The sequence below is a fragment of the Thalassolituus alkanivorans genome (genome assembly GCF_020447205.1).
In the GTDB taxonomy this organism is placed as follows: Bacteria; Pseudomonadota; Gammaproteobacteria; order Pseudomonadales; family Oceanobacteraceae; genus Venatoribacter; species Venatoribacter alkanivorans.
The window spans coordinates 53745-111415 of sequence record NZ_JAJAEL010000049.1 but is presented as its reverse complement, the minus strand read 5'-3'; the positions used below and the strand labels follow the sequence as shown (position 1 = coordinate 111415).

The window sequence follows — 57671 nt, the reverse complement described above, 5'->3', positions numbered from 1 at the left end:
TTGGCGCCGTCTTTGGCCAGCGCAATGGCCAGGTTAACCGCAGTGGTGGATTTACCCACCCCGCCTTTGCCGGACGCCACCGCAACAATATTTTTGACCTGGGCAATGGCTTCAACGCTGTTCTGGCTTTTGTTTTCCGCCACCGACCAGCTGATATTAACCGCCGCAGCGCTGCAGCCATCTATATTTTCCAGCGCCGTTTGCAGCATCTGCGCGATGCCGCCTTTGAGAAATTCAGATGGGTAATCAAGATGAATACCCACCTCAACCCGGCCGCCATCAATACGTATATCACGCACGCAACCGGCGCTGAGCAGATCGGATTCCAGATAAGGATCGGTATAACCGGCCAGAGCGGCCTCAACCTGAGAACGGGAAATCTGTGACACAAGACACTCCTGCACAAAAGGGCGACAACAAAGAATGGCAGGATTTTACGCCCCGGCGGCAGAATTACCACCGCCAGAGTGTCGGGTTATTCAATACTGCGTTGGCACCACTAAACCGGGCTGACTGGTACCGAGGCCAGCAGGCTGCGGGTGTAATCGTGCTGTGGTGCGGTCATTATCTGCTCGGTATCGCCCTGCTCAACGATCACGCCGTCTTTCATCACCGCTACCCGGTGCGCCAGATGCGGAATAATCGACAGGTCGTGGGTAATAAACAGATACGACAAGCCCATTTCCTGCTGCAATTCCTGCAACAGCTGCAACACCTGACCACGAATAGAAACATCCAGCGCGCTGGTTGGCTCATCACAAATAATCAGTTCGGGCTCCACCGCAATGGCACGGGCAATCGCCAGACGCTGGCGTTGGCCGCCGGAAAACTCATGAGGAAAGCGATCAAGGTGCGCGACTTCCAGCCCGACCCGCTGCAGCAATACCTGCAGGCGTTGTTCGCGTTTTTCCGCATCCGGCTCAACCTTTAAAGCGATCATGCCTTCGGCCAGAATATCGCGCACATTCATACGCGGATTCATCGATGAAAACGGGTCCTGAAAAATCACCTGAATGCGTTTACGCAACGGTAAAAACTGACGCTGGCTGAGCTGATCAATGCGTTCACCAGCAAAATACAGCTCACCACCGGCCAGCGGTTCCAGACTCAAAATAGCGCGCCCGGCGGTCGATTTACCCGAACCACTCTCCCCCACCAAAGCCAGCGTTTCACCCCGGCCAATACTCAGGCTGATGCCATCCACGGCTTTGGTATGGCCAACCACCCGCTGCAAAATACCTTTACGCTGGGCAAACCAGACACGCACATCCTTTAACTGCAGCAAAGGCTCACTTTGCGCCGGAGCAGATAAAAAATGGCGGCGATCGGGTAATGAGTGAATCAGCGCACGGCTGTATTCATGTTTTGGCGCGGCAAAAAATTCGCGGGCAGCGGCCTGTTCAACAATTTCGCCATAGCGCATCACCGCCACACGATCGGCCATCTGTGCCACCACGCCCATATCGTGGGTAATCAACAGCACCGCCAGCTGGCGTTTGCGGCGTAATTCGTTGAGCAACTCCAGAATCTGTTTCTGGATGGTGACATCCAGTGCGGTGGTCGGTTCATCGGCAATCAGTAATTGAGGCTCGCAGGCCAGTGCAATGGCGATCACCACACGCTGCTTCTGCCCGCCGGACAACTGATGCGGATACCAGCCCAGGCGTTGTTCGGCATCGTTAATACCGACCTCGTGCAACAGACTGATGATTTTTTCGCGCAGCGCGGCACCGCTTAACCCTTTATGCAGACGCAGCACTTCGCCAATCTGCTGTTCAATAGTCTGCACCGGATTTAACGAGCTTTGCGGCTCCTGAAATACCATAGCGGCCATACGCCCGCGCACCGAGTTCATCTGCGCTTCAGTCAGATCAAACACATCGGTTCCGGCCAGTTGCACCCGACCACTGCGAATGGCCAGCGCTTCCGGCAGCAGGCGCATTAACGCCAGCGAGGTCAGCGATTTACCCGAACCACTCTCGCCTACCAAGGCCAGTATTTCTCCGGCGCGAATACTGAAACTCACCGGTTTTACCAGCAAGCGTCCCGCCTGCTGATATTTACCCGGTAATAATTCGATACTGAGGTTCTCGACCTGTAATAATTCCATCATTTTCTCCTCAGGCCGACCGTGGATCGAAAGCATCACGGACGCGGTCGGAGAATAAATTCGCCGCCAGCACCAGTACAAACATCAGCACAAAGGCCGCCGCTACCGACCACCACACCACCGGATCACGGGATAACTCAGAACGCGCTTCGTTAATCATATTGCCCCAACTGGCCATCGACGGATCAACGCCAACGCCGATATAAGACAACACCGCTTCGGCCAGCACAAAGACACTGAAATCCAGCACCAGAGCAATCAGAATAATATGGGTAATGTTGGGCAGAATATGGCGGAAAATAATGCGGTTATGACCAACCCCAAAGGCATGAGCGGCCTGCACATAATCGAGCTGGCTGACTTTTAACGTTTCCGCGCGCAATAAACGGCACAAGCCGGTCCAGCTGGTCATACCTAAAATAAAACACAGCGCCAGGAATTTAAAATCGGCCCGCACAGCCACCAGATTAAACTGCTCCGGATGAGTTTCGATATACACATCAATCAGCAGCACCGATGCCGCAATTAACAGAATGCCCGGAATAGAACTCAGCGTGGTGTAAATATACTGCACCACGTCATCAACCCAGCCTTTGAAGTAACCAGCACTGATACCCAGCACAATCGCCAGCGGCAGAGTCAGCAGCGTTGCCAGAGTGCCAATTAACACCCCGGTGCGGATGGCTTTAATACTCCAGTACAGAACATCCTGACCGACCTTATCGGTCCCCAGAATGTGATATACCTTACTCAGTTCCAGCACCCAGCAACAAGAAAGTACCAACACAGATAATGTCAGATAAATGGTTCCCCAGGGTAAGGTCCGGACACCGGCCAACCCAGATTGCAGTGAGTGCTGGCGCTTACGCCAGGCGATATGCAAACCAATAATCACCGCACTGATAAACGCCGCTACCAGCAATGCTTTCATTGAACGAACAAAGATATCCATGCCATGCTCAGCCGCACTTTCAAGATGCTGCCCGGCATTCGCTAAGCGCGGAAAATCGCGATACACAACACCATCGTCGGTTTGCATGTTTTCTTTGGCGAAAGAATAAATTGCGAAAGGTGCCGAATAAGTTTTTTCGTCTTTATTACGCAGTTCGGTCAGCACAACATCCAGCAGGCTGTGTACTTCCTGACTGTAATGCACTTCATCGCTGCCTTCGGTTTTTTCCAGAGGTGCGCGGTAATGCAGGGAATCCAGCAGAGCAATCAGCAAATAAAACAGAATAACAATAAACGAGGCGACACCGGCACGGGAGTGAAACACCGTACGCCAGCGCTGACGCGCCAGAGGGTTTTTACTTAACTGGTAAAAAAACAGTCCGAGACTGACCACCAGAATATAAATAAGCACATCGCTCCATAACACGACGGGCTTAATGCTCATTAATTCATTCATAACAGACACTAATTCATTCATATCAGGACAGCCTTACCCGTGGATCAACCAGGGTGTAAGAAATATCCGTCAGAATCAGACCGAGGATATAGAGTACGGAACCAAGAAACACCATGCTGCGCACGATGGCAAAATCCTGCGCCTGAATGGCGTCCAGGGTGTAACTGCCAAGACCAGGGATGCCAAAGAACGATTCAATCAGCAGGCTGCCCATAAATAATGACGGTATCACCACCACCACACTGGTCAGAATCGGGATCAGGCCGTTAGGCAGAATATGGCGGAACAATACCGCGGTTTCCGACACGCCTTTGGCGCGCGCAGTGCGCACATAATCTTTATTGGCTTCTTCCAGAAATAAGGTGCGGTACAACCGCGTACCACCACCAATACCGGCGACCACGCCGATAATCACCGGCAATATCAGAAAACGGATGGCATCGGTGCCGCCCAGATAACCAGAGATCGGTACCAGGTGCCAGAGTTTGGCAAAGAAATACTGCCCGGCAAGAATATAAAACACCCCGGATATCGACAGCAGTACCACGCACAGCACCATGGCTGCGGTATCAAACACACTGGCACGGAACATCACCACAAACAGCGCGAATACAATATTGACGCTGATGCCGATAATAAAGGTCGGCAAGGCCACGGCCAGACTGGGCCACATACGTTCACTGATATCTGCCCCGATCACCCGCCCTTCATCGGATTTACCGAAATCAAACACAAACAGACGCGCTGACTTTTCAAAGAAGATGGTATCGGTCAGCAGCCCTTCGCTGTTTTCAGCGGTGTTGATAAATAAGGGTTTGTCATAACCGCGCTGCGCTTTCCATTGCTCTATGGCTTCCGCCGATACGTGTTTATCACCCAGTTGCACCCGTGCCATCTGATCCGGTGTATTCACCATAAAGAACAGGGCAAAGGTCAGCAGGTTAACCCCCAACAGAATAGGCAGCGCGTACAGCAAACGACGGATAATATAAGCCAGCATGTCAGCCCTCCTGTTCTGCAGATGTAGTATTTGTCAGCGCCGTTTGAATACGACGCTGCTGGCGACGGCGGAAGGCACGGTAACCCGGCAGCAACGTAACCAGCAGAATTCCGGCGACGACAAAAATAGGCCATAACACCGGTGCATTCCAGGCCGCCTGTGCCTGACTGCGCTGTTCAACATCCACGGCAAAATATTTAAGTACACTCTTGCTGATGCCATGAGCCTTAACATTGCGAACCCAATGGTTATTCAGCACATAGGAATGCGGATGCCAGCCGGATGCCCACACCGCATCACGCTGCAGAATGGCAATCATGCGGCGGATAATCTCCATGCGCTGCGGCGAATCTTCCATCAGCTGCATCTGGTCAAACAGGCGGTTGTATTCGGCATTATTGTAATTAGTGGAATTTACCCCACTGCCGCCGCTGATCACCTGACCGTTATTGCCGTACTGTAAAAACAGGAAGTTTTCGGCATCCGGATAATCAGCCAGCCAGCCCCACTGGAATAACTGGGCATTACCGGTCTGCATTTTTTCTTTAAAGCGGTTGTAATCGGTACCACGGATATTGAGCTGGATATTCAGCTTTTTGAATTGTTTGATCATCCAGTTCTGCATGGCGCTACCACCGCCACCACCGGTGGTGGTATCCAGATTCAGCACCAGAGGCTCACCGGTTTTTTCATGACGGCCATCCGGGTAACCGGCCTCCGCCAGCAGGCGTTTGGCTTCGTCCAGCGATTTACGCTGTGGCTTGCCATCTACCCAGTCGAATACATAGGGGTTAATACCCTCTTCGCCACTCTGATAGCCGAAAATACCCGGCGGTATCGGGCTCATCGCCACTTCGCCACGGCCGTTGGCAAAAATCGAAATCATTTCCTGCTGATCGTAAGCAATGGCGATTGCCTGACGCAGCTTGCGTGCACGTTCGCGGCTTTTGGCATCCCCTTTATCGCCGACCACCGGGTCGAGCATATTAAAGGCAAGATAATAACTGCCCAGCACCACTTCCTTTTCCAGGGTTACGCCTTTCTCCGTCATCTCCGGACTCAGACCAATACCATCACTGCTGACCCGGATCGCCTGGTCAAAACTGTCACTGGCGATACCGGAGCGGTCGTAATAACCCTGCATAAATTTGGTCCACAGCGGGATGGCTTCTTTTTCCAGCCGGTAAACCACTTTATCCAGTAATGGCAATTGCTTTCCGGCATCATCCAATAAGCCAGCCGCAACATCCTCAGGCGAACCTTCAACAGGATAATAATCGGCGCGGTAATTCGGATTCTTTTCCAGAATAATGACTTCGTTGGGGTTATTGCGCGTCATCATAAAAGGACCACTGCCAACCGGATGCCAGTTCAGCACAATATTACGTTCGGCCAGTCCCGGCTGATGGTAAAAACGATCGACTTCCCAGGGAATGGGCGCAAAAAAGTGAAAGGCCAGCCAGTATTTAAACTGCGGATATTTGCCTTTTAAGCGGATAGTAAAATCATAACGCCCCTGAGCCTCAACACCGGCCATGCTGAGTTGGCGTAAATCCAGCCAGGCCTGCTTGCCTGCTTTTTCTTCCAGTGCTTTACGCGTATCACTCGCAATCTGGCTGAACTCCGTCATGCCGACAATATAATCGCTGAGCAGTGCGCGTACCGGCGACAGCAGTTTAGGGTCGGCCAGGCGTTTAACCTGATACACATAATCCTCGGCCACCAGTTCACGGCTGCCCTGCTCGATAAAATCGTCCAGACTGCGGTATTGCTCTGATTCGGCGGCCGAAGCAAACAGATAAAGCGATTCACCCTTATCGTTCAGGGCAAAGGCCGGATGCGGCTGATAGCGGATACCCGGCTGTAACCGGAAGTGATAGGTAGAAAAAGCAACGGCGGCGCTGTCGGCATCCACCTCATTGCCATCGGCATCGCTGTAATGGATATCCGGCATCGCCGTCAGGGTATTGGGGATCAGCTCGTAAGGGCGTTTAAGGTAGTCGTAAGCCAGAGGTGGCTCATAAATCTGATCAATAAAGCGCGATTCATCGGTGCTGTAAGAGCGGGCCGGATCAAGGTATTTGGGACGTTCGGAAAAACTGGAATAGAGAATATTGGCACTGGCTTCGGATTCCGGATGAGGATTATTCCAGGCCTGATCGCTGCACCCCGCCAGTAACAGCGCGCCTGCCAGCCATAGCCCTGCGCCGCCAAAGCGCCCGGTAACTGCGCTTACAGCCTTCAGCCAGCCAGACTTTTGCAAACCAGTCTGCAGACGACCAGTAAACCCGCCGCAGCGGCGCATCTTCCCCAAAACAACAGTGTTCATCAGCAGCTATCCATTACAACTCCGGCAGTCAGCCCCTCACTGCGGCTCCCTCTTACAGCGAAGGCGACCTGAGAGCAGCTGGCACAACGCCAGTCCGATGCAGAGATTTATTATTGTGTTTGCCTGCCCCACCACCTCAGAGGCAGACTGATATGACAGCAGAGTGTGCCAACATTTCCCGCCGGTGCAAGCTTTCCTCATTCAGGATATGTCAGTGTCCGCTGTGTCGGACGCTCTGGTGGTTATATTTTATACAGAAGGGCCAATCAGGCTGCCGTTGAGACTCTGCTACAGACCGCATAACGGAGATCGAGAGCGTTATCAGTAGAGGCGACCTTGTCCACTCTAAGAACTAGAACGCTTTTGCTGTGGAGCAGTAAAACATAGCGAGGAACGAGCGAAGCTCAACTGTCCTAGCCGCGCAGGAGCGTTCATAAACTGATTATTGTGAATCTATTTATCACAATAATCTTGCAACCTATCTATTGAGGCCATTGCATACTTTTTTTCATATTCCGATAGCTCTTCAGCCCGAAATAGCATCTCCGGCAAATGTTCACATGCTTTCAGATTAATCAGTGCTTTGATACTGCTTATGACAAGTAGCTCCCTTTTTGAGTTAAGATTATTTAAGAATTTAGCTTTAAATAGTCTTATTTTTTCATCTTCGAGAAGTGACACAAAAACTATAGAGGGCTTTGGATACTGACTCATGCGTCTGGCCGCAACAAGTTCCGTTGTATAATATCTAACCTGAAGATTCTCATCCGAAAGGGTGTTTAGCAAATGATCTGCGTTACGCTGAAGTAGGTCTAAGTATTCCTGAGATGGTTCAGCGCCATTATCTGTATAGTATCCCTTCAGACCATAAGCAGACTTCTCTCTTACAGAGCTATCAGAACTATTCAGACCTAAAAAATTGTTTAACATCCAACTCGAGGGTTCTGCAAGCGAAGCAATAGAAATAGTTAAAATTGCGAATAAAAATAATTTTTTCACACTAACCTCAAGTCATAACACTGCCAACAGCGGCCGAGCGCAGCGAGGTCCGGTCCCGTAGGGTCTATGCTGCGTGGCTTTGTTTGCACATTTTAATTAGCAAATATTAATTGTGTAAAGATTGTGTGCTCTACGAGCCGTTCGGATTGCAACCCCAGGGTAATGTTTATTAAGTACAGCGAGTAATTTTTCTCGAAAGTCGTCGCTCATTCGCTCGCCAAAAATAACTTCTCTTATGGCGCCAGTGGAAAATGACCGCATTATCGGTTCTTTATCACAACATCGTGTGGGAACCAGTAATCGTCGCTCACGCTCATAGCTCCATTCAGAAGGCTTAACAGCAAAAACGTACTGCCAAATCTCGCGCATTTTTTCAACCGCTGATGCGCCAGTCTTTTCGTAAATAGGAATCCACTCTTTTTCATCCGCCTCCCCTAAATGCTCAATACGCGTTTCGGTTTCCTCAATAGCTACTTGGCGATACCACTCTTGATCGTGCGCAATGGCATACACAAAGCTATCAACGGTAGGCGGCGCGTCAGTGTATTCTACATCGAGTAGATACGCTTCTGGCTCTGACTTTACTACAGCATCTTCGTCGAATACGATGCAAAATCCACGAAGCCCATCGGCGTAATGTGGCCACATTAGGAGATTTTCTCGCTGGGAGCCAAAACACGCGATACGCATCTCTTCTCTCATTTCTTTAAACGGTGGCTGATAATTCTGACATTCATCAAAATATGCAATCACGTCCTCATCATCGGGGCGAGCTCCTGACATTCCCCACGCCGCTAATGCGGCAGCAAATCGCTCAGGTTCCTTTTCAGCGTCAGGAATTCCCTCATAGATATTGCTCCAGAATTCAAAAGGATCATTGTAAGCCGCGTAGTGCTGACAAAAAATCGCTCCATTTTCAAGGTTTGAGATGGAATAATCAGAGGGCCAACAGAATTTTAATAACTCTTTTTTTGAAAGATCCATTCTAATTCCGAGCTCAGTAAGAGGTTCTATAAGTCATCAAGCTGCATAACTGCTCATTAGTGTGCATGCGCATTTATTCCGGGCGATTCTTTCGAGAAACCCCGCATAACTTATTGACCAAACTGAGAAATCGTCCATAACTCAAAAATCCCTTCCAGAAAAGCGCGCATGCCTGTTAATTCCGGTTTTCTGTGCGGCTAACTTTACACTTCAGCTTGTAAACCGAAGCGCAATCTATTGATTCATTTGGCATTTACGTTACTACCCTCTGGCAAAACGGGCAAGCACGAATGCAAAGCGTGCAAATATCGCGGCTGAAAGCCGCTCCCACACTGTGCTTGCCAGGTAAATTGAATTTTCTGATTTTGTCGCGGATAAGATCCGCTCCTACAAACGTCACCTGATTTAATATGCGGGGCTGCAGACAGTCGAATACAACCTCCATTGCAGATATCGCGGCTGCAAGCCGCTCCCACACTGTGCTTGCCGGGTGAGCTGAGCCTTCTGATTTTGTCGCGGATAAGATCCGCTCCTGCAAACGACACCTGATTTAATATGCCGGGTCGCGGATAGTCGAATGCAACCTCCATTGCAGATATCGCGGCTGAAAGCCGCTCCCACACTGTGCTTGCCGGGTGAGTTGAGTCTTCTGATTATGTCGTGGGTAAGATCCGCTCCTGCCCTCTGCCTTCTGCCTTTCGCCTCAAAATAACCATCTGGTTATATCCTTGACCCGCATCAGTACCTTCCCCCAACAGGCCGCTATCATCCCCGGCTGGCATGCCAATAAGGCGGCCGTTACAAGCCATAGACGTAACAACCACTAAGCTTATTCCAAACGGTGCTTAGAACCGAAAAAAACCTTCTTGTCCGAAATAACACAGTTTTGGGATAATGCGCGCCCATTTTTTAATATCGACGGTACACATGTGCTGCGGAGCCATTGATGACTGACTATCTGCTGATTCTGGTAAGCACCATTCTGGTCAACAACTTCGTGCTGGTGCAGTTCCTCGGTCTCTGCCCTTTTATGGGTGTATCCAACAAGCTGGAAACCGCCATCGGCATGGGCGCGGCTACCACCTTCGTGCTGACGCTGGCATCGGTGTGCAGCTATCTGGTGTACACCTACCTGCTGATTCCGCTGGATCTGGCCTATCTGAAAACCATCAGTTTTATCATGGTAATTGCCGTGGTGGTGGGCTTTACCGAGATGGCCATCCGCAAAACCAGCCCGCTGCTGTACCGTGTGCTGGGTATCTTTTTACCGCTGATTACCACCAACTGCGCGGTACTGGGTGTTGCCCTGCTGAATATCAAACGCGACAACAGCCTGGTCGAATCCATTCTTTATGGCTTTGGCGCTGCCGTGGGTTTCTCGCTGGTGATGGTGCTGTTCGCCGCCCTGCGTGAACGTGTGGCGGTCGCCGACGTACCTAAGCCTTTTCAGGGCTCTGCCATCGCTATGCTCACTGCCGGATTAATGTCGCTGGCGTTCTTAGGCTTTACCGGTCTGGTCAGTATTTAGGAGTTTTCATGTCAGCTGCACTCTGGACCATTGTTATTGCGGTCGGCCTGCTGGCCGTTCTGGCGGTTATTTTTGGTGCCGTTCTGGGTTTTGCCGCCATCCGTTTTAAAGTGGAAGGCAACCCGATTGTCGATCAGATCAACAACCTGCTGCCGCAGACCCAGTGTGGTCAGTGCGGCTATCCGGGTTGTAAGCCTTACGCCGAAGCCATTGCCGGCGGTGAAAAAATCAACAAATGCCCGCCCGGCGGCGAAGGTACGATTCAGTCTTTGGCCGATCTGCTCGGCGTAGAGCCTGAGCCGCTGGACGCCGAACACGGCGCCGAAAAAGCCGTACCCACCGTTGCCTTTATCCGCGAAGACGAGTGCATTGGCTGCACCAAGTGCATTCAGGCCTGTCCGGTCGATGCCATTCTCGGTGCCGCCAAACAGATGCATACCGTCATCGCCGATGAATGCACCGGCTGCGATCTGTGTGTTGAGCCCTGCCCGGTCGACTGTATCGATATGATTCCGGTCAGCGTCGATAAATCCAACTGGTACTGGCAGGCCCCGACCTCAGGCGTTGAACTGATTGCCACCGACCGTCATCACCACCTGGCCGGAGACGCCGCATGACCAACCTGATTCGCCTGCACAATTTTGATGGCGGTATTCATCCGGCAGAAAACAAAGCCCAGTCCACCGCCACGCCGGTACAACAGGCCTGCCTGCCAGCCGAACTGGTACTGCCGCTGCACCAGCATATTGGTGCCGCCGCCAAGCCACTTGTGAAAGCCGGTGACCAGGTATTAAAAGGCCAGCTGATTGCCGCCGCCGATGGTTTTGTCTCGGTGCCGCTGCACGCGCCAACCTCAGGAACCATCGCCGCCGTTGAGCCGCGCGCCGTGCCGCACGCTTCCGGCCTGCAGGAAGACTGCATCGTGATTATTCCCGATGGTGCCGAGCGCTGGATTGAACACCAGAGCCTGTATCAGCAACTGGGCCTTGAGCATCTGAACGATATCAGCCCGCGCCAGCTGACCGAGCATATCCGCCAGTGCGGTATTGCCGGTATGGGCGGCGCCGGTTTCCCCACCGCCGTTAAACTGAGCACCGGCCAGCGCGAGATTCACACCCTGATTCTGAACGGCGCCGAGTGTGAACCGTACATCACCGCCGATGACATGCTGATGCGCGAACGCGCGTCTGAAGTCATTCAGGGCGCACAGATTCTGCTGCATATTGTTGGCGCCAAAGGCTGCATGATCGGCGTTGAAGACAACAAACCGCAAGCCATTGCCGCCCTGAATACCGCACTGGTTGAGCTGGGTGAAGAGCACCATATCGACGTGGTGACCATTCCCACCAAATACCCGTCCGGTGGTGAAAAACAGCTGATCAAAATTTTAACCGGCGAAGAAGTCCCGGCCGGTGGCATTCCTGCCGACCTCGGTCTGGTCTGTCAGAACGTCGGCACCGCTGCGGCCATTTACCGCGCCGTCGCCTTTGGCGAGCCACTGATTTCGCGCATCACCACCTTAACCGGCGATGCGATGCAGCAGCCCGGCAACTGGGAAGTCTTAATCGGCACCCCGGTCAGCCACCTGCTGCAACTGGCCGGCTATCAGCCACAAAAGCGCGAACGCGTGATTATGGGCGGGCCGATGATGGGCTTTGCCCTGCCCGGTCTGGATCTGCCGATCACCAAAACCAGCAACTGTCTGCTGGCACCGACCGAAAAAGAATTACCGCCCAACGATATCGCTATGGCCTGTATCCGCTGTGGCATGTGCGCCGATGCCTGTCCGGCCGACCTGCTGCCTCAGCAGCTGTACTGGTTCAGCAAGAGTCAGGAGTTCGACAAGGCTGAACAGCACAATATTTTTGACTGCATCGAGTGCGGCGCCTGCTCTTACGTGTGCCCGAGCCATATTCCGCTGGTGCAGTATTACCGTTACGCCAAAGGCGCCATCCGCGAAGAACGCGCAGCCCAGGCCAAGGCCGAACGCGCGCGCCAGCGCTTTGAAGAGCGTCTGGCCCGTCAGGAACGCGAAGTCGCCGAAAAAGAAGCCAAGCGTAAAGCCCGTGCCGAAGCGGCGGCCAAAGCTCAGGCGGCCAAGCCTGCCGTCGCCGCAGACAGTGCAGCCGCGACAAGCAATGCGCCTGCAGCTGACGGCAACGCCGAACTGGAAAAACTGCAGAAGCAGTTCGATGCCGCGCAAAGCGCACTGGCGAAAACCAAAGAAAAACTCGAAGCCGCCCGTGCCGATGAAAGCATGGCCGACAAAGTGCCGTTATTTGAAAGCGCGCTGAACAAGACTCAGGACAAAATCAAAGACCTGGCCAAACAGCTTGCGGCCGCGAAAAAAGCCGCCAAAGCCGCACCGGTAGCAGCCTCTGCTGCAACGACCGACACCGACAAAGGTGACCCGAATTCGCCGGAGCGCTTAAAGCGTAAATGGGAAACCGCTCAGGCACGACTGGATACCGCACTCAAGCGTCTGGCCGAAGCCAAAGAACAGGGGCTGGATACCGTTGACGCGCTGCAGACCGGCGTCGACAAACAGCAGGAACGGGTGAATGAAGCCAAAGCGGCTTACGATGCGTCTGTCGCTGATGGCGCTGCGGCCGGTGCGACTGTCGGTGGCAGCACTGCGCCTCAGGCAACAGGCGCTCAGACTGCTGACAATAGCGCCGCCGATCAGGCCGCCAATATCGAAGCGCTGAACAAGAAGATCCTTGCCCAGCAAGACCGGGTGGCAAAAATGCAGGAGCGTCTGGATATGGCCAAAGCCGAAGGGCTGGACACCGTAGATGCCCTGACCCTCGGCGTACAGAAACAGCAGGATAAACTATTGCAACTGCAACAGGAGCTGGCCGCCCTTGCGCCGGCCGGCACAACATCGAACGAGGCGTCCTGACCATGGGTTTGCTGACCTTATCTTCACCCCACACCCACGGCCCGAACAGCACCAGTAAGGTGATGGCGACGGTGATTCTTGCCACCCTGCCGGGTCTGGCGGTGATTACCGCCCTGTTTGGCTGGGGCACCTTTATTAATGTGCTGCTCGCCAGTGCCACCGCGGTTGCGAGCGAAGCGGCCATTCTCAGTATCCGTAAGCGTCCGCTGGCGTTTTTCCTGAAAGACAACACCGCACTGTTAACCGGTGTGCTGATTGGTCTGGCCCTGCCGCCTTTTGCCCCCTTCTGGATTACGCTGGTTGCCACGGCCTTTGCCATCGTCTTTGCCAAGCAGCTGTATGGCGGCATGGGCAACAATCCGTTTAACCCGGCGATGGTCGGTTATGCGCTGGTGCTGGTGTCGTTCCCGGTACAGATGACCACCAGCTGGGCGCTGTCAACGCAGATGTCCGGTCAGGCGACACTGGGCTTTGCCGATACCCTGCAGGTGATTTTTGCCGGTTCCGCCAGTCTGGCCGATGGTTTCAGTGGCGCTACGCCGCTGGATGCTTACAAACACCTGATTGCCAAAGGTACCGCCGACAGCGTGCTGGCCGAAGCCACCTTTAACGGCTGGCTGAACGGCGGCTGGGAATGGGTTAACCTGGCGTTTCTCGCCGGTGGTCTGGTGCTGATCTGGCGCCGCATTATCAGCTGGCATATTCCGCTGGCGATGCTGGTATCACTCAGTCTGTGCTCGCTGATGCTGGGCTGGGATGAAGATATGTACACCCCGCTGTCGCTGCATCTGCTCAGTGGTGCCACCATGCTGGGGGCCTTCTTTATTGCCACCGACCCGGTGTCAGCTTCCACCACGCCACGCGGCAAACTGATTTACGGTGCCGGTATCGGTATTCTGCTGTACGTAATCCGCACCTGGGGGGCTTACCCGGATGCCGTGGCCTTTGCCGTGCTGCTGATGAACTTTGCCGCACCCTTTATTGATGCCTACACCCAGCCGCGGACCTATGGTCACGCCAAAGCCAAACGCGGCCTGCCGCCAAAACAACGCTGAGGAGCGGCCATGAACGATTTACTGCAATCTATCCGTCGCAATGCCATTGGTCTCGGCCTGTTTGCCATGGTCACCGCCGGAGCCATCGCGGTGGCTCAGGTCGGCACCAAAGAGCGCATTGAGCACAATATCCGTATGGCTCAGGCCAAAGCGCTGAATGAAATTGTGCCGGCCGGCAGCTACGACAACGACCTGCTGACCGATGTCATCACCGTCGATAAACGCTTTAACCAGCAGTTGCTTGGCCCCTTGCCGGACGATGCCCAGATTCATCTGGCGCGCACCAATGGCCGGGTTAACACCGTGATTCTGCCGGTGGTTGCTCCGGATGGTTACACCACCCAGATTGCCGTACTGGTCGGCGTGCATGCCGACGGCAGCATTGCCGGCGTACGGATTATTGAGCACAAAGAAACACCAGGACTGGGCGATAAAATCGACCGTAAAAAATCCGACTGGGTACTGGGCTTTAACGATAAAAGCCTGAATAACCCGCAAGCAGAACGCTGGGCCGTAAAAAAAGACGGTGGCGATTTTGACCAGTTTACCGGCGCGACCATTACCCCGAGAGCGGTTGTTAAAGCGGTAAAACTGGCGCTGAAATTTTTTGAATTACATAAAAACGAACTGCTGGGACAACGCCTGACCGAACCCCAGAATTCAGGCAGCGGAGAATAATGATGGCAACGAAATCCCTGCGCGATATCAGCCTCGACGGCTTATGGCATAACAACCCCGCTCTGGTGCAGCTTTTAGGCCTGTGCCCGCTGCTGGCGGTGACCGGCTCGGTGGTGAACGCCCTTGGTCTGGGTCTGGCGACCATGATGGTGCTGGTAGGCTCGAATTTTTCTGTGTCCTTAATCCGCAACCACGTCCCCGATGCCGTGCGTCTGCCCGCCTTTGTGATGATTATTGCCTCCTTTACCACAGTCGCAGAGCTGGTGATGCAGGCATTCACTTACGAGCTGTACGAAGTGCTGGGTATCTTTATTCCGCTGATCGTTACCAACTGCGCCATTCTTGGCCGTGCCGATGCCTTTGCCTGTAAAAACCCGATCATTCCGTCGGTGGTTGACGGTTTTACCATGGCGCTGGGCTTTACCATCGTGCTGATTATTCTCGGCGCGATGCGCGAAATTCTCGGTCAGGGCGTGATTTTCTCCGATATGCAGCTGCTGTTCGGCCCGGCTGCCGCCAGCTGGAAAATTGAACTGGTAAAAGACTACCCCGACTTTTTATTCGCCATTCTGCCACCCGGCGCCTTTATGGCGATGGGTCTGTTAATTGCGCTGAAAAACATCATCGACGATAAGCTGAAAGAAAAAGCCGAAGCGCAGAAAGCACCGGTTGAAGCCGGCAGTAAGCGGGTGCGGGTGACCGGTAAAATCAGCTGAGAACGACTGAATATAAAACAATAAAAAACACCGCTACGCCGGTGTTTTTTATTGCCCATTATTATTCCGCCAATACTCTGCACAGCAGTTTCTCGTTCCTACGCTCTGCGTGGGAATGCAACTGTGCCAGCAAGGGGCTACCACGCAGAGCGTGAGAGCCAGGTGACGCCGGTGTTTTTTCTTCTCGTTCCTACGCTCTGCGTGGGAATGCAACTGCGCCAGCAAGGGGCTACCACGCAGAGCGTGGGAGCCAGGTGAAAAACAGTAGTCGATGAATGCTGCAGTATTGTTTAAAACGACATCCCCTCACACTCACCTTCCGGCCAGGAAGCCTGCTGCATGGGTAAAAATTCATCCTCACTCACTGCTCCATACAACAGATCACTGAAAAACGCGGTATGCAGCCACAACTGCTCCTGCTGCCAGCGCAAACCTCCCGGCAAGGTAACGGCATCCTGCAACGCCAGCCACTGGCATTCGCCGTCTTCATAAACCTGAAGCTCCATGCTCTGGCCCTGAAGCCTTATATAAACCCAGGTCTGTTCAGCACTCTGTAGCTGCCAGACGCCCTGAAACTGCTCGCGCAGGAGTGCCAGCGGCAGGTTACTGTTCCAGTGCCCGGCCGCATTCAGACGCCAGATAACCTCTGGTGAGCTCTGCCTCTCAGAATTGTTGCGCAACCGCCCGTTCAGCTGGCGTATAACCCGGCCGTACTGGCGCATCGTCAGCTGAAAACGGACACCGGCAGCATCAACATCCTCCTCTGCTGTTTCGGCAACAAGCTGCAGCGCAATACGGTAATCACCCGGCGCCAGCTGATGGTCGATATGCAACCGCTGACGTACCGCGGAGTGCTCACTGGCATCAGTCTGTTCCAGCCAGACAGGAAGGGTTTCGCCAAAGGGATGGGTCGGGCGGATGATTTCACCGGAAGGCGCCATCAGCCACAACTCAGAAGCGGTACTGCCCTGCCAGGACAATTCAATGGTTACGGCGTCCTCATGCCCGGCAACAGAAGTACTGACAGCACTTGCAAGAACACTGACACTCAGCAGTACAAACAGACAGCCAAGACAGGCCGAACGGTAATATCGCAGGCTAATCAATCGCACAGGTCACTCCTTTGCCGGTACGAAAACTCCTGCCGAACTTAGCGTGCCAACGCGATGGCCGCTATTGGCTGCGATTAATTTCAACCAATATTCCTAAGCCTGCCTTAATAGCAGGCTTAATGGCCACCCAATGACGGTCTGACAGCAACGCACCATCAGACAGCCAGGGCAAAGCCCGCCGTACTGGGCAGGCCGTACGATTCCGGTATAATGCCGCCCGCTTATTGCCACTCACGGCAACAGGCTTTGATATTTGACCGTATTTTTCACCCCTGCACCGGATTTACGTTCCGGCCAGCCGAGGACATTATGAACACTCCTGCTACAAGCCCTTACGTCGTTTGTGCGATGTATAAATTCGTTACCCTGGATAACTTCGAAGACCTGCGCCAGCCACTGCTGGATGAAATGCTGCGTCTGGATGTAAAAGGCACCCTGTTACTGGCCGCCGAAGGCATTAACGGTACCGTGGCCGGTTCGCGTGAAGGCATCGACGCCCTGCTCGATTACCTGCGTCGTGATGAACGCCTGAAAGACATCGATCATAAAGAATCCTACGACGATGACATGCCGTTTTACCGCACCAAGGTAAAACTGAAAAAAGAAATCGTAACCCTGGGTGTTGAAGGCATCGACCCGAAACGCGTGGTGGGCACTTACGTAAAACCAGCCGACTGGAACGCCCTGATTTCTGATCCCGACGTGGTGCTGGTCGATACCCGTAACGACTACGAAGTGGAAATCGGTACCTTTAAGGGCGCCCTCGATCCACGCACCAAAACCTTCCGCGAATTTCCGCAATACGTGAAAGAAAATCTCGACCCGGAGAAAAACAAAAAGGTTGCGATGTTCTGCACCGGCGGCATCCGCTGTGAAAAATCCACCGCTTATTTAAAAGAGCAGGGTTTTGAAGAGGTGTATCACCTCGAAGGCGGTATCCTGAAATATCTGGAAGAAATTCCGCAGGAAGAATCCCTGTGGGAAGGCGAATGCTTTGTGTTCGACAACCGCGTCACGGTGAATCATCAGCTGGAAAAAGGCGATTACGACCAATGTCACGCCTGTCGCCGGCCAATTACCGAAGCCGATAAAGAACACGAGCATTATGTGCCCGGTGTCAGCTGCCATCACTGCCATGACGAGTTCGACGACGCTCAGCGCGAACGTTTCCGTCAGCGTGAACTGCAGATGCAATTAGCCAGACAGCGTGGCGAAGAGCACCTCGGCAATGATCTGGCCTCCGTTATTGAAAAGCGCCGTCAGGAAAAACTGGCCTTAAAAGAACAGCAGCGTAAGCGCAGCTGATTCCCTTGCGAGCCTGTTTATTGTGATAAACAGGCTCCGCCCCCTCTCCTTCCCGAATATTTCCCGCTACAAATCCCGCCCAATCCTCCGCCCAATCCTCTGCTAAGCACTCCTGCTGAAGATGGCTGCCGATTTGCTTTTCCCGCGGATTACTCTGTTCCTCGGGGCAATCATTGAGCCAGCCCGGAAATCCGGCTAATTTCAGGCCTCAACAAAAAGCACACAGCGATAGCGACTGACCAGACTCCGCTCAGGGAATACATAATGAAAATAATAAAGATGCCGCAGGGATTGCACGAAGTATTTGGTGAACAGCAATCAGCCGCCGAAATAGTTGCCACGCTGATGTTTGCACTGGCCGGCAGTGCTGTCATGTATTTTGGCCTGTACCAGCCAACACATCCCGGAGTTAGCTGGATGACCGCGCCTGGAATGCTTCTGGTGGCCGATGTTTTCGCCGGTTGTGTCGCTAACTTTACCCACGGCACTAACCGTTTTTACGCCGGGCGCCCAAAGGGCCGGCTGATTTTTATTCTGATTCATGTGCACATACTGGCCATCGCCTGGCTTCTGGGGGCGCCATTTGAATACGCATTACTTACCTGGATATACACCATCGCAGCCGCTCTGATTATTAACCAGCTGCAGGGACATAAACTGCAGACCTTTTTTGGGGCCTTTTTAATGTGTATCGGTCTGTTAGTGCTGATTGCCCTGCCAATACCGGCCTGGTTTCTGCTGTGCTGCGTATTTTTTATGGTGAAGGTGGTGTTCAGTTTTGCGGTTAATCATTACCCGCAGTAACGCGCAAAAAAAAGGCAGAGGTAGCGTTCACCACCTCTGCCCAAAGCGTCTGATTTTTTTGGCCTTTAACCGGCTCAGGCCAGCCTGTTTATTCAGGCCTGCTCGGTTACCTTAACCTCAGTACGTAACTGCACGGCAACAGCCACCATGGCTTCCAGCGCCGGAATCACTTCTTCCCAGCGGCGGGTTTTCAGGCCGCAGTCCGGGTTCACCCAGAGATTTTCCGCAGCAACAACATCAAGCGAGTCACGCAGAATAGTCAGCATCGCGTCAGTGGCCGGAATATTCGGGCTGTGAATATCGTAAACCCCCGGGCCAATGCCATTGTTGTACGGCGAGCTTTTAAGGGTTGCGAGTAATTTACTGGCCGAGCGCGCGGTTTCCAGCGTAATGACATCGGCATCCATGCCCTGAATAGCCGGCAGAATATCGTCAAAGTCGGCATAACACATATGGGTATGAATCTGGGTGGCTGCGGCCACACCGGTCACACTGAAACGAAAACTGTTCACCGCCCATTGCAGGTATTGTTTATGCGCTGCTTTACGCAGTGGCAGGCCCTCACGCAGCGCCGGTTCATCCACCTGAATAATACGGATACCGGCACGTTCCAGATCCTGTACTTCGTCACGCAACACCGCCGCCAGCTGATACGCCGTCGCCGACCAGGGCTGGTCATCACGCACAAACGCCCATTTTAAAATAGTGACCGGACCGGTGAGCATGCCTTTCATGCGCTTATCGGTCTGGCTCTGGGCAAATTCGCTCCAGCGCACGGTCATTGGCTGCGGACGTTCAATATCGCCATAAATAATCGGCGGTTTAACGCAACGCGAACCATAACTCTGCACCCAGCCATTGGCTGATACTGCAATGCCCTCCAACTGCTCGCCGAAATATTCCACCATGTCGTTGCGTTCGGCTTCGCCGTGCACCAGAACATCCAGACCAATCTGTTCCTGTACCCGGATGGCATGGACGATTTCGGCTTTTAAACCATCTTCATATTCCGCCAGTGTCAGCTCACCCTGTTTAAAACGACGACGTAACTGGCGGATTCCACTGGTCTGCGGAAAAGAACCAATAGTGGTAGTCGGGAACAGCGGTAATTGCAGTAATTCCTGCTGTAATGCCGCGCGCTCGTTAAAAGGTAAATCGCGCTGCCAGTCGAACGCTGCAGCATCGGCGGCCCGTTGTTTTACCGCGGCTTTATGCACCGCGGTTGAGGTACGGCGCGCCTGAATGGCATCGGCCTGCGCCTGCCAGGCGGCAGAGCTGAGCACGTCGCTGTTATTTAATGCATTGCGCAGCAATACGCCCTCTTCCAGTTTTTGCTGAGCAAACGCCAGCCACTGGCCAACGCCATCCGGCAGCTGATGTTCACCGGCAGCGTCATAGGGCACATGCAACAATGAACAGGAAGTGCCCAGCCATAAACGTTCGCCCAGTTGCTGCTTGGCTTCCAGCAAAGATTCACGGATCGCATTTAAATCGGAACGCCAGATATTGCGCCCATCAATAACGCCGACCGACAACACTTTATAAGGCCCGATACGATCAAGCGCCGGTGTCAGCTGTTCCGGTGCACTGACCAGATCCAGATGCACACCCTGTACCGGCAGATTCAGCGCCAGGCTGAGGTTGTCTTCCAGACCATTGAAATAGGTAGTCAGCAGCAGATTCAGGCCATTATTACGCAGGGTGTGATACGCCGGTTCAAACGCCTGCGCCCAGTCCGACGGTAAATCGAGGGCTAAAATCGGCTCATCCAGTTGCAGCCAGTCGATGCCTTCGGCTTTTAACAGGGCAAATAATTCGGAATACAGCGGCAGTAATTTAGGCAGCAAACTCAGGCGATTGCTGTTGTCCAGACTTTTGCCCAGATACAGATAACTCAGCGGCCCCAGTACCACGGCTTTTACTTTCGGATACACCGCCCGCGCGGCACGGATTTCTTCCAGCAGTAATTCCGGCTGCAGGCGGAATTCATCCTCTGCCCGGCATTCAGGCACCAGATAGTGATAGTTGGTATCGAACCATTTGGTCATTTCGCTGGCATGGCTGGTACAGCCACAAGGGGTACGGCCACGGGCCGCCAGAAACAGCTGGTTCAGCGCATCGTCGCCATGGCGCGCGCGCTCGGGCAGGTGGCCAAACAGATAGCTGGTATTGAGCACATGGTCGTAAAGGGCAAAGTCACCTGCGGTAATAAAATCGGCGCCCGCCTGCAGCTGACGTTGCCAGTTGGCCAGACGCTGGGTATGTGCCACATCCAGCAGTTCCTGCTGTGTGCTGTTACCGGCCCAGAACGATTCCAGCGCCCATTTGAGTTCACGTTGCTGACCGACGCGCGGAAAGCCAAGAGTATGAAAAAGTGTCATCGTTATATCTCAATGATTGAATGATTTTCACATTCTGGCCAAATTCAATCATGAGATAAAACGATGATTTCTAATACAAAGTTGAATTTATTTAATAGATAAACTCATCAGTGTCTCAGTCGCGCGCGCTCAAACACTGATATCCGTCCGGCACTTTACGCATCACCAGCAGCACCTGGCCGACATGAATCCCCCATTTGCTCATGCGGGTTTCGTTAATCACCACGCCGTCGGCGACCTGAAACATCCAGTCGTCCATATCCAGGTCGAGAGTATCGCCGGGCTTGCCATAACGTAGGGTGTAGGCCATCTGAATGCTGTTACCGGCATGCTTCATGGTGGTCGGCTGCGGCACATCCGTGGCGCTGGCGTGATAACCGCCGGTGCCATTGGGCGTCAGCGTCCAGACGCGGGTTTCCTCGACGGCGGCCGCACCGGGTTCATCATAAAAGTAAAAAACTTCATCAAGAGTGCCGGTTTCAGAACCACTGCCCTGATCTTCCCAGCTGGCAAGAATACGGGCATTAAACTGGCGGATCTGTTTACCAGAGCGGTCACGCACCACCCCGTCGGCACAGATAGTGCCGTCAAAAAAGGTGCGCGGATCAAGCAGCGGAGCACGCCCGGCGTACTCATCGACCTGCACGCCGGCACAGCCTGTTAACAGAGCACTGGCTGCCAGCAGCAGAGCGGCGGGAAACAGTCCGCGGGAAACGACAACGGGTCTGGACTCGGATAAATTCATAAATCCTCCTGAAAACCTATACAAATTACTGTACAGAATTATACAAAGAAGCATTGGTAGCAATAGCTCAATTCTGTTGCGGCTGATAAAAAACCCAGTAGACTGGCGCTCAACATAGTCTGTCAAAGCGCTTTCTATCATGCCCCGCCTCGAAATCTTCGCCGAAGATCATATGCAGTATGCCTATGGCATTTACCTTTTTACCGCGAAACACCCTTTGGTCCGCAAACTGAAAAAAGTGGCTAAGCCAAGCGTCCACGGCCATAAAACCTGGTCGTCCAGTTTTCTTTTGATGGACTGGCTGAGCAGCAACCCGCTGGCGAAAAACACCCGGGTACTGGAGCTTGGCTGTGGCTGGGGGCCGGCGGCGGTCTATTGCGCCAGCCAGCAACAGGCCAAAGTGACCGGTCTGGATGTCGATGACAGCGTATTTCCGTATCTGGATATGGTGGCTGCCGCAAACGATGCCAAAGTGCGTCCGTTACACGCATCCTTTAACGATATGAAAGGTCAGAATCTGGCGAAATTCGATTGTATTATCGGTGCCGATATCTGCTTCTGGGATGAAATGGTCAGCGATTTACTGCGCCTGTTTAAACGCGCAAAAAAAGCCGGCGTTAAACAGATTATTCTGGCCGATCCGGGGCGTTCAACCTTCGATGAATTAACCAATCGTTGCGAAAAACTCTGGCCTGCGGCCTTTACCTACGAGCATTGGTTTGCCCTTGAGCCGAACCGTTTTGAAGGACGGTTGATGATTCTGGATTTCAGCAAACTGTAAGCACCAGCAGCCAGGCATAAAAAACGCCGCACTAACCAGGTCAGCGCGGCGTTTTTTATTTACGGCAGAACAATTACACCCCGGAGGTATTCATCAGCCAGCCAATCAGCAGTACCTGCGGCACGGTAATCAGCGGTAAAAACAGCGCAATTTTCCAGCTTCTGGTGGTGTTTTGCAGCGCCATAATTTCAGTGTAATCGGTAGCGGCTCCGGCCATCAGGAAGGTAAAGGCATTGCCCGGCGCCGCCGCGCGGTTAAATAAATCGGCGGCAATCGGACTGGAGCCTTCGGAGCAGACTTCAATAATGGTCGTGGCCAGCAGCGTCATTAACAATCCGGTAAAGCTGGCACCAAACCAGATGCCGAAGCTGTCTTCCGGCACAAAGGCACGCACCAGTGCAATTAACACCACACCAAAGAATACCCAGCGCAACACCATTTTGGATTCTTTAAAGCCCTGCCAGAACATCTTTAACAGCGACGGTACTGACCAGTCGTGAGCTTTCCAGGTACTTTTCAGCGTCGGCATAAAAGCCACCTGCTGAAATTCGCCCTGATTCGGATTGACCGGCAAGGTACCGCGCTCAACCAGTCGATCAAAAATCCAGCCGCTGATCCAGGCAATCAGCAGAGAGGCGGCAATAAATAACAACGTCCATTTAAGGCCTATCAGTCCAATCAGAATTAACGTCAGCGTTAAAGAATTCCATGGACTCGCAATCAGGAAAGCCATCACCTGACCGATACTGGCGCCACGTTCATACAGCTTCATCGCCACCATTAAAATGCCGTGGTTACACAGGTCGAGCAGCAAGCCGGCCAGCGTCGCGCGGAATAATCCCCGCTTACTGCCGCCCCTCCCCAAAACCGACATCACCAGCTCACGCGGAATACGCCCCAGCAAGCCAACAAAGAACGAGGCGGTCAGAATACCCCACCACATGGCGTTAACCATTTCATACGAGGTATGCAGCATCACGCCCAGCCAGGGCAGACTGCTGTCAGGCTGATGGCCCAACAATAAAAAACCGATATAGCCCAGCACCACAAAACTGCCGCAGCCCCATAAGATCCAATCGATGCGGCCTTTTTCTGCCGGCGGACAGCAACCGCCTGACTCACCGCTTTCGGTACCACAGGAAGCTGCCACTGCGGACGTGCTGCCGCAACACGAACTCTCAGCGACTTTCTCTTCAGCCGCACAACATGAGGCCGGCTTTACCGATGCTGATGTTTTCGCACTGCCGCAACATGAGCTTTCGCTGCTATTTACTTCCGAGGCACAACATGACACTGGCTCTGCCGATGTTTTCGCACTGCCGCAACACGAACTCTCAGTTGCTTTCGTTTCAGTTTCTTTCGTTTCAGTAGCGCAGCATGAGCCCTGCTCAGCTTGCTTTGATTCTTTATCACTGCCGCAGCAGCTCTTTCGTTCCGTATCAGTCATGCTGAGACTCTCCCCGACTTCCACAACGTTCACTCAGGTGCACATCGGCACCTTCTATCAAATGACAAATATGTTCTCCACAGGGGACACAATCAGGTTGCTCTGCCCACTGCTCAACCGCCCGTTCCATCCGTTCTACCAGTGCCTGCATTGCCGCCAGACGGGCCCTGGCCTCTGACAACCGGGGTTCGATCAGCTGACGTACTGTAGGACAAGGCGACTCCCCCTGTTCTGCCGCCTGCAGCATGGTCTGGATATCTTCCAGAGTGAAGCCCAGATCCCGCGCCTGCAGAATAAACCGCAGACGTTTGTGCTCCGCCGCGGTGAAGTGATGATAACCACTGTCGTCTTTGCCAGGTTTCAGCAATCCAATCCGCACATAATGGCGGATGGTATTGGCATTTACCTGCTCGCGTCTGGCGAGTTCCAGTACCCGCATAGTCTTCTCCTGCCCGAACATACTTCAGTATTAGCGCAGCTTAAACCTTTGAGTAACTCACAGGTCAAGTGGTGTTTTCAGCCGTTTTCCGTAAATTGTCATCCCATAGCCGGATACAGATCAGAAAACGGCCTGAAAAAACCGCAGGTTACGCATTTTATCGCGCCGCTTCGGCTATGCTTTTAAAGTCAGTGACGAAACCATCTGCATAGTCGGCCAACCGCACTGAGGGTTCGTAACAGACCTAAATGAGACTGTCCATGCCACAGCACCCGGCCGGACAACCAGACAGAGACCTTATGTTTTCTATCCGTCAGCTGTTTCTTTTTCTTTCGATCATTTTTATTGCCCTGCTATTCGCCGGGTTACTGTTGGTGCGCTGGCTGTGGTTTTATCCGGCCGAACTGAACACGGCACTGGAAACGCAGAAGAACGAAATGTTCAGCCTCAACAGTGTGCTGGAACTGAAGAAAGAAACCCTGGCAACCTTTGTCTCCGACTATGCCAACTGGGACGATACCTGGCATTACGTTCAGGAACCTTATAGAGAATACATCGCCACTAATTTTACTGACACCACCTTCGAATCACTGAAGCTGTCCGGTGCCCTGCTGCTCAATAATCAGCGTGAGCCTGTCTTTAATCTTGAATACAACAGTGAGTCATCGCTTGTAACCAGCAACAGCACACGTCTGCTTTACTGGTTGCAGCAGGGTGGCGTTGAACATCTGAATGACCAGCCAACAACGCTGTTTCAGAGCATTGATGAATCACCGTATCTGTTAGCCATCAGCCCGGTAATGCACTCCGATAATTCAGGGCCAAGGCAAGGCTGGCTTATTTTTTTCCAGTTGCTCGATGACGACATATTATCTGTCTGGAAACGGATTACCCGCATTCCGCTGATGCGGACAGACATATCGCAGAATGCCGTCGACCTGCTCACCAGCCCCGAGGACGCACAGACATTTCATGACCGCTGCCTGATGTCACCGGAGCAACAGCCGGTGTACTGTTTCCGCATTCATCATCAGCAGGAACTGCCGCAATTCCTCAGTTCCAATGTCATCACAGCCTTTCTGCTGATTGCGCTGATTCCGGGCATTATTTTTATTCTTCTGGTTCATTTACTGATTACTCCAATCCGTAAAGCAACCGATTTGCTGGAGTTAAATAATAAAGACGGCATGCTGCGTCCGGTGCTGTTCACCACACCACTCCGCATCCGTGAGTTACGCCAGCTGCGCGATACCTACAACCAGCTGGTATATACCGCCCGCCAGCAACAGGCGCGTCTTGAACAGCTGTCCAATACAGATCGGCTGACCAACATTCCCAATCGCCGTGCCTTCGATGACGCATTGGAATCCACCTGGAAACGCCTGAAACGACATAAACAGTCCGCGGCCTTAATTCTGGTGGATATTGATTATTTCAAACGCTTTAACGACCACTATGGTCATCAGGTGGGTGATGATGCGCTGCACCGCGTTGCCCAGGCGTTAAAAGGCTGTGCCAAACGTACCGATGAAATTACCTCGCGCTTTGGCGGCGAAGAGTTTGCGCTGATTTTATATATTGATGATGCCAACAATCTGGATGCGGTACGCCACAGAATCCGCGAGAGCATCCGCGAATTGAATATCCGCCATGAACACTCATCGGTCAGCAAACAACTGACCATCAGTTTTGGTATTGCATGGATCCGGGAATCCGGCCCGTGGCTGGAAAATATGTCAAAAGAAGAATGGTTAAGAGCGGCAGACGCCGCTCTCTACGAGGCCAAAGCTTCCGGGCGTAACTGCAATATGCTGCAGATTATTACCCCGGAGATGCCTTTTACAGAGTCACCTGTATGGCAGCAATCACCCGATTAGCCTTATCTTTCGCCGCCTGAATACTTTCATCACGGGCCAGCGCCACGCCTAAACGGCGCTTACCGGATACCTCAGGCTTACCGAATAAACGCAGCTGGGTATGAATTTCAGCCAGCGCCTTATCCAGACCGGAATACTGCATCGTGGTGGATTCACCCGCCACCAGCAGCACCGAGGATGCCGATGGACCATGCTGCTGAATATTCGGAATCGGCAGACCCAGAATCGCCCGCGCATGCAGGGCAAATTCGGATAAATCCTGTGAAATGAGTGTAACCAGCCCGGTATCATGCGGGCGTGGTGACACTTCACTGAAAATCACCTCATCGCCTTTGACGAACAGCTCAACGCCAAACAGCCCCAGTCCGCCCAGATCATCGGTCACCACTTTGGCAATATGCTGCGCTTTCGCCAGTGCGGCTTCCGTCATCGCCTGCGGCTGCCAGGATTCCTGATAATCACCGTCTTCCTGGCGATGGCCAATAGGCTCACAGAAACTGGTCACCGTATTGCCGTTGCTGTCTTTATGGCGAATGGTCAGCAGCGTGATTTCAAAATCAAAGTCGACAAAACCTTCAACAATCACTTTGCCCTTGCCGGCGCGGCCGCCTTCCTGCGCATAAGCCCAGGCGCGGGCCAGCTCACTTTGCTCACGCACAAAGCTCTGTCCTTTGCCGGAGGAACTCATGATCGGCTTCACCAGACACGGCAAACCAATGGCTTCTGCCGCTTTCAGGAAATCCTCTTCGTTATCGGCAAACTGATAACTTGAGGTCGGAACCTTGAGCGTTTCCGCCGCCAGACGACGGATGCCTTCGCGGTTCATGGTCAGCTGGGTGGCGCGGGCGGTCGGGATAATCCGCACACCTTCCTGCTCCAGCTCGGCCAGCGTTGCGGTAGCAATGGCTTCGATTTCAGGCACCACCAGATGCGGTTTTTCCTGTTCGATGACCGCACGCAGCGCTGCGCCATCGAGCATATTCACAACATGGCTGCGATCAGCCACCTGCATCGCCGGTGCATTCGCATAGCGGTCAGCGGCAATCACTTCACAGCCCAAACGCTGCAGTTCAATTACAACTTCTTTGCCCAGCTCGCCGGCACCGCACAGCAGCACCCGGGTGGCTGTCGGAGAAAAAGGGGTTCCCAGTGTTGTCATGGTGTTGTCCATCAGAAAGAAAAGAAGTGGCCGGTCAGTCGGCCTTTACGGGGGTAAAATTCATCGCATCCTGCTCGCGCGCTGCCACTTTTTGCAGTACAGCCCGGCGCTCGTCATCACTGTAGCGTCCCCAGCGGCTGATTTCTTCGCCGCTGCGGTAACAGCCGACACAGACATCATTTTCATCCAGCGCACAGATACTCACGCACGGGGAGCGGACCGGAGTCGTCACAGTTCAATCTCCTGCAGTTGTTCGCGGTAGCGTTTGGCATTGTGCACGTAGTGCGCGGCACTGCCTTCCAGCATTTTGCATTGCATCTCGTTCAGCTGGCGCTTAATCACCGCAGGCGACCCTACGACCAGAGAACCATCGGGAATTTCCATATTTTCCGGCACAAGCGCATTCGCACCAATAATGCAGTGCTTGCCGATTTTCGCGCCGTTCAGCACCACCGCATTAATACCGATCAGCGAATAATCGCCAACCGTACAGCCGTGCAGCATGGCATTATGACCCACAGTCACGCCCTTACCCAGCGTCAGCGGGATACCTGAGTCGGTATGCAGCACCGCGTTATCCTGCACATTGGAATGCTCACCAATGGTGATCAGATCGTTATCACCGCGGATAACCACACCAAACCAGATGCTGCTGTTGTCGCCCAGAACAACACTGCCGATCACTCTGGCGCCGTCGGCAACAAACACATCCTGTCCACGGGTCGGACGACGCTCGCCCAGCTGATAAAACATAGAGTTCTTCCTATACCTTGTACGGAATATCGCAATCCCAGAGATGATTCATCATCTCCGCAATCATCATGGCGGTCAGCCCCCAGATGTGGAAGCCATTGAAATCGTAACTGGGAATGCGGATCTGACCGCGCTCAAAATAACGGCTGGGCGGCAACTGAAAATGACTTAACGGAACTTTAAATACCGCATCCAGTTCACCCGGATTGGCAATCAGCGGTTCTTCCGGTGGAATAAGCCCTAACACCGGCGTTACCAGATAGCCGAAGCGTGATACCACCTGATCCAGCTCCCCCAGAACCCTGACACGGTTGCGTGCCAGTGCCACTTCCTCTTCAGCCTCACGCAGTGCCGTAATAATAATGTTCTGATCTTCCGGGTCACGCTTGCCGCCAGGAAAGGCAACTTCTCCCTGATGGGTCGATAAATGCACGGCCCGGCGGGTTAACACCACCTGCGGCTGCTCTTCGTCCGTGAGGGCAACCAAAACACCAGCTTCAGCCAGATCGGGTTGCTGCACTTTTCGTGGCTGATGTTGCTGCAGACGCAGCTGCAGATAGTCGAAGAGCGGAGATGAATTCATAACGTCATTGTAATGTCTGGATGAAAAGCGAGCCAGTACTGCTCTGGCTTACGTTACAAATAAGGGATTTTTTATATTTTTTAGTCATTAAAAGCTCCGACTATTGTATGAATCCTCACAGGAGGATCATCACAACCACTCTCAGATCGTTTACTTAACACTCTGTTTTTAAACGATTTAAGCCATAGAACGTTATCTATCCTGAGCATTTTTATTAATTAATTCAGTCATTTAGCCGGCTTCTTCAGACGGACAAAAGGATTCTGTCACATCTTGTAATTCGGTAGACTAAAACCAGAGAAATGCAAACAAAAACCTGCACGGAGTGCCTGTTGTGCAACTGCCGCCCTTTGATGAACTGAAACAACTGGCCAATCACAATCCGGAAGCTCTGGAAGCGTTGCGTCAGCAACTGATCGAGCAGACCATTAACAGCGCAGGTGAAGATTTCCGCCGCCGTCTGCGCGGCCTGCAATTTCAGATTGATATGGAACGCCAGCGTGCCAGTAATCCATTATCGGCCTGCCTGCGCATGTCACGTATGATGCACGAGCGTCTGCACTGCATGGTCGAGAGTCTGAATTTCAGTGATGACAGCAACGCAGATGCACTTCTCAGCCGCAACACAGCTAATAACGCTGGTGTTGCCAATGTTATCCCTTTTCCGTTCCGGGCCAGTTCCTGAGTCAGTTATACTCGGCCAGGGTCTGTTAACATTAACTAAGCAGGCCCTAGTTTTTATTCAGCGGCCGGACATCCCATGAAATACTGCAGCCATTGCGCCAGTGAACTTACCTTTATCATCCCTGACGGCGATAACCGCCCACGGTTTGTCTGCCCCGCCTGCAACGCCGTTTTTTACCAGAATCCACGCATAGTGGCCGGTACGCTGCCGGTTCATAAAGGGCAGATACTGCTCTGCCGCCGCGCCATCGAACCACGCCGTGGTTTCTGGACCCTGCCAGCGGGCTTTATGGAAAACGGCGAAAGCACCGAGCAGGCCGCTTTACGTGAAACCTGGGAAGAAGCCCGCGCGGTCGTACAGCTGCAATCCCTGTTCAGCATGATCACGGTGCCGCATATTGATCAGGTACATATATTCTTTCTTGCCGAACTGGAAAAAGCAGAATTTGCTGCGGGCGATGAAAGCCTGGAGGTAGCCCTGTTTCATGAAGACGACATCCCCTGGAAAGAGCTGGCCTTTCCTACCGTCAGCAAGACGTTAAAACGCTATTTCGCCAACCCGTCAGCTCAGCAGGCAACCCACGTATTTGATATCGATATATCACAGGCTCTGACGAAGGGGTTGTAGTGAAGGGATTGCAGCAACCGGATTTATAAGGGCGCCAGCTGCCATACATCGTATGCTGGCTCTTCGTATGGGTGCGCCACTTTCAGAGCCTGAACGGCGGCGGCGATCAACTCATCCGCACAGACCATTTCCACACGGTATTCCTCGACCTGCTCCAGCTGACCGGCCTGCCCGATAAAAGGATTGGCCGCCGCTGATGGGCGGAACTGACCGATGCCTGCAACCTGCCAGCAGCATTCCTGATATTCACCTATTTTTCCTGCACCGGCAGAAAAGACAGCGTCCTTCACCTTTTCAAGATCCGGCGCAGGCACATAAAACACCAGTTTGTACATTATTTTTCTTCCTCTCGATAATTTAGTCAGTTGCCAGTAATGGTCTAGGCTTGAATATAACGTCCGTCATGCCGCCATCTACTAAGGAAATTTCATGAAGGGTAATAGCCAGTCCATTCAGCATAAAGTTTACTTTGCTTTAGGCAGTATCTTTTTGCTGGTCCTCATTGTTGTTATCAGTGTTGCAGTATCCGCTGAGCGTAAAATGAGCTCAGATATGGTTCATGCCCAACTGCGGGATAAAGCTTCAGGCTATCTCGATACCATGAATATGCTGATGATATCCGGCGCGATATCAAACCGCGAATTGGTACGCACCAAGCTGCTGTCCGACAACAATATTGTCGAAGCGCGGATGCTGCGCAGCCCGAAAATTGATGCACTGTATGGTAAGGGGCTTGATCACGAGTATCCCCTTGATGAACTCGACCGGCGGGCACTGGCCGGCGAGGAAATTCTTATTGAAAACGACAGCAAAGACGGCCACACCCTGACCTTTCTCACCCCGGTTCTGGCCCATGAGGATTACCGCGGCACCAATTGCCTCGGCTGCCATCAGGCCAAAGAAGGTGATGTCCTTGGTGCCATCCGTATCAGCTACTCGCTGGACGAACTTGATGGCCATATTTTCAACAACATGCTCAAGATGGGACTGATTCAGGCAGCCATGTTTATTGCCGCGTTGATTATTCTTTCCCTGCTGCTGCGCAAAGTCATTATTTCGCCGGTGCGCCGTATGCACCGCACACTGGATCAGATGGAACGCAAATCCGATCTGACGCAACTGGTAAAAGTCGACAGTGCTGACGAAATCGGCCGCACAGCAATGGCCCTCAATAAAATGATTGAGCGCTTCTCTGACTCGCTGCGCCAGGTGGTCAGTTCTTCCGGCGAACTTGAGGACGCGGCGAAAAATATCAACGTGTCGTCCAGCCAGTCACTACAGGCCGCCCAGTCACAAAAAGCGGAAACCACACAGATTCAGCATGCCATTGAAGAGCTGCACGAAAGTATCCAGCTGGTGATGGCCAACGCGGAACAAAGCAGTCAGGCTTCTGCCGAGGCCAAGGTTGTCGCCCGTAACGGCGTGATTAAAACCGATCAGGCATCGGCCAGTATCAGCAACATGAATACCGCGATTCAATCAACCGCAGAGGTAATCGCATCGCTTGATCAGCGCAGCAATAATGTTGGCGGCGTATTGGGTGTTATTAAAGGCATTGCCGAGCAAACCAACCTGCTGGCGCTGAACGCAGCCATCGAAGCTGCCCGGGCCGGGGAATCCGGCCGCGGCTTTGCCGTGGTCGCCGATGAGGTACGCACCCTGTCGCAGCGCACACACGAGTCGACCCAGGAAATTGAAAGTATGATCGAGCAACTACAATCAGAAGCACGTCATGCGGTCGATTCCATGCACAATGCACAGAGCATTGCCGAAGAAGGCATGGAGCGGGTAAACGAGGCGGCCAAAGCCCTGCACAGCATGACCGAGCACGTTGACCGTATGAGCAGCCTGAACGACGAAACGCTGAAACGTATGCACATGCAGGTCGAGGTCGGACGTAATGTGAGTCAGGGTATTGAAAGTATCAGCAGCCATTCCCTCAACACCTCACAGAGCGCCGAGCAGACCACCGATATTGCCAAGCGTCTGGTGAACATGGCCAACCACCTCAGCACTCTGGTGAAGAAATTCCGCCTCTGACCCGGGCAGATGTCTCCAGAAAATAACAACGCCAGAAACAAAAAAGCAGCCAATGGCTGCTTTTTTGTTTCTTTTTATGAGTGCAAATACGGTCAGTGCGAACGGACAATAATCGCCGTCGAATCTTCCAGCAGGGTCAGATTATCCAGCGCTGTCTGATTGTCCGTACCGCACACTTCCTCATCGGCTTTAAAATCGCCACATACCGCAGGCCGGCGCGGATCACCAAAAAGCAGACACAGATTGCGTTCATCCAGCTGTACGCAGCGCTCACCGGCGGCTTTACCGCCGGGCATACCGGGAATAGGAGAAGAGATAGAGGGCGCAATGCAACAGGCACCACAACCGAGTCGGCAATCCACAAACACCTCATACAACACAATGATATGAGGCCATTCACCTCAGTAACGGTAGCGGGTTGCGTCCTGCAGTTCTTTTTTCTGCATTAAACGCCACATAGTCAGATTAAAGCGCAGAGCATATTGGCGCAGCCGCGCCAGTTTTGCCGGGTCATCTTCGACATTGGCAAAGGTTTCCCAACGCTTATTCAATGGCCGGATACGATACTCCCGCCGCACCTTATCGGCTTCCGCATCTTTCAAACCGGGCAATTCTACGCCATCTGCCAGCTGAATTCCGACAAATTCATATTGCCCCGTGCGAAAGCTATCGCGGGCATCCTGTACCGGATAAGCCAGCAGGTTCTGATCATCACCAGCCCATGCCGCAGGAATAGCCATCAGCGCCAGAAACAGACTCGCAGATAACACCGGCAATAACGGGCGTAAAAACAGCATCAGCATACACACTCTCTAATTATAAAGAGTATCAGTATAGACCGTTGCAGAGCGCCTGAAGGCCGTCCGGCTTGCCATCCCCAAAAGGCTGGGATAGCCTTGGCGCCAGCCTGAATATCCGCCTTATCAGCAGCGTAACAACACGTTTGATAAGCTCAGAAAATGACTAAGGACGACCCGATGCAAAGCACTCTGCGCGCTTCTCTGCTGATCTCAGCGCTTGCTTTTTGCTCAGCGCCGATACTGGCCGCCGATAACAGCGAACCAACCAATTTCCGTGTGGGCACCGGGCTCTTTCAGGCCGATATAGGTAATGCCCCTTCTTATCTGCCCAACGGCGAGCAACAGGGATTCAGCCTGTTCGCCGAATTTCCACAAAGCAACCATGCCGCCTCGCGCTTTATTCTTTACCGCCTTAATGGTGAGGATGACATCCAATTACAGGGCGGTGAAACCCAGCTGATGTGGGGCTGGGGGCTGGCCGAACCCGGCTTGCGTATCTACACAGGGCCAGCCTGGCACTATGAAAAAATGCTGGTTCAGCGTACTGCCGGCGATCATTACCGCGTGTTTAACGGCTGGGGATGGCAGTTTGGTGTGGGCGCTCAGTTTGATGCCATCATCCTCGACCTGGCCGCCACCCTGCGTGATCCCAAGGATTACAACAGCGAAAATCTTCAGGCCAGCGCCAGCAAAGGTGACGTCTGGACCCATAATCTGCTGCTCAGTTATCGCTTTTAAGGAATTCAGAAATGACCACCCCGGTTACCGTACGCTATATGTCACGCGCCGAAATCGAACGCCTGATGTACAGCCTCAGCGCCGACAGCAACAACGAACAGGCACAACTGTTTGAAGCTCTGGTTCGTCGTCTGCTGGAAATCATGGAGCAGGAAAACCGCTAGTGCCGGATACCTTTCCTCCCGCCATTACGCCACCCGACTCACAGCCATTTTCTGTTATTGACCAGACCGAAGACTGGCTCGCCATCCACAAACCTGCCGGCATTGGCATGCACAGTGAAGACGGCGAAGCGGGTCTGGTGGTGCTGGCCGAACAGCAGTTTGCCTGCCCGTTATGGCCGGTTCACCGTCTCGATAAAGTCACCTCCGGCATTATTCTGCTGGCAAAAAACGCCACCGCTGCCGCCCGCCTCAGTGCCCTGTTCGCTGAGCATAAAATCCAGAAATACTATTTGGCGCAGAGCGCGCAAAAACCGAAAAAGAAACAGGGCTGGATTAAAGGTGATATGAGCAAAGGCCGTAATGGCAGCTGGCTGTTACAGCGCAGCAGCCACAACCCTGCCATTACCCGTTTTATCAGCCACTATGATGAGCAACAGCAGAAGCGGCTGTTTCTGCTCAAGCCCCTGACCGGCCGCACCCACCAGCTGCGGGTTGCCCTGAAGAGTCTCGGTGCCGCCATTGACGGCGACGACCGCTATGGCGGCGAGAGCGCCGACCGCACCTATCTGCATGCCTTTATGCTCTGCTTCCGCGATGAAGTCAGCGGCGCTGACCCGCAGGATATAGTGCTGACCTGTTTACCACAGCATGGCGACTGGGCAGCTCTGCCCGACAACTGGCTGACCCCCTGGCAACTTCTGTAGTATTTTCCCTTCTTTGTCATAACCCCGCTGCATTATCAGCGGACAATCCGCAGCACCTGCGAACACTCCCTATACTGTGCACAGTTAAAGCGTCATCCGGACGGTTGCAATTATTATATTAGTATATTCTAATGTAGTAATATTGATATTAACCCGAACCAATCGCCAGTCCATACCGATTGATCTGACGCTGAATTCAGAGAGGAATTTTTCATGCCGACCACACAGCCTTCGTCCCGTCGTCTGCTGCGCAGCCTGAGCCTGGCTCTGCTGGCCCTGCCTGTATTCGCGGCAGCCACGCAAGCCGCCGATCAGACCAGCGCCACCAACAGCCAGATTCTGCAGGCCACCACCGTGCCGGTGTACTTTGATCTGGAAGCCACACTGGAAGCCGTGCACGAAAGCACGATCTCAGCTCAGACCAGCGGTGCCATCAAAGCCGTACACTACGATGTCAACGACCGCGTAGAGCAAGGTGCTCTGCTGCTGGAAATCGTTGATACCCAGCAACAGGCTCAGCTGGAACAGGCACGCGCTAACCTGGCCCAGGCCAAAGCCCAGAACGAAGACGCTCAGGTACTGCTGACCCGCAACAGGCGTCTGTTCAAACAGGGCACGCTGTCACAGGGTGAATTCGACAGCAGTAATGCCCGCGCCAAAAGCGCCGCCGCTGCGGTCAAAGCGGCCGCCGCAGCGCTGAAACAAGCCGAAGAGCAGCTGGCTTATACCCAGGTAAAAGCGCCTTACGCCGGTCTGGTTAAAACCCGTTATGTGGAAGTAGGCGAGCTGGTCAGCCCGGGGCAACCGCTGATGACCGGCGTATCACTCGAACAACTCCGTGCCGTTGCCGACGCTCCGCAACGTATCGCCAGCCAGTATCAGGAAGCCGCCCAGATTCAGGTGCGCGTGGGCGAACACAGCATCAACCCAGACAGCGTTGTGCTGTTCCCTTACGCCGATGCCACCCATCACAGCGTGCGTCTGCGCGCCAATCTGCCAGCCAACAGTCTCGATGCCAGCGGTCGCGCACTCTATCCCGGCCAGTGGAGCATCATTCGCGTACAGACCGGCGAGCGTAACGCCCTGCTGATTCCGGCCAGCGCCCTGCTGCAGCGCTCAGAGCTGACCTCCGTCTATGTGCTGGATAACGGTCAGCCGGAGCTGCGTCAGGTTCGCGCCGGCAACCGTCATAACGGCATGGTAGAAATTCTGTCCGGTCTCAGCGCCGGTGATGAAATCGTCAGCGATGCACTGGCCCAGCTGGCCGCAATCGGTTCACAGGGAGAATAATCATGGCGCTCGGAATTTCCGGAAAAACCGCACAGGCTTTCCAGAACTCGGCCATCACCCCGCTGCTGGCCCTGCTCGGCCTGCTGCTGGGCTTCTTCGCCATCATGGTGACGCCGAAAGAAGAAGAACCCCAGATTGACGTTACTTTCGCCAACGTGTTTATCGGCTTCCCCGGTGCCAGCGCACGTGAGGTGGAGCAGCTGGTCGCCATTCCGGCCGAACAGGTGCTGTCTGAAATCAAAGGCGTGGACGATATTTTCTCCATCAGCCAGCCGGGTCAGGCCATTCTGACCGTGGCCTTTGAAGTCGGTATTCCGCGCGAAGAAGCCATCCTCAACCTGTACAACCAGGTCTACAGCAATAATGACTGGTTCCCGCAGAACCTGGGCGTGATGCAACCGGTGATCAAACCCATGGGCATCGACGATGTGCCTATTATGGGCATTACCCTCTGGTCGGAATCCGCCAAAGTCACGGCGTCGCAGCTGACCCAGGTTGCCCATGCACTGGAAACCGAGCTCAAGCGCATTCCCGGTACCCGCGATATTTACTCCATTGGTGGCCACAACAATGTGGTGAAAGTTGAGCTCGACCCGGCGCGTATGAACGGCCATGGTCTGGCCTTCGATGACGTGCGCAACGCCCTGCTCAGTGCCAATGCCGGCGGTTACCATCAGCCGCTGGTGCAGAATAATCAGGTGATCCAGATTCAGGCCGGCAGCTTCCTGAAAACCCGTGATGAACTGGGTCAGCTGATTGTCGGCAAAGACCAGAGCGGTCTGGTGTACCTGGCCGACGTTGCCACCATCCAGCAGCAACCGGATACCCCGGAGCAGGCAGTCTTTACCCGTAAACTCGGGCAGGACAGCTCACGCCCTGCCGTTACCCTGGCCATTGCCAAGCAGCCGGGCATGAACGCCATTGATATCACTCAGGCGATTGAACAGCGCCTCGATGATCTGCATAACCGCCTGATTCCGGCTAATATCAGCGCCGAAGTCACCCGCGATTACGGCATTACCGCCAAAGATAAATCCGACAAACTGATCACCAAACTGCTGTTTGCTACTGCCGCCGTGGTGGTGCTGGTACTGGCGACCATGAGCTGGCGCGAGGCCGTGATTGTCGGCGGTGCAATTTTCATTACCCTGGCGATCACCCTGTTTGCCAGCTGGGTGTGGGGCTTTACCCTCAACCGCGTATCACTGTTCGCGCTGATTTTCTCCATTGGTATTCTGGTCGACGACGCCATCGTGGTGGTGGAAAACATCCACCGTCACCTGCATATGGGCGGCAAGAAATTGCTGGAAGTGATTCCGGTAGCCGTTGATGAAGTCGGTGGCCCGACCATTCTGGCGACCTTCACCGTCATCGCCGCGCTGATGCCGATGGCGTTTGTGTCCGGCCTGATGGGCCCTTACATGAGCCCGATTCCGATCAACGCTTCAACCGGTATGCTGATCTCTCTGGTGGTGGCTTTTGTCGTCACCCCATGGCTGTCTTACAAACTGCTCAATCGTCACACCCCGGACAATGCTCACAGCTGCGATGAGGCCGATCCGAAACAGGGCAAACTGTATGACGGCTTTAACCGCCTGATGCGGCCTTTTATCGAAGGTGCTGATGCCGGACGCAAACGCCTGCTGCTGTTTGCCGGTGTAACCGCGCTGATCATGCTGGCGGTTGCCCTGCCGGTATTCAAACTGGTGGTGCTGAAAATGCTGCCGTTTGATAACAAGTCTGAATTCCAGATCATCGTCGATATGCCGGAAGGCACGCCGGTAGAACAAACCCTGCGTGTACTGGAAGAACTGTCCGACGAGCTGATGACCGTGCCGGAAATCAAAGACGTACAGCTTTACGCCGGCACCGCCGCGCCGATTAATTTCAACGGTCTGGTGCGCCAGTATTACCTGCGCGCTCTGCCGCATCAGGGCGATATTCAGGTGAATCTGGTCGATAAACACCAACGCGACCGTCAGAGCCACGACATTGCCCTGTCGGTACGCGAGCCGCTGCAGGCTATCGGTAAAACACTGAACGCCAACGTTAAAATTGTTGAGGTTCCACCCGGTCCGCCGGTGATGGCACCGATTGTGGCGGAAGTGTACGGTCCGGATTACGAGCGCCAGATCGCTGCAGCCAAACAACTGCGCAGCCTGTTTGAAAACACGCCAGACATTGTTGATACCGATGACTGGGTGGAAGCCGATCAGGAGCAGTGGCTGCTGGAAATCGACCGTCAGCGCGCGGCCATGCTCGGCGTTGCCCAGAGCAGCATCGTGCAGGCAATCAATACCGCCTTAGGAGGCGAAGACGTCAGCTACCTGCATACCGGCAACAATAAATACCCGCTGCCGATCCGGCTGGAGCTGAACGAAGGCGATAAAGTCGACCTCAACCAGCTGCTGGTGATGAAAGTCCGTGCCGCCGATGGCCGCTTTATTGCCCTGTCCGATCTGGTGCATGTACGCAAAGGTGTCGCGGAGAAAACCATCTACCACAAAAACCTGCAGCCGGTGGTATTTGTCACCGCCGATATGGCCGGTGAGCTCGACAGCCCGCTCTACGGTCTGTTCAGCATGGCCTTTGGCATGGCTGACGCCGGTATGAACTGGCAGCAGATGTACATTCAACAGCCGCCACTGACCGATGACATCAGTATGAAATGGGATGGCGAATGGCAGATCACCTATGAAACCTTCCGCGACATGGGCATCGCCTATGGCGTCGGCATGATTCTGATTTATCTGCTGGTTGTCGGCCAGTTCCGCTCATATCTGGTGCCGCTGATTATTATGGCGCCGATTCCGCTGACCATTATCGGCGTCATGCCCGGCCATGCACTGTTTGGCGCACAATTCACCGCCACCTCGATGATCGGTATGATCGCGCTGGCCGGTATTATCGTGCGTAACTCCATTCTGCTGGTCGATTTTATCAATCAGAAAACCGCCGAAGGCATGCGCTTTGAAGATGCGGTGATCGTATCGGCTGCCGTGCGTTCACGGCCGATTGTACTGACCGCGGTGGCCGCCATGATCGGCGCGTTCTTTATTCTCGACGACCCGATCTTTAACGGTCTGGCGATCTCACTGATCTTCGGCATTCTGGTCTCTACCCTGCTGACGCTGGTGATTATCCCGCTGCTGTACTTCGCGGCTTTCCGCAAAACTTTCAGCGCCAGGGGCTGAACCATTAGCCCGGCTGCCGACCTGAAATGGAAAAGCCTGCCTTGCGCAGGCTTTTTTATTGCCTGATGAGCCCAGTCGCCGGTATAACCTTCTGCTAAACTGACGTTACTCTTCCAGAAGCGCAGCGACACTCCAGACACTCAGGTCTTATTTCGGAATGATCATGGAAACCAGTACTGAAAGCCCGGGAAAAAAAACCATCGAGAACCGGCGTCATTCTATTTTATGGCGGGTCATCCTCTACTTTGCTATCGCTTCCATCGCTCTGTCCGTCTGCGTCTCTGCCGCCATTGTTGTCTGGAATTACCAGCAACAAACTGAAGCCTTTCAGCGCAAACTCGAAGATATCCGTGCCGGTTACTCCGAATCCCTCGGTTCCAGCCTGTGGTTTTATGACGAAATTCAGATCCGCAGCCAGGTAAAAGGCATCATGAACCTTGAGGCCATCAGCTATGTGCGGGTGACCGACAACCTGAATATGAACATCGAAGAAGGCCGGCGGCCACATCATAAAGACGTGGAAAAAATGCCGATCGCCTTTAATGGCAAAGATATCGGTTTTCTCGAAATTGCCTTCGACCGCGATGCAGTATTTGCCCAGGCCTCCCGTGCGGCCATTTCCAATATGGTTGCGCAGCTGGTCAGTCTGATGCTGCTGGCCAGCCTGTTAGGGTTTGTTGTTCACAGCCTGATTAATCGCCGTATCAGCCTGATGGCCGAAGAAGTCAATGAACGTCTGAACAGCAACAGCTTTGAACCACTATCTACCCGCTCCGGCAATAATCTCGATGAAATTGACGTACTGATCCGTGCTTTCAACGCTCTGTCAGAACAAATGAACGACGAGCTGCAGCAAAAAACCCTGGCACAGCAACAACTGAAAACCATTAACCTCGAACTCGAAGACCGGGTTAAAGAACGCACCAACAACCTGCAATGCACCGTCGACGAACTGAACCAGACACTGGCCGAGCTGCACACCACGCAAAGCAAACTGATTGAATCAGAAAAACTGTCATCGCTGGGTGGAATGGTGGCCGGCATTGCCCATGAAATTAATACTCCGCTGGGCCTGTGCATTACCATTCACTCCTACATCGCAGATCATTATCTGAAGATGAAAAGCGCCTTTGAGCAGGGAGAAATGCGTAAGCAGGATTTTGTCGAATTTACCGGCATGATGGATGAAAGCCTGACCATCCTTGATAAAAACCTGCAGCGTGCCGCCCATCTGATTAAAAGCTTTAAGCAGGTATCCGAAGATCAGACCGGCGAACATATCCGTAAATTTTCACTGCATGATTATCTGCACGAAATTCTCGAAACCCTGTCGCCGAAATTCAAACAGAATCAACATCAGGTGGAAATCGATTGTTCCGAACAGCTATGGATGCAGACCTACGCCGGTTCTATCAGCCAGGTGCTGACTAACTTAATTATGAACTCGCTGCTGCACGGCTTTGAGCATAAAAAAGACGGCCATATCCGCATTCAGGCAGCCGAAGAGCGTGGCAATATTGTTATCCGTTACAGCGATGATGGTATTGGCCTTAATGCCGAAGCAAGAACCAAAATCTTTGAGCCCTTCTACACCACCAAGCGTGGTCATGGTGGCACCGGTCTGGGAATGCATCTGGTCTACAACATCGTGCATCAGCGCTTAAAAGGCGATATTCAGATTGAAGACAGCGAACAAGGCGCTGCTTTCCGGCTGGTTATTCCGAAGGTAACGGAAGAGCACAGTACGCAGATATAAAGATTCCTGTATAGACGTCCTTATAAAAGACATAAAAAAGCCCGCATCAGCGGCACTACTGTCCCACCGTTTTTAATCAGCACCGTAGCTGACAAAAACAGCATTTTTTAACATCCAGGCCCAATGCCTCCCAGGGGAACTTATCCCCTTGCCGGCGGGCCGACCCCAGCTTTGCGCTTTCTGGGCCGTTACCCTTGAACCCTTGATATTTACTGGCCGCGCGCCTCATCGGCCATCCATGGCCGGAGCCGCTTGTCCGCATCCCTGCGGACAGACCAGACATATCTGCGGTTTCTGCGGCGGCCCCAGAGGCGCGGAAAAACCTCACCGCGATGCCGTTTTTCAGATCAAACGTTTTCTTTTAAATATCATGTTTCAAACACGGTTTCCTTTGAAATACGGCAGAGAGGGTTATTGTCACCGGCGATCGTGCGGCGCCAGAAAACCAGATGATTCTGCGGCCTTCAGAGCAAAACCCTGCCCCGGAACGATACAAATTGCTGGTGTTTTAAAGTGTCGTTCCGGGGCGAATTGTTTTGCGTGCCGCACAATCATTGCCGTTGGCTGGATGAAGCCGGACGCGCCGAAAAGAGAGGATCGTAAGGAGATACCTCTCCTTGCAGGGGGCCAGGGGCTTGCCCCGGAAAGGCGTTTCAGATTGAAAAACAGTAGTCTATGAATGCTGCATTTTGGAGTGAAACTATGTCACTCCAAACTGTGAGACAGCAGTGGCATCAGCGGGCTTTTTTATGGTTTTAAGCTAGCCTGATATCAGGCCAGCTCATCCACCGCAACGCGGTAATTCGGATCTTCAATCACGTTAACATCACACAGATTACCGGCTTTTTTCAGCATACTGCGACACTCTTCACTTAAATGACGCAGATGCAATTCTTTGCCCAGTGCCAGATAGCGTTCAGCAATACTGTCGATGGCTTCCAGCGCCGAATGGTCGGCAACACGGGAGCTACGGAATTCAATAATCACCACGTCCGGGTCATTTTCCGGCTCAAATAATTCTTTGAAATTTGCGACCGAGCCAAAGAATAACGGGCCAAATAATTCATACACTTTGGCACCATTTTCCTGAATACGGGTACGGGCGCTGATGTGTTTGGCGTGCTCCCAGGCAAAGACCAGCGCTGCGACGATAACACCGACGATCACAGCAATAGCAAGATCGGTCACCACGGTTACGGCAGACACCAGAATCAGAACAAAGGCATCGTGCTTAGGTACTTTGCGCAGAATACGGAAGCTCGACCACTCGAAGGTACCGATCACCACCATAAACATCACACCGATTAAGGCCGCAATCGGAATCTGTTCAATCAGCGGGCTGGCAAACAGAATAAAGCTGAGCAGGAACAGCGCCGCGGCAATGCCGGATAAACGGCCACGCCCACCGGAGCTGACGTTAATCATGCTCTGACCGATCATGGCGCAACCCCCCATACCACCAAAGAAACCGGTAACCACGTTGGCTGTTCCCTGCGCCACACATTCTTTATTGCCACGGCCACGGGTGTTAGTCATTTCGTCGATAACGGTGACGGTCAGTAAGGATTCAATCAGACCAATAGCCGCAAAAATCACTGAATACGGCAGGATAAACCACAGGGTATCAAGGGTCATCGGCACCACAGGCACTGCGAATTCAGGTAATCCACCGGCAATACTGGCCAGATCGCCCACGGTTTTGGTGTCCAGCTGCAGACCCCAGGCGGCCAGACTGACCACCAGAATACCGGCCAGAGCCGATGGGATGGCTTTGGTCATTTTCGGCAGGTAATGGGTAATAAACATGGTCGCCAGTACCAGTCCGAGCATCACATACAGCTCAGTTCCCTGCAGCCATACACCGTCGGTCCAGCCCCACTTACCTTCCGGAGTGAAGGATTGCAGCTGTGGTAACTGCGCCAGAAAAATCACCAGCGCCAGACCATTCACAAAGCCCAGCATCACCGGGTACGGCACGATACGGATAAATTTACCCAGTTTCAGCGCCCCGGCCGCCACCTGAATCACGCCCATCAGCACCACCGCCGCAAACAGATACTGCGGCCCCGAACCCGCACCGAAATCACGCTCGGCCTCCGCCACCAGCGATACCATCACCACCGCCAGTGCACCGGTTGCGCCGGAAATCATGCCCGGACGGCCACCGATTAATGCGGTAATCAGGCCCACCATAAAGGCTGCATACAGACCGGTCAGCGGATGAACTCCCGCCACAAAAGCAAAAGCCACCGCTTCCGGTACCAGTGCCAGGGCAACGGTCAGGCCAGATAAGGTGTCGTTTTTAACATTGGGGGAAAAGGTCTGCATAAACTCGCGCAGCAACAACATAATGCGGGTTTCTCCGGGCTGGGTTCAGAAAGCCGCGCACTATACCAGCCCATCAGGACATTTTCAGGTTTTCGCTTATTTTTTGTGCGTTTACCGGGCTGACTGTCCACCTGACGGATATTTCCGTCAGGTGGACAGCGGCAAGGCATCAGACCGCAGAAGCCGTGCTGTGCACCGGAGTGATCCCCAGTGCCAGCAGGATTTTGTCCAGCAACACATAGAGTGAAGGCAATATCAGCAGGCAGATAAAGGTGGTGAACAGAATACCGAAGCCCAGCGATACCGCCATCGGTGTAATAAACTGTGCCTGGCGGGAGGTTTCAAATACCATCGGCGAAAGCCCGCCAAAGGTGGTCAGAGTGGTCAGCAGAATTGGCCGGAAACGGCGGACACCCGCTTCACGAACCGCTTCCAGCGCACTCAGTCCGGCCTCCTGCCGACGGCGGTTAGCGTAGTCAATCAGAATCAGACTGTCGTTCACCACCACCCCGGCCAGCGCCACGATGCCCATCACCGACATAATCGACATACTGTAACCGAGCAGCAGATGGCCAATAATCGCCCCTACAGCACCGAAAGGAATCACCACCATAATCAGCAATGGCTGGCTGTAGCTGCGAAACGGAATCGCCAGCAGTACGTAAATCAGCAGCATGGCGAAAAAGCCGTATAACTGCAGCGAACTCATGCTCTCCTGGGTATCGGCCTGACGGCCGCGGAAATCAAAATCCAGCGTTGGGTATTTTGCCCGCAGATCGGCAAAGGCTTCTTCGCGCAACACCGCCATCACCGCCGGCACCTGCTCGCGCGGTTCCACTTCGGCCGTCACCGTCACTACCTGGCGACCATCACGACGGGAGATGCTGGCCGGAGACAGCTCTTTATGCAGAATGGCGATGTCTGCCAACGGCACATAACCGCCCTGTGGGGTCAGAATCATCAGCCGCTCGATATCGGCACTGAACGCCAGCTCCTCCTGCGGCAGACGCACCAGTACCGTCACTTCATTACGTTCGCGCTGCTGACGCAAAGCACGGGCACCATACAATGCCGCGCGAATCTGCTGCGCCACCACATCGGCTTCCAGTCCAAGACTGCGCCCCCGCTCATTCAGCTCGATATCCCACTGCGGTTTACCGTTGGTAAAGCTGGATGCCACATCTTTAACACCGCCAAGCTGCTGCATAAAGTCGCCCAGCTCGGCACTGGCGGTGGCCAGCAGTTCGGTATTACTGCCGCGCAGTTCAACCGTTAAACCGGCACCACCGGACGGGCCGCCGCCACGCTCGGCATCAAAGGTCAGACTGCGGATACCCGGAATTTCACCAATGGCCTCACGCCAGCGTTTTACCACTTCGTTGGCCGATACCGGACGCACTTCGGTGTCCACCAGTTTGGCCTGGATCTCAATGGTGGCGTTTTCAATATCGCCTTCCACACTGACCAGCAGCGGTTTGCCCTGCGCTTCAATCGGATCAACCACCTCTTTCAGCCGCGCTTCAAGCAGATCACGTACCTGCTGTGCCTGACTGAGCGGTGCATTAGGCGGCATTTCTACCTTGGCGACGGCAAATTCCCCTTCAAGACGCGGGAACATACTGAAGCCCATACGTCCGCTCATAGGCCAGGCCAGTACAATCAGGGCAATAGCCACCGCGATTGCCAGAGTTAATCCCGGCGCACGCAGGCTGCCGTCCAGCAATGGCAGATAGCGTGTCTGAATAAAACGGTGCAGACCTTTATCCACGCGTTGCTGCAAACGGTCCAGCCAGTGCGGATCGTGCAATACATCGCGCTTTTTCATACGCCCGAGGTGCGCCGGTAAAATAAATAAGGCTTCCAGCCAGGAAATAATAAAACAGCTGATCACCACAATAGGGATGGCAATAAAGAGTTTGCCCATCATGCCCGGCAACGCCAGTAATGGCAGAAACGCGGCTACGTTGGTGAGAATGGCAAAGGCCAGCGGCATGGCGACTTCTTTGGCACCAAAAATGGCGGCATCCATAAAAGGCATGCCCTTCTGCATATGCTCGTAGATATTTTCGCCGGCAATGATCGCATCATCGACCACGATGCCCAGCGCGACGATAAAGGCGAACATGGAGATCATATTGATCGACATATCCCAGCCCGGCAGCAGCAACATGGCGCCCATAAAGGCCGTCGGAATTCCCATGGTGACCCAGAAAGCCAAACGGTATTCGAGGAAAAGACTGAGCAGTACCATCACCAGCACCAGCCCCACCACCGCGTTTTTCAGCAGCAGCCCCACCCGTTGTTTATAGGTTTCGCCATCATCGTCGGTAATGATCAGCGACATGCCCGGCGGTAACTGCGGACGGATTTCATCAAGCTTTTTGTACACCGCCTCCACCACCGTCAGCGGCGTCTGGCTTTCCGCACGGTAGACCTTAAAACTCATCGAGGTCTGGCCGTTGTAGGTAATTTCGCGGTTACTGTCGCTGAAACCGTCACGCACTTTGGCGACGTCACCAAGGCGTAACTGCACACCGGATATATCGCTGATCAGCGGAATCTGACGGAATTCTTCCGCCCAGTACAGACGGTCATCCAGGGTAACCAGAATGTCGCCGCCGTCGGTTTTTACGCTGCCGGCACTCTGCTCAATGGCGTTATTACCGATAATGGCGGCCACATCGCTCAGCTTAAGGCCATAGCGCTGCAGGTCGTTCTGGCTGATTTCAACGTGAATTTCTTCATCGTTGATACCGCGTAATTCCACCTTGGTAATGTCCGGCGATTCCAGCAGCTGATCTTTAATCTGCTCACCCAGACGCTTTAATCCGAACTGATCCAGCGGACCGAATAACGCCAGTTCAATCACATCAATCGAACGGCTGGCGATTCTCACCAGTGGCCGCTCCATCTGCGCCGGGAAAGTAGAAATACGGTTAACCGCCTGCTGAATATCCTGATAGGCCTGCTGACGATCGACGCCGTTCTCCAGCTCGGCGGTGATCTGGGCCGAGCCCTGAGTCGCAGTGGAGACAATCTCTTTCAGGCCATCGATACCCGACAACTCGTTTTCAATCGGCAGAATAACGCCCTGCTCCATTTCTGACGGTGTTGCTCCGGCATAACCAACCGAGACAATCACCATGTCGGCTTCGTAGCTGGGAATAAATTCTTTACGGATATTCAGCGACATTAAAAAGCCGCCAATAATCAGAAATGCCATCAGCAGGTTCGGCGCAACCCCATGGCGTGCCATCCACGCCACCGGCCCGGTATAACGCAGACTCATGGACGTGCTCCATCAGCCTGTGGGCGTATATCGTTCTGAATGCGTACCGCCATACCATCGGTAGCGCTGTCGATACGGCTGAGCAGCAGCTGATCACCAGGCTGCAGACCGTTTTGCCCATCCTTGCTCTTATCCCCGGCCGCCGCCAGCCAGGCCTGTTCACGGCCACGGTACAGCACATTGACTTTGCGCTTATACAGTGCGTTGTTATTGACGACCCACAGGGTGTCATCGTCATTCAGATGGCGTACATCAATGGTTACCGCACCACTCAACAAACGGCCGGGCAGCTGTACATCAATAAAATCGTTCACCAGCACCAGCGGCTGTCCTACGGCCAGTGGCTGATCCAGCTCCAGCACCACCTTGGCCTGCCGGTCACTGCTGTCGACATCCGGCAGCACATTAAGAACACGGGCGCTGCGGGTTTTCCCCTGCCAGCCACTCATGCTCAGCGTGGCGTCTGCACTGCTGTCGAGCCAGTTCAGGAAAGCACGTGGCACTTTGACTTCAATCCAGTAGCGTTCGGTACTGACCAGATCAAACAGCACAGTACTGCTGCCAACCTGACTGCCGGCGCTGACATGACGCGCCATAATCTGACCGGCAAAGGGCATACGTACTTCGGTACGGGCCAGATTCAGCCGCGCCTGATCAAGGTTGGCGCGGGCGGTACGCAGTGCAGCTTTGGCTTTCGCCAGCTGTGGTTCACGCAGCACTAACGCACGTTCCTCAGCACTGAGTTTTTCGGCGGCCAGTGCATATTCTTCCCGCGCCAGTGCGGCCTGTCCCTGTTCAATATCGAGATCGGCCTGCGCCTGAGTCAGCGCGGCCTGGCTCTGCTGCACCTGCAGTTCAAAATCGGTTTTCTCCAGCGTGGCCAGCAGACTGCCTTTGGCCAGATACGTACCCGGTAGCGCATCCTTGCTGATGTCCGCCACCCGCGCACTGACCTGTGCGGTCAGGGTTACACTGTCGGCCGCCATCACCTTGCCACCAGTGGGCCAGAATGGCCGGGCATCTTTGCTTTCCAGCGCGGTCACTTCCACCAGCCGTGCCTGAACTTCGGGTTTTACCCGCTGGGGTTTCGGGGCAGACGTCAGGATGTACCAGGCCAAAGCCCCGCCAACCAGTAAAACCAGCGCGACCAGCAGAACATTGCCTGAAGCCGGACGACGATGACGGCGTGCACTCATCATGACGGTGTTTCCTCTTTACTGAAGTCGCCATGACTGACGGCTTTGTATAACTGAATACGGTTCTGCAGCTGGCTCCAGCGGGCATTTAACAACTGCTTCTCCAGACTGATCACATCCTGTTGCGCATTTAACAGAGCCAGAAAATCCCCCACGCCTTTGCGATAGCGGTTGTTCTGAAAGGCTTCGGTTTTGCTGGCCAGTTCCAGTTGTCGCTCCAGGCTGACCACCAGCGCCTGACTCTGACGTTCGTCGGTCAGCGCCTGCTGTACTTCCTGCGCGGCGTCCAGCAATGCCTGCTGATACAGCGCCAGGTTCTCATCTACTGCGGCACGCTGTTGTGCAACGGCGGCACGGCGGTTGCCACCATCAATTAAGGGCAACACCAGACCACCGGCCAGATTCGTCAGCCAGTTATCAAATACCTTGCCCAGATCTTCGTCACTGCCACTGTAAGAAGCGCTGAGGGTAAAACGCGGGTAACGGTTAGCGACGGCCGCGGCAAGGCTGGCATTGGCACTTTGCAGCTTAAAGAAGGCCTGCTGCACATCGGGGCGTTGCTGTAAGGCACTGACCGGTACGGTTAACGGTGTGGTGTCGAGCTGCGGCAAAGATTGCGTCTGATAAGCGCGCAATTCGCTGTTTTCCAGCGCCGCCGCCGACAGCCATTCACTGTGCCCCATCCACACAGCCAGCTGCTGGCGGTAACTGTCACGCAGGCCTTCGGCGCTGATCAGGTCAGCATTAATGGATTCCAGTAATTGCTCCTGCTGCCAGACATCGGAAACCGCCGCCTGTCCGCGCTGAAAACGCCCGCGGATTACCTGTAGCGCCGACTGAACCCGCGCCTGTTGTTGTTGCAGCAATGCCAGGTTCTGCCCTTCTTTAATCAGGCCAAACCAGTTAAGGGCAATTTGCCCGGCGACCGTATTAGCCTGAGTGCGTGTTGCGGCATGACTCGCTAGCGCGGTTAAGCGGCCGGCCTCATCAAGAGCGGACACCCGCCCCCAAAAGTCGAGTTCATATTCTGTGGAAATACCCGCCGACCATAAGTCGCTGGTTGTGCTTTCACGCCAGCTGCGGGATTTACTGAGGGAAACGTTAACATCGGGATACTGGCCACTGGCATTCTGCCGCCAGAGCGCACGGCTTTGAGCAAGGCGCGCCCAGGCGGCCTGCAGGCTGTAATTCTGCTCCAGTCCCTGTGCAATAAACTGGTCGAGTTGCGGGTCGTTAAAGGATTGCCACCAGCGGTTAACGCTGATGTTGTTCTGCTCAGTACCGGCGTTATTATTCTGGCCGGTAAAAATATCCGGTAATGCTGTCTCGGGTGGTTCAACCGGCGTAACGCTGGCGCATCCGGCCAGTGCTAAAACCGCCACCGCCGCAGTGCCGCGCCACGGAACCCTGATGATAAAGCGCACAGAGACTTCTCCGCAGTGAAAAGGCGCATAATAGGCGCGCAGCGGAAAAGATGAAAATGGTGTTTACCCATCTTTACCCGTACCCGCCACACACCCTCGCTGCACACAACTGCCATTCAACGCATGGCTGCTCAGTAAAAAATATTCAGACTGACTTCAATATAGTCATCCTGACGCAGGCTGTAAGCCAGCGTATCTTCCTGATCATCAGCCATAAACATCCAGCCATTCACTTTTAACGTAGTGAAATCCGTCAGACGTGTGCTGGCTTCGAGCATAACCCCGCGGCTGCCGCTGTAATCCAGATCCTGAGTAATACCGGCCAGAATTTCACTGGAGTCAGCATCGTTAAATGCCAGACGGGTAGCCGCAAACACATCGTTCTGTGCCATAGCCGCGTCGCTGCCGCGCTGGTCGTACTGATATTCAAGCAGCAGACCAATATCCAGCGCACTGTCCCAGCGCTCAGCAAAAGGACCCACCAGGGTATATTCAAAACCACCCACTGCGGCGCTGTAATCCTTCATGCCGGCTACACCCAGTGTCTTCAGGTCAGCAGCCACATGGTCATCGAAATCACGACGCAGAACTTCCAGCTTCCACAACCAGGCATCCACCGTTGCCTGCGCGGTAATGCCCAGCTGACGCTGCAGCGGATAATACGGCGTTAATCCGGTTATCTGTGGCCCACTGCCGCTCAGGGTTATATCCGGAGTTAAAAAAGGATCACGGGCGGTGCCCTGAAACCAGGCTGCGCTTAAATCCAGCGGTGCCTCCGCCACTTCAAACGAGCGGCTCCAGCGCAGCGCCCAGTCGACATGTTCTTTTTCTTCCGCCGCCTGATAATCAGCCTCGTCACTGACCAGCAAAGCAGAACGCAGGCGCCCTTTTTCGCCGGCAAAAGTACGCTCGCGGAATCCCGGTAAAATAAAGGCTTCCAGCGTGCCGATCTCATGCAACCAGGTCGCATGCACCATTGGCTGGCCGAGTTTTTCTTCGCCGTCCGGTGCTTCCACCAGATCGGTCTGGTTAATAACATCGACCAGATGCTGCGACTCAGTTACGCCCCAGAACACTTTGCCGATACCGGCACGCACTTCCCAGCTGGAGCCGTAGGTCAGCCACATCAGCTCACGGATATCACCATGACTGCGCTCGTCATCGGCACTGTCATAACGATAAAAAGGCTTAAAGGTCAGGCGCTGGGTATCACCCCACTCCCACACCAGTTCAGGCTCTGCCCAGACTGACAGCACGCTGTCTTCCTGTTGCGGAAATTGCGCTTCCTGCAAAAACTGGCGCCCTTCAACGGCGCCCTGCAGGGCCAGGTCGGGCATAAGCCCGGCGCTGGCGCTGGTACTGGCATTAACACTCAGCGCAATCAGGGCGCTGCTCTGTAACGTGATGGTTATCAGCCGTTTCATACCGATTGCGCCCTCCTGCTCAGCGTACGCGGGAAAGCGTGGCATCGTTAAAATCGGCATCCGTCAGGCCGGTATCAAAACGCAGCTCGGCGGTATTCAGCACGGTGCTTTTACCATTCTGGTGATTCACCATGGTCAGCACATCGGCGCGCCAGAATTTATCTTTATACAGTTTATAACCAGAGAAATTCAGGGTTTTCAGCAGGCTCTTTTTACGGTCATAAAACTCAACCTGTTGTGCACGCAGGTGTTCGGTATCCAGCCAGACAATCTGCTTGGTATAACCGGAATATTCATCTGCCGGAATCTGCTCAATCACATGGCAGACCACACCGTTCAGCGTTTCTTCACGCAGGTAGGTAAAGCTGTATTTCTCCAGTTCAAATGAACTCATATCTTCATACGCAAATTCACTGCCCATAAACGGACCGGATTTATTGCGTGAAGCAATACGTTTAACGCGTTTCAACGCCGGCAGATACAGCCACTGTTCATCCGGTTTTCCGGTGTGCGAGAAATTCAGAAACGCGGTGCCTTTTACATCGCGCGGCTCATCAAAAATGGTCAGGCCTTTATCACCGTCATCCACCACTTCGAGAGATTTTAGGCGCATTTCTCGTACGCTTTCTTCACCCTGGGAATTACGCAGGGTCATGGTCATTTTTGCTTCACTGTCGCCCCAGCCCAGATCACGTTGTTTGCGGTCTTTGGCAATGGCCAGCCCCTTCTCCGCCGCATCAGCAGCAGGTTGTACCGCATCAGCCTGCGCAACCAGCGGGCTGACCAGAGTAAATGCAGTAATAAGGCTCAGAAAAATCTTCATAATGTTTCCCCTGTGAGAATGGATGCAGGATTTGGATCTTGTTGTACGTCTTGCCGGGCTTTTTGTTGTTCTTCAGCGTTACAGTGTGCCTGATTATTTTTATCAAGGCGCAATAAAAATGCCGGCAGGAAGAAGAAGTCGACCAACAAGGCAATAAAAATAATCAGCGCTGTGGCCAGTCCCATATCGGAATTCAGGCGGAACGCTGAGAATGCCAGCATAGAGAATCCGGCCACCAGTACCACGGTAGTAATCAGCAAGGCACGGCCAACGCTGGAAAATGCGTAGCGTACCGCCGCTTCTGCGTCTTTACCATCATCGCGGGCACGTTTGTATTTGGCCAGGAAATGCACGGTATCATCAACGATAATCCCCAGTGTCATCGAGGCTACAATCGACAGGCCCAGGTTGATTTCACCGGAAATCAGCCCCCAGATACCAAAACCGACCAGCGCCGGGCCAAGGTTCGGAATCAGACTGATCGCTCCCAGGCGCAATGAGCGTAATGCCACCACCAGCAGTGCCGAAATTAAAATCAATGCCGCAATCATGCTGATGATCATGCTGTCCATATTGGTTTCACCGATATGCGAGAACATCAGTCCCGGACTGGCCGCCGTCAGGCGGACACCGGCTGCGTTTTCCGCAAACCAGGCACGGGCACGGTCTTCCAGCGCGACGATTTCTTTACTGCCCAGATTTTTCAGGGTCGAGGTCAGGCGGGTCGAGGATTTATCCACGTTCAGCTGATTATTCAGATCCAGTCCGTAAGGCAGCGACATTTCATACAGCAGCAGATATTGGGCCGCCAGCTCACGATCCTGTGGAATGCGGTAATAGCTTTCGTCATCACCGTGCATATTTTTATTCAGACGCTTAAAAGTATCCGACAGCGTTGTCACATGATCCACTTCCGGCTGTTGACGCAGCCATTCAGCAAAAGCCTCGGTTTTAGCAATAAAAGCCGGATCATTCACGCCCTGAGCTTCACCGGTATACAGTGCCCAATCGATGGTCTGGGTACCGGAAAGATAAGCTTCCTGAGTATCCACCGAATCGCGGAAGTCGGTGCCTTTGGCAAAGTATTTGGTCGCTTCATCGTTCACTACATTCAGTGTGACCAGCGAGCCGAAAATCAGCATCAATAACGCCGTAACCGGCAACAGCGTGCGCTGATGACGCACCACCCAGCCACCGAATTTTTCCATACCGCCATGGTGCTCAGGCGACACTTTTACCCGCACTGGCAACAGCAGCAACAATACCGGCAACAGGGTTACTGAAAGAGCAAACGCCACCATCACACCAATCGCGCTGAGAATACCGAAGTCGGCCAGCACCGGAGATTCCGACAGCACCAGCGTCAGGAAACCCACTGCAGTGGTTGCACTGGTAATAAATACCGGCATTAAATTCAGATCGAGGGCAAAACGTATGGCTTCGCTGCGCGAACGCCCTTCACGCATTGCAAATTGTGCCGAGGCTATTAAATGTACGCAGTCAGCCACCGCCAGTGTCATCACCACAATCGGTACGTTAATAGTGCCGGTGGACAGGAAAAAGCCGAGCCAGCCACCCAATCCCATGGTCACACTGATGGTCAAAATCAGCACCAGCACCGTTGCCAGCATGGCCAGCACGCTGCGCAGCATAACGGCCAGCATTAACACAATCAGTCCCAGCATCGCCGGCACCAGGGTGGCCATATCTTTCTGACCCTCGGTGGCGAAACTGTAATTCATCGGAATAACACCGGTATGATAAAACGCCGCCTGCGGATAGCGGCTGCTCAGTTCATTGGTCAATCCCTTAACGAAATCGACCACTTCAATCACTTCGGCGGTGTTGTTGGGGGTATCCGGTATCTGCACGGTGATATTCACCACCGCAGCGCGGCCGTCAGCGGCCACCAGACCACCATTCAGATTCGGCTCATTAATGGCAATATTGCGGATGCGCTGTAACTCAGCAGGGGTTAAATCCTGTGGATTCTGTACCAGATCCTCAACGATCATATCGTCGTCTTCAGACCAGGTATGCTGGAAATTCACCACCGAATCGACGCGGCTGGAAAATGGCGTCTGCCAGGCCTGCTCCGTCAGCTCTGCTAATAAAGTCAGATTTTCGTTGGTGAATACATCGCCATTTTGCGGCACGACCAATACCGAAATATTGTCGTTTTTATTGAAGATGCGCTGCATCTCCTCAAAGTCCTGCAGCGGGCCATAATCATGCGAAAAGAAGACTTTATAATCACCGCGAAAATAAAGGTTCTTACCGCCAAACGAAGCACCAAACGCCAGCACCAGTAACAATAAAAGCAGTATCCACGGATACCGCAATATGGTGTTTAACCAGAGTGTTTTCATACGCTTTCCCTGTAGTTATTAATGGTTCAGTTATTTCAAAGCACCTAACTGCGCCATTTCCGGCGCAAATACATCGCGTTCGACCCGTTCCCAGCTGGCCTGATAATCCCACTCTGAAGACAGAGGCTTAAAGCCCATACCATCGAGCAGAATATTACAGCTGATAAGAGCAACATTGGTTCCTAACGCGCGGCTGACCGCGGTGATATCACAGGCCGTTGTCATCAGTGCATTCAGACCAAATGCCTGCGCCCAGCTGATAAATGCCATTAATTCCACGGTTAATTCCGGGCTGTCCTGCAGGTAGCCCTGCTCAATGGCGTTACGGTAAATATCATCCACTATGCGGGTAACACGCAGGTCACACTCATCGATTAATTCACTTCGGGCTGCGGATGTTTTTTCGGTAAATGAGGGGGTTTTCGCCGACAGAACAGCCAGCGACAACGTTGGCTGAAGGCTGGCATAGAGGTGATAAGCAACGTTCATTGCCAGTATTTTTTCCCGCAAGGTTCCGTCAAATGCAGCAGCACGGCTAAACATATCTTCCATCATTGCCATACCACGCAGACACAGCGCCGACAGGCAGTCTTCCTTACTGGAAAAATGGTTATACAGTGTGCCTTTGGAATAGCCACTGGCACGCACCAGCTTATCCATCGAAAAATCGGCGAAGCCATCGCGATTCAGTAATTCATGGGCAATATCCAGCAACTGCTGTTCACGCTCAGCAATTTTTTCGGCTTTGCTTTTACGCAGACCCAGAGGGCAATCGGCTTTGCCAGCGCCCAGCTTGCCGGAGAACAACGGAAACAGCGGTTTATTGCCGCCTTCGGAGCTTGACTCACTGGCCATCCACAGACGCTTATCGGCCATCAACGGCGCGGCAGAATCACCAGCCTGACACAGAGCCGGAGTAGTGCCGGCATGCAACATTTGCTGAATCTGCTGCAACAGGCGCTGCTGTCGCTCGGGAGAAATATACTTTAACAACCACTTCATTTTGACGATCCGTCGAAAATTGACGAACCGTCATATTATTCTCTTCTGCCTAAACAACAAGCCCTGCCCGAGGACATTTCAGGCCAGAATCAGCAGCACCCAGGCATAAAAAAACCGGCATAACGCCGGTTTGTTAAGACAGCCCCACTCAGGCATTCAGCACTGCACGCTTCAGACTGGAGGACAGTGCCACCTCAATAAAAAATGGCCCGGCACTGGTTTCAAACGGGATCACCAGCACCGGGCCGGTGGTTTCATGGGGAATATCCATCTCGCCGGAAAGAATACCGGGCTTGGCCATGTCAAAATCATAGCCTTTTTCCCACAGCAGCTTACGCGCACCACCCGACAGCATATTGGTCAGCTCGCCGGTCAGGTCATGGCAGGTTTCGTCCACCTCAGCGATGCTTTCACCCAGCATACTGCTGCTGATTTTAATAATGGCTCCGGCAGAAAAACTGATGGCAAGTGAGCCACGTACACTGTCACCTGACATCGGAATAATACCGGTAACCACACCCAAAGGCTGACGCCCCTCTTTAAGATAAGGCTTGCCGTATTCGCAGCTCATGGATGCCATGGTGGCCAGAATGTTATTGATTGTCTCTACAAACGGGTTAATAAACTCAACATTCATACGCAGGTTCACCTCTGCAATACAGTGTAGCGAAACCAGCCGGGAAACCCATCTGCGGGATAGACAAAAAAGGCGCCAAAAGGCGCCTTTTATAACCAACCGTTCAGCAAACGCTGACGAATTACAAACCTTTCACCGCGTAGATGCCCGGCGCATTACGCCAGTAGCCACGGTAGTCCATACCACAGCCAAATACGTAACGGTCTTCAACATCCATACCGATAAAATCGATCTTCAGATCAGTGTTTTTACGGTCATGAACTTTGTTCACCAGCACCGCGGTCAGAACTTCTTTCGCGCCCTGCTGCTGACAGGATTTCACCACTTCAGCCAGGGTGTTTCCTTCATCGAAGATGTCATCCAGGATCAGTACGGTACGGCCTTCCATCGGCACCGATGGTGGCGCCTGCCATTGCAGATCGGTTTGTCCTGAAGTTTCGCCACGGTAACGGGTGGCATGCATATAACCCTGCTCCAGTGGGAATTGCAGCTTGGTCAGCAGACGACCGGCCATCACCAGACCACCGTTCATGATGCTGTACACCACCGGCAGGCTGCTGCTCAGACGTTCTGAGATATCCGTAGCCAGCTGATTCAGCGCGGCTTCTACGTCAGCTTCGGATTTCAGCAGATCAGCTTCTGCCATCACTTGGTTCAGTTCTTCAAGAGTCAGGGGCTGGCTCATGTTATCTACCTTAAATAGTGCTGGTCGGCCGGAAAATCCGGCGGGTAAAAAGCCGGCTATGGTATCACCGCCACCGGACGGCGCAACGGCTTATTGGGTCAGCCGCTTTAGCTACCCCGGCCAGCGCGCAAAACAGCCGCAGTTTTGCTATGATGCGCGCCATTTTAAATTCTGCGGTCCGGCGCACTCCGGCCCGCCTTTGCCGATCAGGAAACAGCATGACCCCCACTCTGCAACTGGCCTTTGATTTAATCGCCCGCCGCTCAGTCACCCCGGATGATGATGGCTGTCAGGCCCTGATGATGGAGCGTCTGGCCGCCGCCGGTTTCAATAACGAAGAACTGCGTTTTGAAGAGGTGGAAAACTTCTGGTCACGCCGTGGCACAGAGGGTCCGCTGGTGTGCTTCGCCGGCCATACCGATGTGGTACCTACCGGCCCGGAAGGGCGCTGGAGCCACCCGCCGTTCACGCCAACCATTGTCGATGGACTGCTTTACGGCCGTGGTGCCGCCGATATGAAAGGCTCACTGGCGGCGATGGTGGTTGCCTGTGAAAACTTCGTGCGCAAACACCCAAATCACAAAGGCTCCATCGCCTTTCTGATCACCTCCGACGAAGAAGGCCCGGCGAAAAACGGCACGGTAAAAGTGGTGGAAACCCTCGAAGCGCGTAACGAGAAGATCGATATGTGCATCGTCGGCGAGCCATCCTCCACCAACGCTGTTGGCGATGTGGTGAAAAACGGCCGCCGCGGCTCACTGGGCGCCGTGCTGCATGTACACGGTATTCAGGGCCATGTGGCCTACCCGCACCTGGCGAAAAACCCGGTACACATTGCCGCCCCGGCACTGGCTGAACTGGCGGCAGAGCACTGGGACGAAGGCAACGAATTCTTCCCGGCCACCAGCTTCCAGATTTCCAATATCAAAGCCGGTACCGGTGCCACCAACGTTATTCCCGGCGAACTGGAAGTGGTGTTCAACTTCCGCTTCTCCACCGAACTGACCGCCGACATCCTGAAAGAACGCACCCACGCCATTCTCGATAAACACGGCCTCAGCTACGACATCGACTGGAACCTGAGTGGCGAGCCTTTCCTGACTGCGCGCGGCCCACTGGTCGAAGCCAGCGTACAGGCTATTAAAGAAGTCACCGGCCGCGACACCGAACTGTCGACCGCCGGCGGCACCTCCGATGGCCGCTTTATTGCGCCAACCGGTGCCCAGGTACTGGAACTCGGCCCCTGCAATGCCACCATCCATAAACTGGATGAGCACATTGTCGCCGAAGATCTCGACACCCTGACCGTGATCTACGAACGCATCCTCGAATTACTGCTGGCCTGAGAGACAACGCGTGAACAAAGTGATTGCCTGCCCGGTATGCGGGCTGGAGCTGCAG

General features: G+C 53.7%; 49 protein-coding genes (1 of these 49 only partly in view). 20 read left to right on the top strand and 29 right to left on the bottom strand.

The features are described 5' to 3' along the window. The 7 genes from apbC to LGT44_RS18615 form a co-directional block, all read right to left on the bottom strand. Positions 1–389, bottom strand: the 5' end (the start) of a protein-coding gene (gene apbC / locus LGT44_RS18645) for an iron-sulfur cluster carrier protein ApbC (protein WP_230331941.1). The gene continues 706 nt to the left of window position 1, outside the view; only the first 389 of its 1095 coding nucleotides appear in the window; its start codon is at positions 387–389; its stop codon lies beyond the left edge, outside the window. A gap of 110 nt (positions 390–499) precedes the next feature. Further along, complete coding sequence (locus tag LGT44_RS18640) at positions 500–2110, bottom strand: ABC transporter ATP-binding protein (RefSeq protein ID WP_328296360.1); 1611 nt, start codon at positions 2108–2110, stop codon at positions 500–502. A gap of 10 nt (positions 2111–2120) precedes the next feature. Continuing rightward, complete coding sequence (locus LGT44_RS18635; RefSeq protein WP_230331939.1) at positions 2121–3539, bottom strand: ABC transporter permease; 1419 nt, start codon at positions 3537–3539, stop codon at positions 2121–2123. Between the two features lies 1 nt (position 3540). After that, positions 3541–4518, bottom strand: coding sequence for an ABC transporter permease (locus LGT44_RS18630; RefSeq protein ID WP_145468995.1), 978 nt, complete (start codon positions 4516–4518; stop codon positions 3541–3543). 1 nt (position 4519) lies between these two features. Further along, entirely contained in the window at positions 4520–6847 is a 2328-nt protein-coding gene (locus LGT44_RS18625; RefSeq protein ID WP_230331938.1) for an ABC transporter substrate-binding protein, read from the bottom strand. A 453-nt stretch (positions 6848–7300) separates the two neighbouring features. Further along, positions 7301–7846, bottom strand: a complete 546-nt coding sequence (locus LGT44_RS18620; protein WP_230331937.1) for a hypothetical protein — start codon at positions 7844–7846, stop codon at positions 7301–7303. A 96-nt stretch (positions 7847–7942) separates the two neighbouring features. Beyond that, a complete protein-coding gene (locus tag LGT44_RS18615; RefSeq protein ID WP_230331936.1) occupies positions 7943–8830 on the bottom strand; it encodes a DUF2971 domain-containing protein in 888 nt (295 codons plus the stop codon). A gap of 946 nt (positions 8831–9776) precedes the next feature. Here LGT44_RS18615 and rsxA point away from each other — a divergent pair. From rsxA to LGT44_RS18585, 6 genes are read left to right on the top strand one after another with little or no spacing between them, the layout of a single operon-like run. Continuing rightward, on the top strand, positions 9777–10358 hold the full coding sequence (gene rsxA, locus LGT44_RS18610; RefSeq protein ID WP_145468997.1) for an electron transport complex subunit RsxA: 582 nt from the start codon (positions 9777–9779) through the stop codon (positions 10356–10358). 8 nt (positions 10359–10366) lie between these two features. After that, the gene (gene rsxB / locus LGT44_RS18605; RefSeq protein ID WP_230331935.1) at positions 10367–10975 is read left to right on the top strand and encodes an electron transport complex subunit RsxB; all 609 of its coding nucleotides are present in this window, start codon (positions 10367–10369) and stop codon (positions 10973–10975) included. Further along, positions 10972–13260: an electron transport complex subunit RsxC gene (rsxC, locus tag LGT44_RS18600; RefSeq protein WP_230331934.1), complete on the top strand. Its 2289-nt coding sequence runs from the start codon at positions 10972–10974 to the stop codon at positions 13258–13260. Before rsxB ends, rsxC begins: the two co-directional genes overlap by 4 nt. Positions 13261–13262: 2 nt before the next feature. Beyond that, positions 13263–14315 (top strand): electron transport complex subunit RsxD, encoded by a 1053-nt coding sequence (gene rsxD, locus LGT44_RS18595; protein ID WP_225691896.1) that lies wholly within the window; start codon positions 13263–13265, stop codon positions 14313–14315. A 9-nt stretch (positions 14316–14324) separates the two neighbouring features. Next, the gene (rsxG, locus tag LGT44_RS18590) at positions 14325–14993 is read left to right on the top strand and encodes an electron transport complex subunit RsxG (protein ID WP_230331933.1); all 669 of its coding nucleotides are present in this window, start codon (positions 14325–14327) and stop codon (positions 14991–14993) included. Between the two features lie 2 nt (positions 14994–14995). Beyond that, positions 14996–15709 carry an electron transport complex subunit E gene (locus tag LGT44_RS18585; protein WP_145469001.1) on the top strand — a complete coding sequence of 238 codons (714 nt, stop codon included), beginning with the start codon at positions 14996–14998 and terminating at the stop codon, positions 15707–15709. Positions 15710–15999: 290 nt separating this feature from the next. Here LGT44_RS18585 and LGT44_RS18580 read toward each other — a convergent pair whose 3' ends face one another. Beyond that, positions 16000–16821, bottom strand: coding sequence for a hypothetical protein (locus tag LGT44_RS18580; RefSeq protein ID WP_230331932.1), 822 nt, complete (start codon positions 16819–16821; stop codon positions 16000–16002). 309 nt (positions 16822–17130) lie between these two features. Here LGT44_RS18580 and trhO point away from each other — a divergent pair, with 309 nt between their 5' ends. After that, a complete protein-coding gene (gene trhO / locus LGT44_RS18575) occupies positions 17131–18126 on the top strand; it encodes an oxygen-dependent tRNA uridine(34) hydroxylase TrhO (RefSeq protein ID WP_145469003.1) in 996 nt (331 codons plus the stop codon). A gap of 264 nt (positions 18127–18390) precedes the next feature. After that, a complete protein-coding gene (locus tag LGT44_RS18570) occupies positions 18391–18930 on the top strand; it encodes a hypothetical protein (RefSeq protein WP_230331931.1) in 540 nt (179 codons plus the stop codon). A 92-nt stretch (positions 18931–19022) separates the two neighbouring features. On the opposite strand, the gene metE is transcribed toward LGT44_RS18570, so the two are convergent. Together metE and LGT44_RS18560 are read right to left on the bottom strand one after the other, a co-directional pair. Further along, complete coding sequence (gene metE, locus LGT44_RS18565; RefSeq protein WP_230331930.1) at positions 19023–21311, bottom strand: 5-methyltetrahydropteroyltriglutamate--homocysteine S-methyltransferase; 2289 nt, start codon at positions 21309–21311, stop codon at positions 19023–19025. 115 nt (positions 21312–21426) lie between these two features. After that, on the bottom strand, positions 21427–22056 hold the full coding sequence (locus tag LGT44_RS18560) for a DUF3833 domain-containing protein (RefSeq protein WP_230331929.1): 630 nt from the start codon (positions 22054–22056) through the stop codon (positions 21427–21429). 139 nt (positions 22057–22195) lie between these two features. Between LGT44_RS18560 and LGT44_RS18555 the strand changes: the two genes are divergently transcribed. Beyond that, the gene (locus tag LGT44_RS18555) at positions 22196–22837 is read left to right on the top strand and encodes a class I SAM-dependent methyltransferase (RefSeq protein WP_225691889.1); all 642 of its coding nucleotides are present in this window, start codon (positions 22196–22198) and stop codon (positions 22835–22837) included. A 73-nt stretch (positions 22838–22910) separates the two neighbouring features. On the opposite strand, the gene LGT44_RS18550 is transcribed toward LGT44_RS18555, so the two are convergent. Next, a complete protein-coding gene (locus LGT44_RS18550; protein WP_230331928.1) occupies positions 22911–23987 on the bottom strand; it encodes a permease in 1077 nt (358 codons plus the stop codon). Between the two features lie 289 nt (positions 23988–24276). Beyond that, positions 24277–24723, bottom strand: a complete 447-nt coding sequence (locus tag LGT44_RS18545) for a MerR family transcriptional regulator (protein WP_230331927.1) — start codon at positions 24721–24723, stop codon at positions 24277–24279. A gap of 260 nt (positions 24724–24983) precedes the next feature. On the opposite strand from LGT44_RS18545, the gene LGT44_RS18540 reads away from it, so the two are divergent. Continuing rightward, positions 24984–26600, top strand: coding sequence for a sensor domain-containing diguanylate cyclase (locus LGT44_RS18540; protein ID WP_230331926.1), 1617 nt, complete (start codon positions 24984–24986; stop codon positions 26598–26600). Here the strand turns inward: LGT44_RS18540 and purT are convergent. The 4 genes from purT to LGT44_RS18520 are packed head-to-tail and all read right to left on the bottom strand — an operon-like array spanning position 26563 to position 29095. Then, positions 26563–27759: a formate-dependent phosphoribosylglycinamide formyltransferase gene (gene purT / locus LGT44_RS18535; protein WP_225691885.1), complete on the bottom strand. Its 1197-nt coding sequence runs from the start codon at positions 27757–27759 to the stop codon at positions 26563–26565. The two genes, LGT44_RS18540 and purT, sit on opposite strands and share 38 nt — an antisense overlap. Before the next feature lie 34 nt (positions 27760–27793). Then, positions 27794–27991 (bottom strand): DUF1289 domain-containing protein, encoded by a 198-nt coding sequence (locus LGT44_RS18530; protein WP_145469012.1) that lies wholly within the window; start codon positions 27989–27991, stop codon positions 27794–27796. Then, complete coding sequence (locus tag LGT44_RS18525) at positions 27988–28512, bottom strand: gamma carbonic anhydrase family protein (RefSeq protein WP_225691884.1); 525 nt, start codon at positions 28510–28512, stop codon at positions 27988–27990. Before LGT44_RS18525 ends, LGT44_RS18530 begins: the two co-directional genes overlap by 4 nt. Before the next feature lie 10 nt (positions 28513–28522). Continuing rightward, entirely contained in the window at positions 28523–29095 is a 573-nt protein-coding gene (locus tag LGT44_RS18520; protein ID WP_145469014.1) for a CoA pyrophosphatase, read from the bottom strand. Positions 29096–29429: 334 nt separating this feature from the next. Here LGT44_RS18520 and LGT44_RS18515 point away from each other — a divergent pair, with 334 nt between their 5' ends. Together LGT44_RS18515 and LGT44_RS18510 are read left to right on the top strand one after the other, a co-directional pair. Beyond that, positions 29430–29780, top strand: a complete 351-nt coding sequence (locus LGT44_RS18515; protein ID WP_230331925.1) for a DUF3135 domain-containing protein — start codon at positions 29430–29432, stop codon at positions 29778–29780. 75 nt (positions 29781–29855) lie between these two features. Beyond that, positions 29856–30407: an NUDIX hydrolase gene (locus LGT44_RS18510; RefSeq protein ID WP_230331924.1), complete on the top strand. Its 552-nt coding sequence runs from the start codon at positions 29856–29858 to the stop codon at positions 30405–30407. Between the two features lie 23 nt (positions 30408–30430). Here the strand turns inward: LGT44_RS18510 and LGT44_RS18505 are convergent, their stop codons facing one another. After that, on the bottom strand, positions 30431–30742 hold the full coding sequence (locus LGT44_RS18505; protein WP_230331923.1) for a Nif3-like dinuclear metal center hexameric protein: 312 nt from the start codon (positions 30740–30742) through the stop codon (positions 30431–30433). Between the two features lie 94 nt (positions 30743–30836). Here LGT44_RS18505 and LGT44_RS18500 point away from each other — a divergent pair, with 94 nt between their 5' ends. Then, complete coding sequence (locus LGT44_RS18500) at positions 30837–32447, top strand: methyl-accepting chemotaxis protein (RefSeq protein ID WP_145469018.1); 1611 nt, start codon at positions 30837–30839, stop codon at positions 32445–32447. A 92-nt stretch (positions 32448–32539) separates the two neighbouring features. On the opposite strand, the gene LGT44_RS18495 is transcribed toward LGT44_RS18500, so the two are convergent. Together LGT44_RS18495 and LGT44_RS18490 are read right to left on the bottom strand one after the other, a co-directional pair. After that, positions 32540–32809: a YkgJ family cysteine cluster protein gene (locus LGT44_RS18495; RefSeq protein ID WP_225691881.1), complete on the bottom strand. Its 270-nt coding sequence runs from the start codon at positions 32807–32809 to the stop codon at positions 32540–32542. A gap of 39 nt (positions 32810–32848) precedes the next feature. Continuing rightward, positions 32849–33250 carry a hypothetical protein gene (locus LGT44_RS18490; RefSeq protein ID WP_145469019.1) on the bottom strand — a complete coding sequence of 134 codons (402 nt, stop codon included), beginning with the start codon at positions 33248–33250 and terminating at the stop codon, positions 32849–32851. 174 nt (positions 33251–33424) lie between these two features. On the opposite strand from LGT44_RS18490, the gene LGT44_RS18485 reads away from it, so the two are divergent. From LGT44_RS18485 to LGT44_RS18460, 6 genes are all read left to right on the top strand, one after another. Then, positions 33425–33985 (top strand): hypothetical protein, encoded by a 561-nt coding sequence (locus LGT44_RS18485; RefSeq protein WP_230331922.1) that lies wholly within the window; start codon positions 33425–33427, stop codon positions 33983–33985. Positions 33986–33996: 11 nt separating this feature from the next. After that, the gene (locus LGT44_RS18480) at positions 33997–34149 is read left to right on the top strand and encodes a cell developmental protein SirA (protein ID WP_145469021.1); all 153 of its coding nucleotides are present in this window, start codon (positions 33997–33999) and stop codon (positions 34147–34149) included. Further along, positions 34149–34853 (top strand): TIGR01621 family pseudouridine synthase, encoded by a 705-nt coding sequence (locus LGT44_RS18475; RefSeq protein WP_230331921.1) that lies wholly within the window; start codon positions 34149–34151, stop codon positions 34851–34853. The genes LGT44_RS18480 and LGT44_RS18475 overlap by 1 nt, the downstream gene beginning before the upstream one ends. A gap of 213 nt (positions 34854–35066) precedes the next feature. Beyond that, positions 35067–36143 (top strand): efflux RND transporter periplasmic adaptor subunit, encoded by a 1077-nt coding sequence (locus tag LGT44_RS18470; protein ID WP_230331920.1) that lies wholly within the window; start codon positions 35067–35069, stop codon positions 36141–36143. A gap of 2 nt (positions 36144–36145) precedes the next feature. Then, a complete protein-coding gene (locus tag LGT44_RS18465; RefSeq protein WP_230331919.1) occupies positions 36146–39337 on the top strand; it encodes an efflux RND transporter permease subunit in 3192 nt (1063 codons plus the stop codon). A 163-nt stretch (positions 39338–39500) separates the two neighbouring features. Beyond that, the gene (locus tag LGT44_RS18460) at positions 39501–41093 is read left to right on the top strand and encodes a sensor histidine kinase (protein WP_225691875.1); all 1593 of its coding nucleotides are present in this window, start codon (positions 39501–39503) and stop codon (positions 41091–41093) included. Between the two features lie 771 nt (positions 41094–41864). Here LGT44_RS18460 and LGT44_RS18455 read toward each other — a convergent pair. The 10 genes from LGT44_RS18455 to LGT44_RS18410 form a co-directional block, all read right to left on the bottom strand. Further along, positions 41865–43442 carry a SulP family inorganic anion transporter gene (locus LGT44_RS18455; RefSeq protein WP_230331599.1) on the bottom strand — a complete coding sequence of 526 codons (1578 nt, stop codon included), beginning with the start codon at positions 43440–43442 and terminating at the stop codon, positions 41865–41867. 148 nt (positions 43443–43590) lie between these two features. Continuing rightward, positions 43591–46710 (bottom strand): efflux RND transporter permease subunit, encoded by a 3120-nt coding sequence (locus LGT44_RS18450; RefSeq protein ID WP_230331598.1) that lies wholly within the window; start codon positions 46708–46710, stop codon positions 43591–43593. Further along, positions 46707–47909, bottom strand: a complete 1203-nt coding sequence (locus LGT44_RS18445; RefSeq protein WP_230331597.1) for an efflux RND transporter periplasmic adaptor subunit — start codon at positions 47907–47909, stop codon at positions 46707–46709. Before LGT44_RS18445 ends, LGT44_RS18450 begins: the two co-directional genes overlap by 4 nt. Then, a complete protein-coding gene (locus LGT44_RS18440; protein WP_230331596.1) occupies positions 47906–49330 on the bottom strand; it encodes an efflux transporter outer membrane subunit in 1425 nt (474 codons plus the stop codon). Before LGT44_RS18440 ends, LGT44_RS18445 begins: the two co-directional genes overlap by 4 nt. A 131-nt stretch (positions 49331–49461) precedes the next feature. Then, on the bottom strand, positions 49462–50754 hold the full coding sequence (locus tag LGT44_RS18435) for a hypothetical protein (RefSeq protein ID WP_230331595.1): 1293 nt from the start codon (positions 50752–50754) through the stop codon (positions 49462–49464). A gap of 19 nt (positions 50755–50773) precedes the next feature. Next, the gene (locus LGT44_RS18430) at positions 50774–51577 is read right to left on the bottom strand and encodes an outer membrane lipoprotein-sorting protein (protein ID WP_145469029.1); all 804 of its coding nucleotides are present in this window, start codon (positions 51575–51577) and stop codon (positions 50774–50776) included. Continuing rightward, a complete protein-coding gene (locus tag LGT44_RS18425) occupies positions 51574–53946 on the bottom strand; it encodes an efflux RND transporter permease subunit (protein ID WP_230331594.1) in 2373 nt (790 codons plus the stop codon). The genes LGT44_RS18430 and LGT44_RS18425 overlap by 4 nt, the downstream gene beginning before the upstream one ends. Before the next feature lie 30 nt (positions 53947–53976). After that, positions 53977–54948: a TetR/AcrR family transcriptional regulator gene (locus LGT44_RS18420; protein WP_230331593.1), complete on the bottom strand. Its 972-nt coding sequence runs from the start codon at positions 54946–54948 to the stop codon at positions 53977–53979. Between the two features lie 148 nt (positions 54949–55096). Then, positions 55097–55585 (bottom strand): chemotaxis protein CheX, encoded by a 489-nt coding sequence (locus LGT44_RS18415; RefSeq protein ID WP_145469032.1) that lies wholly within the window; start codon positions 55583–55585, stop codon positions 55097–55099. A gap of 121 nt (positions 55586–55706) precedes the next feature. After that, a complete protein-coding gene (locus LGT44_RS18410; RefSeq protein WP_145469033.1) occupies positions 55707–56270 on the bottom strand; it encodes a hypoxanthine-guanine phosphoribosyltransferase in 564 nt (187 codons plus the stop codon). Between the two features lie 218 nt (positions 56271–56488). Here LGT44_RS18410 and dapE point away from each other — a divergent pair, with 218 nt between their 5' ends. Next, positions 56489–57616, top strand: a complete 1128-nt coding sequence (gene dapE / locus LGT44_RS18405) for a succinyl-diaminopimelate desuccinylase (RefSeq protein WP_145469034.1) — start codon at positions 56489–56491, stop codon at positions 57614–57616. The last annotated feature ends 55 nt before the right edge of the window (positions 57617–57671 follow it).

Bases quoted from the DNA above. Each gene is read 5' to 3' on its own strand.
- LGT44_RS18430 (WP_145469029.1), bottom strand. From the start codon at position 51,577: ATGAAGATTTTTCTGAGCCTTATTACTGCATTTACTCTGGTCAGCCCG.
- LGT44_RS18510 (WP_230331924.1), top strand. From the start codon at position 29,856: ATGAAATACTGCAGCCATTGCGCCAGTGAACTTACCTTTATCATCCCT.
- LGT44_RS18445 (WP_230331597.1), bottom strand. From the start codon at position 47,909: ATGATGAGTGCACGCCGTCATCGTCGTCCGGCTTCAGGCAATGTTCTG.
- LGT44_RS18490 (WP_145469019.1), bottom strand. From the start codon at position 33,250: ATGCTGATGCTGTTTTTACGCCCGTTATTGCCGGTGTTATCTGCGAGT.
- LGT44_RS18630 (WP_145468995.1), bottom strand. From the start codon at position 4,518: ATGCTGGCTTATATTATCCGTCGTTTGCTGTACGCGCTGCCTATTCTG.
- rsxD (WP_225691896.1), top strand. From the start codon at position 13,263: ATGGGTTTGCTGACCTTATCTTCACCCCACACCCACGGCCCGAACAGC.
- LGT44_RS18480 (WP_145469021.1), top strand. From the start codon at position 33,997: ATGACCACCCCGGTTACCGTACGCTATATGTCACGCGCCGAAATCGAA.
- rsxG (WP_230331933.1), top strand. From the start codon at position 14,325: ATGAACGATTTACTGCAATCTATCCGTCGCAATGCCATTGGTCTCGGC.
- LGT44_RS18505 (WP_230331923.1), bottom strand. From the start codon at position 30,742: ATGTACAAACTGGTGTTTTATGTGCCTGCGCCGGATCTTGAAAAGGTG.
- LGT44_RS18540 (WP_230331926.1), top strand. From the start codon at position 24,984: ATGCCACAGCACCCGGCCGGACAACCAGACAGAGACCTTATGTTTTCT.
- LGT44_RS18615 (WP_230331936.1), bottom strand. From the start codon at position 8,830: ATGGATCTTTCAAAAAAAGAGTTATTAAAATTCTGTTGGCCCTCTGAT.
- LGT44_RS18500 (WP_145469018.1), top strand. From the start codon at position 30,837: ATGAAGGGTAATAGCCAGTCCATTCAGCATAAAGTTTACTTTGCTTTA.
- LGT44_RS18570 (WP_230331931.1), top strand. From the start codon at position 18,391: ATGAAAATAATAAAGATGCCGCAGGGATTGCACGAAGTATTTGGTGAA.
- LGT44_RS18585 (WP_145469001.1), top strand. From the start codon at position 14,996: ATGGCAACGAAATCCCTGCGCGATATCAGCCTCGACGGCTTATGGCAT.
- LGT44_RS18410 (WP_145469033.1), bottom strand. From the start codon at position 56,270: ATGAGCCAGCCCCTGACTCTTGAAGAACTGAACCAAGTGATGGCAGAA.
- dapE (WP_145469034.1), top strand. From the start codon at position 56,489: ATGACCCCCACTCTGCAACTGGCCTTTGATTTAATCGCCCGCCGCTCA.
- LGT44_RS18415 (WP_145469032.1), bottom strand. From the start codon at position 55,585: ATGAATGTTGAGTTTATTAACCCGTTTGTAGAGACAATCAATAACATT.
- LGT44_RS18465 (WP_230331919.1), top strand. From the start codon at position 36,146: ATGGCGCTCGGAATTTCCGGAAAAACCGCACAGGCTTTCCAGAACTCG.
- LGT44_RS18425 (WP_230331594.1), bottom strand. From the start codon at position 53,946: ATGAAAACACTCTGGTTAAACACCATATTGCGGTATCCGTGGATACTG.
- rsxC (WP_230331934.1), top strand. From the start codon at position 10,972: ATGACCAACCTGATTCGCCTGCACAATTTTGATGGCGGTATTCATCCG.
- LGT44_RS18455 (WP_230331599.1), bottom strand. From the start codon at position 43,442: ATGTTGTTGCTGCGCGAGTTTATGCAGACCTTTTCCCCCAATGTTAAA.
- LGT44_RS18520 (WP_145469014.1), bottom strand. From the start codon at position 29,095: ATGAATTCATCTCCGCTCTTCGACTATCTGCAGCTGCGTCTGCAGCAA.
- LGT44_RS18545 (WP_230331927.1), bottom strand. From the start codon at position 24,723: ATGCGGGTACTGGAACTCGCCAGACGCGAGCAGGTAAATGCCAATACC.
- rsxA (WP_145468997.1), top strand. From the start codon at position 9,777: ATGACTGACTATCTGCTGATTCTGGTAAGCACCATTCTGGTCAACAAC.
- LGT44_RS18460 (WP_225691875.1), top strand. From the start codon at position 39,501: ATGGAAACCAGTACTGAAAGCCCGGGAAAAAAAACCATCGAGAACCGG.
- LGT44_RS18625 (WP_230331938.1), bottom strand. From the start codon at position 6,847: ATGAACACTGTTGTTTTGGGGAAGATGCGCCGCTGCGGCGGGTTTACT.
- LGT44_RS18435 (WP_230331595.1), bottom strand. From the start codon at position 50,754: ATGAAACGGCTGATAACCATCACGTTACAGAGCAGCGCCCTGATTGCG.
- LGT44_RS18560 (WP_230331929.1), bottom strand. From the start codon at position 22,056: ATGAATTTATCCGAGTCCAGACCCGTTGTCGTTTCCCGCGGACTGTTT.
- LGT44_RS18485 (WP_230331922.1), top strand. From the start codon at position 33,425: ATGCAAAGCACTCTGCGCGCTTCTCTGCTGATCTCAGCGCTTGCTTTT.
- LGT44_RS18640 (WP_328296360.1), bottom strand. From the start codon at position 2,110: ATGGAATTATTACAGGTCGAGAACCTCAGTATCGAATTATTACCGGGT.
- LGT44_RS18525 (WP_225691884.1), bottom strand. From the start codon at position 28,512: ATGTTTTATCAGCTGGGCGAGCGTCGTCCGACCCGTGGACAGGATGTG.
- LGT44_RS18450 (WP_230331598.1), bottom strand. From the start codon at position 46,710: ATGAGTCTGCGTTATACCGGGCCGGTGGCGTGGATGGCACGCCATGGG.
- trhO (WP_145469003.1), top strand. From the start codon at position 17,131: ATGAACACTCCTGCTACAAGCCCTTACGTCGTTTGTGCGATGTATAAA.
- rsxB (WP_230331935.1), top strand. From the start codon at position 10,367: ATGTCAGCTGCACTCTGGACCATTGTTATTGCGGTCGGCCTGCTGGCC.
- LGT44_RS18635 (WP_230331939.1), bottom strand. From the start codon at position 3,539: ATGAATGAATTAGTGTCTGTTATGAATGAATTAATGAGCATTAAGCCC.
- metE (WP_230331930.1), bottom strand. From the start codon at position 21,311: ATGACACTTTTTCATACTCTTGGCTTTCCGCGCGTCGGTCAGCAACGT.
- LGT44_RS18470 (WP_230331920.1), top strand. From the start codon at position 35,067: ATGCCGACCACACAGCCTTCGTCCCGTCGTCTGCTGCGCAGCCTGAGC.
- LGT44_RS18555 (WP_225691889.1), top strand. From the start codon at position 22,196: ATGCCCCGCCTCGAAATCTTCGCCGAAGATCATATGCAGTATGCCTAT.
- purT (WP_225691885.1), bottom strand. From the start codon at position 27,759: ATGACAACACTGGGAACCCCTTTTTCTCCGACAGCCACCCGGGTGCTG.
- LGT44_RS18420 (WP_230331593.1), bottom strand. From the start codon at position 54,948: ATGAAGTGGTTGTTAAAGTATATTTCTCCCGAGCGACAGCAGCGCCTG.